Raw genomic sequence first — 57,208 nt, 5'->3', positions numbered from 1 at the left:
CATCCATTCGATTTGCTCTCTTGCTTTTTGTGCAGCATTGAAGGTTTGATCTGCCGTTAATTGATGCAGCAAACCTGGATCGACAAAGTGGACAAGCTCTATATTATATTGAGAAAACTCACGTTCTGCATATCCAATATTCGAGTGATGGGCATGAAGACAAGCCAGCCTTTTCGGCAATTCGATTCCTCCTTCATTTATGAAAAAACAGGCGGGGGAACCGCCTGTTATCATCACACTGCCACTTCAAATGCCAGCTTGTCCCCGTGTTTATAATCAACGAGTTTAAAATCATCGATCGTAAAGTCGTAAAAATCTTTAATATCCGGGTTGATCCAAAGCTTTGGAGCCGCATACTGCTCCCGTTTCATCTGAATGTTTAAATTGTCGATGTGGCGCGTGTATATATGGCAGTCGCCGATATTGAAGATATATTCGCCAAGCTCATAACCAAGAACTTGGGCAATCATGCGCTGGAGGACATTATATTGAAACACATTGAACGGGTTGCCCAATGCCATATCATTGCTTCTTGCCCTTACTTCCAGAGACAGTTTTCCTTCTTTGACATACCACTGCGTCTCATATACGCATGGCGTCAGCGCCATGTCATCCAAATCATCGGGATTCCACAGCATTGTCAAATGCCTGCGGGATGACGGGTTATGCTTTAATTGGTGGAGCAAATAATCCACCTGGTCGACTTTTTGGCCGTTGACCGTTCTGTTTTTCTTTCCTAATTGAAAGCCGTATGCTGAACCGATCGTGCCATCTTCCAGTCTCCATTGATCCCAAATATGCACGCCCATATCGTTAAGGATTTGTACATCATTGGACTTCAGCTGCCAAATCCACAACAGCTCTTTTATAGCTGTCTTCCAGGCTACTTTTTTGGTGGTCAAAATCGGCACCTCGGAATTATCAAAACGCATGTTTTGACTCATGATGCTCAATGTGTGAGCAGGTGTGCCGTCTGAATCCCATCTCGTCCGCACTTGATATTCTTCATCAGAAATCCCGGATTCAATGATTTTTTGAATGATTTCGTTGTATTGTTGATCATAGTGGCTCATGTTATCCTCTCCTATCCTCTTTCCAAATGATATGTATAAAATGAGTTTTTTTCAATAGAAACGAGAAGATATTTCTTCAAGCGGAATGATATACATCTAATGCGCTGATCAAAACATTCTTGTCGAAGCCGGTCATTTGATGGATTTTTTCCGCCCACCCTTCGATTGAATTCGGCTTTGCTTCCTGAAATAAACCGCTGCTTGTGCTCATCCGACTGTTCCAGCCGCTGAATTCCCAGTGTGCAGTTTCATCTTGATATGGGATTCTGCATTCTAACAAAGGCTCCGGTTTGAATGTATTCTGCGAATATTCCGCCGCTTCTAAAAAAAGCTTCATGTCTACAGGTTCCGGATCATAGACTTGTTTCGAGCTTTTTCCATTCGGCCTGTGATAAATGACTTTAATGCGGTATGCTGCTGATTTGATTTGAACTTGTGCGGCGGGAAAAAAACCGCTTAACTTTTCATCTGTAAAATCTTCAGACTCGAAATCTATCAAGATCGGATTCAGCCATTGGTCACCTAAATCACATAAAAAGCGCCGCCCCTTCTCATCCAATGCGATCACCGCAGCATGCGCCCTGTCTGTTTTGAGATGATGGCCGATCGGATACGCTTTTACTCCGTCATTTTTCAATTCATCAAGCAGCCAAATCGCCAGATCAAAACAATTGCCGGAAATGCCGTATTGCTGGTGGTGCTCTTTCATTAAAGATAAATCCCGCTGTTTCCGATCACCCGCCTGATGATAAAACCACGCCTTCGTCAGCGTTTCCATAGGAAATCGGTCGAACTTTCTCCATGTAGTAAGGATGTCATTTGGAGCCAACACCATTTATTCCCCCTTTCTGAATGTGTTCCTCACTATTCTTTATTTTATATCAGCTTTAAAAAACCCCTTAAAAATAAGGGGTTTTTTAAAGCTTTATTTGCCGGCGTCATCTTTAGGCAGCTGAATTAACGAATTGGAGCCCGTGGCTTTCGGCATTTTTCCGTCCCATTTTTGGATCCACTGATATTGAATCATTTCATCTGACATTGATTTTTTAATAATTTCATTGTACTCGGCGATACCTTCAGCTTCAATTTTTTTCTTTTTCGCTTCCGCTTCGGCGATCTTAAGCTCTGTCTGCGTTCTTTCGAGCTCTTGCGAAGACTTCACGCGCGCGTCAATCGCTTCTTGTGTTGCTTTATCCGGCTTTGGAACCCCAAGGGTTAAGTCATCAATCACAAACCCGAGCCTCTTCATATCATCGGCAAATGTTTTTTGCACTTCTGCGGCCGCATCGGATGACTTTTCTCCGTAGGTATCAATCACGGAGTATTTTGAAATTGACTTTCTTGCAGCATCCCATAATCTCGTTTTCAGATAGCTGTTTTCTATCGATCCAATATCGACCGCTCCGAATTTATTAAACAATTCTACGACTTTATCAGGCTGTACGACATAGTTATAGGCAATATCCATCGAAATGTTTTTTCCGTCTGAGGTTGCCACTTGAATATCCTGATTGTTTACAGTCTGCATCCGAACCGGATATTTTGTGACTTTGTCAAACAGTCCGACAAAGTGCCATCCCTGATCAAGCGTTTCTGATTTCACACCGCCATTTGGGGAATAGACGACCCCGACATAGCCGTTCGGGATTTTTTCTATGAAAAGCGAAGCCGTAAATCCCGCCACAATTAAAGCGGCGGCGACAATAATTCCGCCAAGTAATGCTTTGTTTTTGTTCTTTTTGGTTTGTTTTTCATTCATCTCGGTCATCCTCCAGCGTTTTCTTGATTTTGCTTGCTCCGCTCCCGACTTTTTTAAAAAGCGGGCTTAACATAAGCCATACTCCAAACCCGATAATAAAAAGAAGTATGATGGAGCCGATCATGACTTTCACTTTTGTTCACCCCTTTTACCTGCTGTTGATTAATTCGTATGACTTTAAAATCATTTCACTTATGTTTACGTTCATATGAACTTAAAGTTTCATTTTTTTTATAAGAGCTGTGATGATTCAGAAGGAATTTGACCGCAGCTGAGAGAAGAACATTAAAATGTTTCATCATCAACTTATATGGTTTCAGGAGGCTCTTTATTCTGGGCGGGAGTGATGCAGATGTTAAATAAGGGAATTTATATTGTCACCGGGATCATGGCCTCGGGAAAATCGACGATTGCTCAATTGCTGTCCGAACAATTTGAACAAAGTGTTCATGTCCGGGGAGATCTATTTCGAAAGATGATTGTGAAAGGAAGCATTGACATGTCACCAGATGATCCGCAAGGTGCGGCAGAACAGTTGAAGCTTCGCTACACTATCGCGGCAAAAGTCGCAGAAATGTATTACAAAGAAGGGTTCGCCGTCGTTTTACAGGACATCTATTTGGGAAAAGCGGTTCATTCCTTTCTTGAAAGCTTTGCAGCAAAGCCTCTTTACTTTATTACGCTAAACCCGAATGTCAAGGCTATTATGGAGAGAGAAAAGCTGCGAAACAAAACAGGCTATTCCAATTGGGAAATCGAACCTCTTTATAACATCCTGAAAAATGAAAATCCAAAATCAGGACTTTGGATCGATTCATCTGATTTGACCCCAGAAGAAACAGCGGCTGAAATTATAAAAAGGGCAGAGTCGGAGGCACGCCTCGCATAGGCAGAATGAGCTGTATTCCGGCGGATTTTGCCATGCTTTTTAAAGCGTGATTCAGAACATCGCAGTTCAGGAAGGACGGACACAGAGCTGACTTTCACAGAATGCGGCGTTCAGACAAGGCGGCAGAGCTGTAGCATCCGTTCCTTTCTTATTCGTGAGCACGGACCCAGCAGGCCTGACAACAAATGTGAGGGTTTAGCGACACCCTGAAGCCGCCGGCCGAGCCGGCAGCTATTTTAGCATCCTGCTATATATTCATTATTTTTTGTTTAATTTGGGAATATATTTTTGGGTTGAGCAAAAAAATGATGGATTGGAGCTGTTCCTGTTTATTAATCGAGGGGTCTGCATAATGTTGGTTGTTATAGCCGTTAAAAATCGAAATCAATGTTGTTGCCATCACTCTTGGATGAAGCTGGTTTTGAACGATCCCTTCCTCCTGAAGCTGCTCAATCAAAACGACAAAAAACTCTCTCCACCGTTCATATAACAAAGACATTTTCCTCTGAATTTCAGGGTATCTGTGGCTGTTTGCCATAAATTCCAAAAACAAAGCTGTCGAATGCTCCTTATTTGTCGTTTGAATCAAGTGTTCAATTCCTGTCAGCAGTCCCCTCAAATTCTTTTTCTGAAAACATCTCATACTGGTTTGAAACCGCTCTTCCATCTGCTCATTCATAATATGTAGAAACAGCGTCTCCTTAGATTTGAAATATAAATAAAATGTAGCTTTGGAGTATCCGGCTTCTTTCATGATCTCATCTACAGATGTTGCCGAATATCCATTTTGAGCAAACAGATGATATCCGGCATCTACGATTTTTTGAATCGTATTCTGTGTGTTCTTTTTCATTAAGCTGTCCTGTCCTCTCTTCTCTAATTGAAAATGAATCGGTATGGATTTAGAAAATCTGTAAACGCCAAGGACTATTATTTTTAAAGAAAATTGGAAAAGGCACTTAAAACCTGCACCAACAGACTGAATGGGCGCTCTTTTCAAGCATAGCAGTGAAAAGCAAACAGCGCCAAGTGACATAAGCCTGGTAACTATAATGAATTCAACAAGGCCAAACGGTATGTAAATTTCTGCTTAAAAGTACTTTCTGACGGCACGCATGTACACCCTTCCGCAAAAATCCCAACATTCATTCTAGCATTTACTGCTAAAAACTGCATATATATTGTAATTTATTTAATTGAATTTTTCAGTTTTTTATAAGATTTGATAAAATGCGCCGGATCAACATCCACTTCAAATGCAAATACCCCTTGATTTGTATGAAGGTAAAGCAAACCAGCATCCGAAATAGGCCTGTATGATACATCATTGACATGCTCCAAAGAAAAATGGCGGTTCCCTGTTAAAATTTTGTCTTCATATAAGTAAATATCATACTGTTTTTTCGTATAATGCTGCTGATTGCCATCAATGGTTCGCTCGGTTTTATAATAGCTGACAGCGGACATGATCTTGCGGTGCTCGTCCTTCATAAGATACCTCCATTCCCTTTTATATGAATTCGGCCATGAAATACTCATCAACACACGTTCCATTCACCATCATCGAATGCATAAAGAGGCGGATACCTATTCCCTGTCCTGTATACGCTTGAAGAATGCCTATTACAATATGGGCACGATGGCGTATTCTATTAGCTTGTCCTCTGATCGCCGTTATATATCCGATTCATCTCCCGTTCCGCTCACATACAAAGATCTGAGACGAGCTGGCTGACAACCTGTTCTATTTGGCGCTCTCCCGGTTCATACATCATGAACTCGGATTCTTGATCTAATCTTTGACACAGCTTGAGAACGTTTTCTCCATCTGATATTTTGATTTTCCTGATCTTCAATCAAAATCCTCCGTTCTTTCTGAAGTCAAAAAAAGAACGCGGACGGGACTGTTTATGTATTCTGAATATAACAACAAAAAAATGATGCTATTTGCCATCTTAACATATATCAGGCTGTATCATCAGATGTATGAATTGTTAGATGCCCTGTTTCCGCGCAAAAAAATAAAGCAAAACCGATGGTTTTACTTTTCCTGAAGTCTTGGTTTTGCTGGATCACACGCAGGTTTTTGCGCATTTGTCGATTCTGCGATTTTCATTAAATAATAGCATTCTTCCCTCATCATATGATCGGCCATGAGCGCTGAAAATGTCCCGAGCATCTGCTCTGTCAATTCTAATTCTTCTACTTCATTTAAAAATGTTCTGAATAATTCTATTTCAAGCTTCACATCTTTGTTCATTTTTCTGAGAGCCGGAAAGGATTCCACATTGGCTCTCAGGTAGCCGGTTAATTCCACGGATTTTATATAAAACTGCTCAAAATGTTTTACAAACCCTTGGCTCTTTTCTTTCAGCCGCTTTTCAACCGCATCAAGTTCATCGGCGATCGCTCCGGCATGTCCGGCCGCATCCATCAGCCACAGCATATGATGGTGAAGCTCATGAAAAACGGGCGGTGCTTCCCGCTTTTTCAGATATTTCATGATCAGCAGATATTCTTCAAGCTCATTTACCATATGATTGATGAAAGTTGGGGAAAGATGAATTTTAATATCTCCTGTTAAATGCCTTTTAATGATAGAAAGTTTGAATTTCCTAAACTGAAGGACATAGTCTTCTGCTTCCAGAGTCAAGGAATACAAATCAGCCGAAGTATTCACTTTTTTAAGCAATACATCAAATGTTTGCTTAAACCGTTTCGCCTGCTGAATATCTTCCTTTTCTTTTTCAGCTAAAGAATCCAAAATAAAACGGGCGTGATCCCCCATGACCTGAAGCCAAAACTTATGTTCAAAGACCGCCGTTTCCTTATATGTTTTCAATCTCGCGCCCCCTTAAAAAGCCATTCTTCAATATAGCTATTCTCCTTTGATCCGAATTATGACCTAAGGGGATGCAGGCAATTTGTCAATACAGATGTGGAGGCGGCGCTTCAGCCCCATGATTTTTAATGACCGAAGGCGGTGTATCATGTATATAAGAAGGGGCTGGTTGTAGTATCGGCTTTTTTGCGAGCGGCTGCGGCTGTTCAACATATTGAAACACACCTTCTCCATCCAGGCTCGTTCCATGTGCCCATCTGCCGGCGGCGCTCTCATTTCCTCTCGAGAAATTAAATAAGACGTGGGACACTTCTCTTTTTTCGAGACGCCTCGGGAAGGTGCTTGGAACGACGACATTTTCTTTTGCCTCCAGCTCCTTGATGGCCGCAATCCATTGATTTTGATGCATCGTATCTCTGGCAATCAGCCAGGACAGCATATCCTTGACGCCGCGGTCTGTTGTTGTTTCGTAGAGTCTAACAGCCTGGAGGCGTCCTTGTGATTCAGCGTTTAAATTTGCCCGAAAGTCGGCGAGCAAATTGCCGCTAGCAATAATATAATCAGCGGTCCAGCGGTTCCCAACACTGTCTGCCGGCATAGCTCCGAGCCCTGATACAATCGCATGCTGCGGATTCATCCCTCCAAGAATGGCACCGATAACTGGATCTTTTGCCGCTTTTTCAAGATCGCCTACAGGCGCTCCGTCCAACAAGCGCGCAATCATCGTCGCCAGCATTTCAATATGGGCCAGTTCCTCCGCCCCTGTATCCATTAGCAAATCCTTGTACTTGCCATTTCCCCGGACATTCCAGCCTTGAAAAAGATATTGCAAGGCAACTGAGATTTCTCCAAACTGCCCCCCTAGTATTTCCTGCAGCTTTTTCGCAAATAAGGCATCAGGCTTTTCGGGTTTTGCATGATACTGCAATTCTTTAATATGAAAAAACATCTGTACCGCTCCTCCTTTCCAGAGCTACCTTATGACAGAAAAGAGAAATAGGTGTTTGTCTATACTTGAATTTGAAATGAATCCAGTCCGGAAAAGAGGCAGTTAAAAAGCGGCTGCTATTTCAAAAGGACGCAGGCAATTCCCCTTTCAAGTGTTTTTCAACAGCTCGTTTATCCATTGATCCAGCTGCCGGGCTGACATTTCTCCAACATACATACGCTCGATAACACCGTCCGGATTAATAAATATAGAAGCAGGCAAATAGAAAATCTCCCATGAGCGGTAGACTTCAGCCGTTTGATCCAATGCCGCCGGAAAGGACAAACCGTGATGATCAAAAAAATGTTTGACCGCAGCCTTTGATTCCTGAACATTGACAGCAACCACTTCAAAACCGGCTTCTTTATAACGGTCATAGGCTTTTTGAATGGCAGGCATTTCCCTTTTGCAAGGTTCGCAGAAAGACCCCCAAAAGTTCACAAGAACAGCCTTTCCTTGAAGGTTTTTCAGCTCTATTTCACTACCGTTTACTGCCGGCAGCCTAAAATTTGCAGCTGGCTGGCGAAGCACTGCCCCTCCCTTCTGTTCCGCCTCTTTTGCGACATGCTGATAAAGAGCGTAACAGGCGGCAGAGCATAAAATGAGTAGAATAATGGCACTAAACAATAGCCTGTGCTGTTTTTTCATTTGTTTTCTCCCTTATGTAAGTACTTAAGAAATACACACATATACTTAGTCCACTCTGGTATTCACCCCTTCTTTTTCAGTAATGATCTCAAGGCCTGCTCCATCCAAAAGAAACCTATTCGCATTTTCACCGTATAAACATGAAAAGGAGGGATTTTGAAATGAAAGAATATCAATTTGTAAAAGTAGAATTAAGCTCGTTCAATAAAAAACCAAAAGAAGATTATCAGCAAATCATCCATGATTACGCCCAAGAAGGATGGAAATTCGTTCAAATTTTCGCACCAGGGACTTCCGGATATGGGACAGCGGCTTATTTTGAGCTGATATTTGAAAGAGATGCCTGATCATTTCTCAAAACACACTAAAAAAGAGGGGCTCTGCCCCTTTGGCGGTTTCGTTTCCTTATCGATTTTATGAAGATCTTAACATCGCTTCAAACGAAATGAATAGCCTTGAAAAAAAGGACACTAGCAGAAGTTATTTTAATCGTCCGGCACTTCATGCTCAAAGCCGTAAAAGCCTTTGATGATAACGTCACCGCAGCCGGATACCTTTGTGATGTCTAAATAATGATTTCGGTATGGTGTTCCGCTTACTTTATCTGCCGCACTTAAATTCAAATGATTTCCCGTGAACTCTTTTTCACTTAACGTTATCGCATTTCCGGATAAAGTGATCCTCTGCAGTTTGATGTTGAGTGTACAGCCTTCCGCATCAAATATCGTAAATTTGTAGTATGGCCATGTTGGATAGTACTTGCTGTTTGTACCGTCCGCCATAAAAAACCCTTTGTTATCCTCAGTCATTGTAAAGCTCACTTTTGTTTCGTCTTTTGTGATTTTTGCCAGCGTGTGCTGGGCATTCAAACTCCAGGCTGCCAAAAGGACAAACGTCAGCATCACCATCATTTTCTTCATCAAGATCCCTCCTTTTTCCACATTATAAACCCACTTCAATAAAAAGGAAATTATTATTTGTCATTCCATGTTGCGGCGATATCCGCCAGCTAACCTTACAAAAGTGTAATGTTCTTGTCATATGATTCAATTTTTTCTTTGAAGAAAGAGGCTTACAATCGTGAAAGAACAAATAAATGAGGTGAAGAATATGAAACGGCATATCGCATTGATCAGTCTTGTGATCGCATTTGCAGCAGTGTTGTCAGGATGCAATCTGAACCGGCTCGGAGCAGATCAATATTATGTTCAAATTACAGCTGATGGGAAAGAAGATGTTTCAAAAACTGATGACGGCAAAGAATATAAAATGTTCAATTATAAGTTAGCCGGTTTTGACGAGGATGGCCATGAAAAAACAATGGAATTTACTGCGGACAAAAACCTTCGAAAAGATGCATTTTTACGTGTATATTATTCAAATAAAAAAGGCGTGAAGTCTTGGGAAGAGGTAGAGAAAGACGACATTCCGAAGAATGCGAAAGACAAGTTAGGTGTAAAAAACTAGAGATGGCCTTGCCATCTCTATTCTTTCACATCCATACCCCCTTGCGATTGTTTCATTTTTAAAAACTCCTTCTGAAAAATGCACATTCTGATGGCGTTATGGTAAAAACCGTCGACGAAAAACTCATCCTGGAGCTCGCTCTCGATGAAAAAACCGGATTTTTTATAAAGGTGCATGGCCTTTTTGTTTTGTTCATCCACGATTAAATACAGTTTGTGCAAATTTAATACAGAAAACGCATAGTTCATTGCCAAATAAGTCGCGACGGATGAATAGCCATTGCCTTGATGCTCCGGATCAATAATGATTTGAAACTCCGCTCTGCGGTGAATATAATCAATTTCGACCAACTCAACCAAACCGATCATCTCTGTCTCTTTCTCCACAATAAATCGACGTTCACTTTGATCATGAATATGTTTATCAAATAAATCCTGCAATTCCACAAACGTTTCGTAAGGCTCCTCAAACCAATAAGACATGATTTTCGCATCGTTGTTGAGACGGTGGACAAATGGCAAATCTTCTCTTTCCAACGGACGTAATTTTAGCTGATTAGACATGTAAACATCCTCCAATGTAAATCAAAATATTAAGATGTAAGCCGCAGGCCGACGACCCCGACAATGATCAATAAAAGCGACAGCAGCTGCGGGAGTTGTAACCGTTCTTTAAACCAAAAAAAGCTGACGGCCGTAATGCCGATGATCCCTATCCCGGTCCAGACTGCATAAGCGACTCCGGCGGAGAGAACCTGCATTGCTTTTGAAAGGCAGTAAAATGACAAAGCAAATCCAACAACCATTACAATGATCGGCCATTTCTTTTTCGTGCCGTCTACATATTTCATCGCGATGGCGGCGATCATTTCTTCAATTCCTGAAACAACAAGCAAAAACCATGCCATCAATGTTCACCTCTTGACTGTGTATCGTGTTCTTTTGTGAAAAGCTTCATGCCAATAATTCCGGCTAACAGCAAGGTTAAAAAGAAAATTTGCCCTCCTGAAAAGGGTTCCCCCAAAACCATTCCGGTAACATAAGTGCCGACGGTTCCGATGCCGACAAATACAGTGTAAGCTGACGCCATCGGAATTTTCCGGTATGAACGAATGAGTAAAATGAAGCTGACGGCAATCAATATAAAGATGACCGTCCAGTCTAACAATGTCTCTGCGCCTTTAAGCGCCGTGGCCCAAACCACTTCCAAAAATCCTGCAATCAAAACAAAGAGCCAATTCATATGCAGCACCCTTTCAAATATGAATGAATGTCAGTCATTTTTAGAGAAATAAAAAATGAACGGCTTCTGCCCGTCATTTTTTACCTGGCGCCTAAGCTTCTTTTTAAGAATGTGAATATTTCCTTCTTGAACACTTCGATGTCTTCATCTTTTTCAGCTCCGATATAATACCGCTCAGCTGTATTTTCAACAAAATTGATGATCGTTCTGGCCGTCCATCTTACATTTATATCCCGAATAACTTCGCCGTTTTCTGCGGCTTTTTCGATGATTGTCTCAAGCCATGAATAATACGGCTGATAGATGGCTTCCCATTTTTCCAATGAATGGTCGATGGCAAGCCCTGAATAACAAAGTACGATAATGTCTTTATGAAGGTTTGTAATGTTGAATGTCTCATCAATTAAAATGTCCATGACTGTCCAGAAAGGCTCGTATCCTTCGATTTTGCTTTTGATTTGATCCAGCGTATGTGTCAGAAGGTTCTCCGCTATCGCCGGAATCAGCGCATTTTTTGATGAGAAATATAAATAGAAAGTCCCCTGGGCAGTCCCGGCTCTTTTCACGATATCCGAAATGGAGGCCTTATCCAACCCTTTTTCAGAAATGACTTCGATGGCCGCATGCAATATTTTTTCATATTTCCCTGATGTTTGTTTTGGCAAATTGAAGACCTCCTCTAAAAAATGAATGACTATCAGTCATTTTAGCGGATGAAGTGTATCATGTCAACCATATCGCTTCAATGATGATGAAATGTTTCGAGTCCGTTTAAAATTTCTTTAAAATCATACGTGTTTGCTGTCATTGAAAATCATCCTCTTTTATACTTGTAATAATATGCCCTGATATATATGGAGTTGAATGTACATGAAATCATTGGTTCCGTCTCTGCATTATTTTTCAAAAGGAAAAACTCGGGCTAGCCAATGGCAAAAAAGAATATTAGACGGGTGGTCAGATTGAATAAAACAATAGGTCTCACTGGGATTTTTGTCTGTTTTTTTGTTCAAGCAATTGCTGATAATGATTTACTGGAAAACAGCGCTTCGATTTGTATGTTTGTTTGTGCTGGCATTTGCCATCTTGATGAGCTGAGAGAGTATACGAAAAAATCTTTGGCCACTTTGGCCTTTGTCTACTCAGTCCTGGTTGCAGCTTTATTCTGCCTCATGTTGATCGCCAAGCACTATATTTTTGATATGGATGTAAATAGGGGGATCACTTTGCTGATCGGCATTTTTACGGTCGGTATCGCTATTTATGCCGGTGGGCGCGTAATGACATTTTTGATGAAGCGGTTGGAGAAAAAGCATGACAGTGAAGAGGCGTGCGGCTGATGAGCAAGAAATATCTGCCCTTTAGAAAGCTGGATTTAAAGTCAAAATTAGGCGCAATAATAGGGATCGCTATCATCCTTTTTGCCGCTTTAGCAATTTTTGCTTTACTCATTTTCTTTGGTGTAGCGGGATTTTTTAAGCTGTTTGGCGTTTCGTATGAATCGCATACATCGATATTGCTTTTCATCGTGCTTTGTTTTATCATCGGAGGGGTTTTTGAGTTCATTGGAAAAATCTTAATCGCCATGGCCGCTCTAACGGTTGAGGACAAAACCACATATCGATCTTTAAAGTTTATGATCGACTTTGCAATGAACCTGGTCACATTCCACATTGTCGATCAGTTCATGGACAGTGTTTTCATCCCTTCAAATGTCCTTTTCATTGCCGCAGCCTTAATCGCTGTCATTGAAGTGGTGTTTGATGAGAAAAAAAGCTTCAGTTAGAGGTGCAAAATATGAGCAAGTTAAAAGATGCTATAAAAACGACGGAAAAATATGCTGTCACAGCTGATATATCCATTGCCGTTCTTTTCATAACAGCAGGCGGCATATTTGACGGATTTTTTGGAGCGATGCAAGGGTTTATTATTTACATGCTTGTCTGTATGCTCATCGGTACTTTTTCAAGCTCTAACCCATTCGGTAACCACCAAAAAAAATAATCACACCCCCTCCATTTGGGTACGTTTACTTTTTTCCAAGCAACAATATGATGGAATCCCAAAATCAATAAACCGCAGCCGCAGCAATACTCCTCATGTAGAAACGCATGATTCAAACCGCATACCCTGTATATGACAGATCGTCAATCAGATAAAACAAGAACACTGCGATACCGGCTGCCGCTTTGTAAATCATCAAGTACATCAAAGTTTATCCATCCACAGATCTAGTGTAATGATTTCGTTACATTATTCACTTCATACGCCGTTCGTATTCCAGATTCAATCGCTCCTTCCATCCACGCATGAGTGAGTGAGGTATGCTCTCCGCCGAAATGTATTCTTCCCTCCGGAACAGGAATATAAGGATACAGCTCTAATTCCTGCCCTGGTTCGAAAGCTGTAAAACCCCCGGCAGAAAAAGGGTTCTGGCTCCAGCTGAAAGAAGCGCCGGACACAAATTCAGCATACACGATATTTCCGTAGATTTCTGATAAATTGCTTAACGTATATCTGAGGCGCTCTCCTTCAGACAGACTGTCCCATGTCAGCGCCTCATCCGCCCACGTATAGCTCGCTAAAACGACGGCATGTCCATTCGATCCAATGCCGCGGCTCGGGTAATACGAAAATCTAATGGGCAGATCAGTGATGGATTTGCCGCCGCGCTGTCCTGCATTTTCCCAAAATCGGCTCTTAAACTCAATAGCGATTTTTGTTGCGGCTATATAGTTGAGTTCGCGGATCGCCCTCCGTTTATAGTAAGAAAATGAATCGTACGGTTCAACTTTCACAAATCGCAAGGCTGTAAAAGGGATGGTCACGATCGCAAGGTCACCTGTCAGCCCTATATGCTCTCCTGACTGTTGATGAATGCAATGGATCGTTACACTGTTTTGATATTGAGAAATCTTCACCATTTTTAGGTGCAACAGAATGTTTTCTTTTAGTTGCGGAAGAAATGCGTGCGGCAGCCGGTCCATCCCGCCTGTTATCTCGTAGAAACGAGCCGGCGATGTAAAAAATATCGATTCTCGCAATACTTCAATAAGGGACATCCCCATATACGCTTCCATATCCAGCAGTACACCGATCATATCGATGGCGCCGCTTGAAAAATAAGAGTTTAAGAAGGAACCTAACGAATGCTTCCTGTACTGTTTTTCAACAATGCGCCAATTTCTCTCCGGATTTTGGTCGATAAAATCGAGGATGGGCTGCAAAACGGAAAACATCAGCTCTTCAGCCGTTTTTCCCTGCTCATGTGGAGCAACAGGATATCTTAAAATACCCGGATTTTCTTCAAAAACATGAAGGCGCGTTTTCACGCCATTAGCGTAAATGATGTCCATCGGCGTTCGATTGATAAATATATTTGTAGGCAGCTTAAATTTTTTTATATATTCCATAGTTAAAGTGTGGATATCTGGAATCCGCATCGGTCCGGCGTTGAAATACAACCCGTCGCTAAAGGGGGACCGCGACGTGTAAACGCGTCCCCCCACTCTGTCATTCGCTTCCAGAATCGTCACTTTGTGCCCGGCATCCTTTAATAAAGATGCTGCAACAAGCCCTGCCAACCCAGCGCCAACCACAATAATATGTTTCGGATGCTGTGATGCGGCAAGGCCGTTTCTAATGATTCCCACCATATCGTTATTCATTAATTGAGAATTCACTTTATCAGGCACCCTCTTTTTCGATTTTTTGCATTATATTCAGTGAAAAGGGCGCCTATCACGATTAAATGAATTTTTAGCAGGTTTCCAATATCTCTCTTTATTAGGGGCTTTTCACTTTGCAGATCCCGGACGCAAGGTGATGCGGCTGCTTTCTCAGAAAGGATGTTCTATACATCATTTCTATCCCCTATATTTTTTGTATGTCTATTTTCATGATATGACTCCAACTTAAACCGATCAGCGATTCACGCTCTGGACCCAAAAAACGCTCGTAAATTATAAAAAGAACAACAATAACTAGCTGTCATGGTCACAATAGAACCCTTCAATCACCTTAGATAACAAAATTATTACCTGCAGGATGAAATCCCCTTTTATTTCGATACTTTAAATTTCGGCGTCAATTTTCAAATCGCTCGGCTTAAGAACACGAGCCTTTCGATTTCTTCAAACCCGTTTTTCTTATAAAATTCTTCAGCAGGTATTCCCCTATCAGTCAGAAGTGAAATATTGGTTATATCACTTTCTTTCATCTCTTCTATCAAATAATGTAACAGTGCTTTTCCAACCCCTTTTTTCTGGCAGTCTGCCATTACGCACATTTCATGAATGAAAAATTCATCTCCTCTCCACCATACTCTGTGAATACCAAAAATAAATCCGATAATCGCTTCGCCTTCTGCTGCCAAAATCCCTTTAAATCCCGGTGTTTGATAAAAATGAAACAAATACTGTTTGGCTTTTTCTAATGTCCACTCATCGTTCCATGGCTCCTTATTGAAGACATCAATAAATGTTTCAGCGCATTTTAACAGGTCACTTTCGTCAAAAAGTTTAAATTCCATGATCAAGCCTCCACTATTTTTTTGTTTTCCTTCTGCAAAAGGCAGAATCTGTTTACAAGAGGTGTATGAAACTCAGTGCGGTTCTTTCTGTACAAGACTGGTTCTACAATATATCCCTTTCATTCGATCTGAAAGTGCTCCAAATCATTGGCCTGACCAAATGAACTATTCTCATCTTCTTTGCTGCCTTGCCAATATAAATTCAAAAAATAATTGGGCCCAATTGAAGTTTTATCTGACTTCTCAATTGAAGAACACCAAAGGCCGCTATTCCCACTACCTTCATACTTCACTTTGCTTCCTGACATCAATACGATAACAAAAATCACACTCATTAAGAGTTAAACGGCAAGGATAACAAACAGCCTCTTGAGAAATTGATTGCTTTTCATAATCCCCTTCGCTTTCATTACGAATAGTAGAACATACGGGTCAAAAAGTTACTTCATATAGACACCGTCTTTTTTATGTTCATTCCCGCTTGTCAGTAGGCTAACATCGCCCCCGCACTTAATAATACAGGAAGGCAGCAACACAAATAACTGCTGTGAGGATAAATCCTGAATATCTAAAATACAGTTCGTCTAAAATAAAACGGCGAGGATTTTCGTCTTTTATATTATAATAAGCAGAGTGATTGATCTGGAGGTGTTTAGGACATGGTTTACGGTGTTATAACCTTTATTTTTCTAGCGATTTTTCTGGCCTTCTATATAACAGATCAAAGAAGGATCATCAATGGTTTTTTATTCAACATGTTTTTTTGTTCATTCCTTGTTTTTTCCTATTATCTAGCATTCATCGCTGAAATCGGTTTTTTCAAACTGTTCGTCATTATACCGCTGCTGATCTTTTTCTTTATATTAACGTTCGGTTTATTTGCTTTATGTATCGGATTATTTCTTAATGCGAGAATTCTTATCAAAAGAGAAGGACGACGATTGTCTAATTGTTTAACTTTAATTTCCGGGATATGCCTCATATTGTTTTTCCTATTCTCAATGATTGATCCCGCTCGTTTTTTATCACCAAATTTCCAGCCAATGTTCGCAGGATCATCACTTATTGTGGTCTATTTCTTTTTTCATTTAACAAATTTCTTAACCGCTTATTTTCTCTATCAATTTAACAGACCAAAACGTAATCAGGATTTCATCATCGTTCTCGGGAGCGGATTAATTAACGATACAGTCCCCCCGCTCTTAGCAAGCAGGATTAATAAGGCTATCGATTTTTATTGGAAACAAGCAGCTATTGCTCCTCCTCCGAAAATGATTTTCTCTGGAGGACAAGGACCTGATGAAAACCTTTCTGAAGCCGAAGCCATGCAAATATATGCTTTGAAAAAAGGGGTACCCCAGAAACACACTTTGAAAGAAGACCGTTCTGTAAATACATATCAAAATATGCTTTTCTCAAAACAACTGATGGATTCAATAACAGACTGCAAATACAACAGCATCTTCACAACAAACAATTTCCATCTGTTCCGTGCCAGCCTATATGCAAAACGAGCAGGTTTAAAGAGCCAGGGGATCGGTTCTAAAACCGCTTTTTATTATTGGCCGAATGCAATGATCCGGGAATATATCGCCATTATTGTGATGAATCGCAAACGTCATAGCATTGTCGTCGGAACGATTTTAGGATTTTCTATACTTCTGACCGCATTTCAATTTTTTATCGATTAAAACTTTTAAAAATGCACCTGTGAATTTTGAATTGTATGCATGCCTTTACAGCCGCTCCCAACAAGGATGTAAAGATGTTTCAAATATCTTTTTAACGCCAAAACGATTTCAAACGGGTCAAAGGACATCTCTAACAGGAAAGGTGTCCTTTACTTAGCAGATTATTTTCAGTACATCACAATATAGCTTGAAGATTACGATCTTGCTACAGCTTCAGCGTTTTATGAGATTGCAAAAGAAAAGCGATATTTTTATCAAATGAAAACTATCTCATTTGGAAATATCTTGCGAATCTATATTAAAGGATGATGGGCATATCATCCGTACATCTCCTCCAAATCATATGATCTTGTCCCTTTCCCCAGTAATCCTTCAACAAATAATCGGGCTCTCCAAATTTCTTTTTCCATATCTTCTGTGCACTGTTATATCCGCTATCCAAACAAAACTCTTTAATTCCCCTATTCAGAAAGGTAAGAAACATTACGTTTAACAGCAACGTACCTAATCCACGTCTTTGATAATCTGGATGTACAAAAACTGTTCCTACCTCATACAAATCTTTCAATTCTCCATCAGTGCAAATCTGAATCAGCTCACTAGCTGGACCATATTCAATCGTACCGATCATCTTATGACATTTTTTATCTGAAGCGATCAAAAAATACCGGCTCTTTCCATTGCTGTCAAAGTCATCTTTCAAGTATTGTTTCTTACTTTCGATTTCATTTTCTATATCATGAAACAGATGAGCTAATCCTTCTCTGGCAAATGTATCCTTGATGACTGTACAAAAAAACTGATACAGCTCTTCATTGTCATCAATTCGCGGTCTTCTGATCTCAATGTTATACACACAAAGCACTCCTTAGCTAACCTCAGGCGGCCAGCTTTATTTTTATCTTTATTTTACATACTTTCACATGAAAAGTGAGACCTTCCTGCAAAAATTAGTTCGAATCCTGAGCTATGCACGCCGGGATCGACCTCTACTGTTATACAAGGTAATCCCTAGCTTCAGCTTGAAGATTGGGTTTGAATCCAATCTAGATGGCGGGGATTCGCGGGAGAGACAACCGCAATAAATGACAAGACCGATATACAATAGCTTGAATCTCCTTACCTATTACCGCTCGACTCAAGGCGGGATTAATTGCAGGTACTCCCCTCCATCGCAGGCTTATGGTCTTTCGGCATCCGGAAACAATCAAAAGGAAGCAACCTCAAGCCCTTTTTGCCTCTTTTTTGTCATTGTGTACGATGAAAGGTGATCATTAGTTTGAAGTTTAGAAAAGCAAGTAAAGCACTGTAGCAAGAGTTTATGGTGACGGTTGGAAGACTGCTTACCGCGGTATAGTACATGACGATTATTTGGACGGATTATCGTATGAGCGGCTGAACAAAAGCGGCTCAATTTTTTAGATGATGAGTATTGCAATCAATGATTCAGAAAAAATGGCAGACTTTACTTCAGGCAAAAGCACTATTATTAACAAAAATTTGATGGAGAATTATTCTGCTATTGGCAAGCATTTTAAAGGCAAGAAATAAATCCGGGCTTGGTTTTTATGAACGGATGGGAGGAAAGAAATATCTTCGTAGAAAAAGTAGGTTTGAAGGAATGGTGGATGGAAAGATGTCTCCGTATGATGGATGGAAGATTGAAATAAAGGTGATGAACGGGTTTACATTTGTGTTAAATGTTTTAAAATAATACCTGAAAAGGAAATTTTTCGTGCAGGAGGTTTTGAAATGCCCTTAGGACCTGCAATAGTTTCTACTTTAATTATAATCGGTATTGTATATGCGATTGTAAGAGCGTTTAAAAAACAAAAATCTAATTGATTTTGAGAAAGCGATTATTCGTGTCGTATTTTCAATCGGATATATAACTGAAGTTTTTCCACAATAGGGAAAACGATGAACTTACTTAGTTTTAAAGGCAGGGGTATTTCTTATGATTTACATAAAAGAACCATTCAGTAAATCCGAACCGAAAACATCATCATTCTCTATTACGCCTATTCGTTATGAGCGAAGGAGAATACTTTAGAGTTTAATTCCAAAGACCCTCCATGCATCTCCTTAGAAAGTATAAGTATTCAAAGCCCCTAATTATTTGTGTGTTGCTTTTTGATTTTTGCATTAGTATTTATCGTTTTTGTCCTATAAATTGAATGACATGAGACAAGCCATTATGGAAATCCCCTTCATGACGAACTACTTCGCCCATGAAAAAGTGAACAATCCGCCAATCTGAGTAAGTTTGTAAAAACTCTTCCGGAGTATATAAAAGTTCCGAATCTTGCGGCCCGCCACTTTTATAGGGAATTTGATGAGTTGAATATACCTCTGTAACAAAAAATCCACCTGGTTTTACTGCCTCTTTAATTCCCAGAAGTGTTTTTTGGCGTAATTCTTTTGGGAAATGTCCAAAAATACATACAACCTCGTCCCACTGATCTTTTTTCCATGACACTTCATTTAAATCAGTAAGTTCAGTTTTAACTACTACATCTCGGGCTTCAGCAAGCTTTTTCGTTTTTCTCAAGCCGGATTCCGCATAATCCCATGAAGTTACGTTCATTCCTTGTTCCGCCAAAAAAACTGCATTACGTCCTTCACCTTCTGCAATTGCTAAAGCGCTGCCTGATAATTGAAGTTTTTTCTGAGAATCTGATAAAAATATATTCGGTTCAGTTCCATATACATAATCCTCACCTTGAAAACGGTTATTCCAAAAATTCATGACCCTTATTCTCCTTTGATACTAAATTCTTTCACTTAAGAGCTCTTATCATCCAACATCAGCAAGTTTCCTTAATTAGAATAAAGCTGTACTCAGGTAAATATATACCCACTTCTTTTTTTCATGCATATCAAAACACACGGCAATCTAAAGGCTGCCTTTATCCTCTATAATACAGGCGCATTGTGTGAAAAACAATCAAATGATGGCGCCTGGAACTGAGTCAGCTCTTGAGCAAAGAATCAATGCCTACCTTCATCCGTTCATTCTCCACAATCAATTAGGCTATGGTGCAGAGTAGGCTTGCGATGTCGTCCATCATTTTTACGCTGAGATTTAAAGCCCAGTTTAACAGGAAAAGATGCTGAAAGATTTTTTTCGTAATAGCTTTTTAAACTTTCTTATCAAAATGTACATTTGGTTCATTCTTCGGATTTATAGAGGAAAAGGAAAAAGAGCAGTTTCCTTTGCTAGCAAATTTCTTTCATTACGATATGACTGCTGCTAGCACTGCTTTCTTGTTTTTTTATATCTGATTTCTTTGCACCTTATCTTTTTTAAACGATTGAACAAGAAAAAAGAATGATAGAAGTACATAAAGAAATGCAGCAAACATTGATCCAGTAGTTAATGGATGATGTTTTGCAGAATATATAAAGAAGTCGAGTTGAGATATTTGATCTGAACTTGTAATAAGTTCACCACCATTGAAAAATTCCGAAAATTTAGCTGTATATTTCCATTCGAAAATATCAGATACCAGTTCACTCCCTTGATACCAATTAACAAGCACCAAAAACATAAAACCAATTACAGAAATGCCTAATTGGGTGGTTAAAAGAATGCTTTTCATAGAAAACCTCCAAAAAAATCATAAGTTATTCTTAATTGGTTGACTCCGCTGAAATAAACAGACGTAAACGGAGTTAATTTGGTTTCTTTCTGTGAGCTAGCTGAAAGAGACTGTCCCATAAGTAGCTTTTTCGTCAGATTGTGGGCAAGTGAAAGCCACCCGACCTCTAAACTTACTTTTTGTAAGCATTGAAGCAGGAAGCGCCGGAACCCTCTGTTGTTTTTGATTTGTCCAAATACACTTTCCGGCTCGTACATCCGCTGGACACTCAAGAGGTACCCTTCTTCACTGGACAGCTTTTGCCTTATATTTCAGGTGCGGCAGACTAACCTGAATTTTACGGTTTCCGGCTGCTCTCGTGCACGAAGCTTTGAGCGGGCATCACCTTACAACTTTCACTCTGGTAATGCCGTTTGGTAACCTCATAACCGCTTTCGGTCTTGGTCCTACTCTTTTTGTAAAATACAAGCTTTCGGTTCCAGTTGGGACTCATACCTTTGCAGGTGGGGGAGGAGGTCCTTGCGAAGAACTCGTACCCGCTGCTTCGCCAAGTTCTGTGAGATCAGCCCGCCTTATTCCGCATTCTCTTGCCTTTCGGCTTCCTCAATCGCCTCAAACAGGGTATGTACTTTTTCTTGCAGCTTTGCTTTGTACTGGACTACAGCTTTTCCCCAAACAAACGTGTAGCGGTTCGCATTTGCTTCGATCTTGGTGCCGTCGAGGAAGTAATGCTCAAGCTGGACGTACTTCTCTTCTACCAGAAATTGCAGAACCATCGTGAAAATCGTTTCCAACACGCCTTTCATTCGCTCCGATTCGTAAGCATTTTGGGGTGGTAGCTGTTGCGGCCCCCGCCTTTGTAGGCAGCTGCAAAAATCTGGTCGTCGATCCGATTCACGGCCTCGTTCACAACACGAACAAAGTAATTTTCTGGAATATCCTCTTCCAAATCCATTGGCAGACAGAGTTGGTCCATGGTATATTGAATGTACAAAAGAAGCCCTCCTTTTAGATGGTTGCTCGACACTTCCATTTTGCTAAGGAGAGGCTTCTTTTGGAATAGTAAATGCAAATCAAACCGCAAGGCGGTAAAGGAGTATTTGAAGGTGAAGAAGAAAAAGAATATTTTTTTCAAGACGTTGGAGGAAATGGCCGACTTCACCGGGCATTTTCGCGGGCGGGTCTTACGGGAATCCGGTCGGTCCGGATTCATGCGCCGCGATGTGGCACACGCGGCGAGGTTCGGGTGTCCCGGTGAGAGGCCGGCTTACGGGCACTTGGGAACCTTTTTGCGCCTGGCATCTGGAGGGTCGTTTATGCGGAATGTTGGTGGCGATCGAGATGTGGGAGGCTTACGACAGGCGCATCCGGGGCGGGGAAGCTTGCAATCGCCTCAACGTGCGGAAACGAGCGGAGCTTTCAAGATGGATGTATTCATCATTGGGATCACGGGCAACATCGGCGGTCTGCTTGCGCAGAAGCTCGTCTCCAAGGGAGATACCGTTCACGGGCTCGTGCGCCGGGATGAACAGCGGGCAGACCTTGCAGCGCGAGGCGTCAATGCGGTAGTCGGGGATCTCGCCACCATGTCCGTGGAAGAGCTAGCGGCGGCCTTCGGCAACGTTGACGCCATCGTGTTCAGCGCAGGGTCCAACGGCGGCAAGATGGAGGTCACAAAGGCGATCGATGGCGACGGCGTCACGAAAGCGATCGAGGCGGCTCGCCGAGCAGGAATCAACCGTTTCGCGCTTGTTTCGGTACTCCCAGAGTCTTGGCGGGAGCGTTACCTCGGCGACGAGGTCGAGTATTACTTTGCTGTGAAGAAAAAAGCAGACATCGCGCTTAGTCGCAGCGATCTAGATTGGCTAATTCTTCGTCCGTCATTGCTTGTCGACGATCCCGGAACTGGCACCGTTTCACTCGGGCCAGCCGAGTTCCACGACCAGATAGCTCGCGCCGATGTCGCTGAAACTCTCGCCGAGTTGCTTCACGAACCCCGCATCGGCCAGCAGATTCTCGAACTCAATACCGGATCCACCCCGATCCGAGACGCCGTCAAAGCTAACATTCGTCGGCGTTAGACCGCTGCTACGTACGCGCATTAATAAGGAAAGAATTATTGGTCGGAACCAGCAACAAAAAATATGCTTCCGGCCAATCCCGCACCTAAAAGACCCATATGGTTAAATATCTTTCCAACCTTCAATATGATATATTTATCCTCATTCGTTTTTTAATTAGTATTGTATTTGAGTTTCAAGATTTGCTATTCTTATAAAGGCGAGTTTTGTTTCAAGTGATAAATAAGTAAGATCGTTCCCAAGTAATATTAATGACTAATAAAATAAGGTCCACATTTTTCTTCATGAGTCATAATAAATGTCCATTTTTGTTCCCAATCCATTACATAAATATCGCCATAAAACATATGTAAAGGGTCGTACGGCAAATCTTGAATCCTTAAATTTTTAGCGTTTTCCACCAAATATGCTTCATCTATATACTGATAAAAAATCGTACATTTTCTCTTTTTGTGTTGATTGAAAAGTTTTATAGCTTCTCCTTCAATAACGCAATTTACAGCATCCCAACTACATAAATGCCATAAAAAATGGTCTAAATTAATCTTCTCTTTATCTTCTTTTGATAAGTGATTTGCGAATATATTTTCCCACGATTTGCGCAAATATCCTCCCCATTTAGGGATTTCTATAACCTTCAATTCTTTTCTAAAGTTCATATCAGTCTATTCTCCTTGAACTACCCTTTTCCTTAACTAAGGCAACTTGTTCTTTCATTATAGATTAAAATGCAACGATTTCATCGTATTTTCTCCTTGAAAAGTTGAAGAGCTTACTCAAGAGGACAGCTACATGGCGACTGATAAAGATCTCGCCAGAAGCTTTAAAGGCCAGCCAACAATCAAATAGCGGCACTAAGCATACGTTAATCAAAACTGGTCAAAAGCATGTTGAGTCTGATGTTTACGATGTATACCCCTTCTAGTTTATGAAAGAACTCATGAGCTAAAGAGCTCCTTAAAGGTCAAAAACTCTAATAAAAAGATCTATATTTGGTTTTCTGTAGAAAAAAAGGAGAGCCATTGCCAATCCTTTGAACAGAATATTAGATAAAGCCGGTTTGGACAGAATGCCTGTTCATGGTTTCCGTGACACACATGCTGTTCTTTTAGAATCTCGAGCAAAGCATAAAAAAATTGATTCAAGAAATACTCGGACATAAAAATATAACCTATTCTGCTAAGGGCGCACTTCTTGAGTAAGTGCCCTTTTGAATTGAGTCATTTAGTGCAAAGAATGTCGGTGCAGGATTGTGAAAAATTGAACTTAAACGAAAGAACTGAGGTTTACTGTTGAATGATTTCAGTTAAAGTTGAATAAAAATGAGATGGAAAGCATCCAACCATTGATGTGAGGGAATTTATCGAACGGCTCAATCCGGTTGATACTACTCTATAAGAAGGAAGGAAGCGTTGATGAAAAAGCTTTGCCGAGAAGTTTGGGTAGAAGTCGATCTTGATGCCATCAAAAAAAATTTACGAGCGATCCGCCACCATATTCCAAACAAGAGTAAAATTATGGCTGTCGTAAAAGCGAACGCTTATGGTCACGGGTCTGTAGAAGTGGCGCGCCATGCACTGGAACATGGGGCGAGTGAGCTCGCTGTTGCCAGCGTGGAGGAAGGAATCGTTTTACGAAAAGCGGGGATTACAGCACCTATCCTTGTGCTTGGCTTTACACCCCTTAGATGTGTGAAAGAGTCAGCAGCTTGGAAAATAACGTTATCAGCATTTCAGGTTGATTGGATTAAAGAAGCGACCGAGATATTGGAAAAAGAAGCGGAGACTGACCGGTTGGCTATCCATATTAATGTAGATACTGGTATGGGACGGTTAGGTGTACGGACAAAAGAAAAGCTTTTAGAAATAGTAAAAGCACTAACGGCAAGCAAATTCCTTAGATGGGAAGGAATCTTTACACATTTTTCAACAGCTGATGAACCAGATACTACACTAACCAGACTGCAGCACGATAAGTTTATCAGTTTTCTTCGCTTTCTAAAAGATCAAGGCATTGAACTGCCCACCGTGCATATGAATAACACGGCTGCAGCTATCGCTTTCCCGGAATTTAGCGCTGATATGATTCGTTTAGGGATAGGTATGTATGGGTTATATCCTTCAGCATATATAAAGCAGCTAAATCTCGTTAAGCTTGCACCTGCATTAAGTTTAAAAGCGCGTATAGCTTATGTGAAAACCATGCGGACAGAACCCCGAACTATCAGTTATGGTGCAACATACATCGCGGACCCCGAGGAAGTCATTGCTACACTCCCGGTCGGCTATGCTGATGGTTATTCCCGTGAACTGTCCAATCGCGGGTTTGTTCTTCATCGCGGAAAACGGGTGCCGGTGGCGGGAAGAGTGACAATGGATATGATAATGGTTAGTTTAGGAGAGAGTGAAGGTAAACAAGGAGAAGAAGTCGTGATTTACGGCCGGCAAAAAGGAGCTGAGATTTCCGTTGATGAAGTTGCCGAAATGCTTGATACGATTAACTATGAAGTTGTATCTACAATAAGCCGCCGCGTCCCCCGTATTTTTATAAGAGACGGCGAGATTTTGAAGGTGTCCGCTCCGGTATTATACGTGTAGATTTTTATTTCTGACCTTTTCGAAAAGAATGCTAAGTGATGTGATCAATACGGAGAGAAAAATCCATTTTGATCAATCTTTTTTCAAAATGGATTTTTTCACTGAAGTATTTAGAGATCCATCATCGTTCCATCCTTTTACCGCTTATTGGTGATAATCGGAAATAATACTTTTGGATGAAACAGATGGAGTGGGCCTCGGATAAGATTCATCACTCTGACTAATCGGATATATATTTCCGGATCAGAAGCTGAAAGTTCATATACCCTTTTGCAGTACCACTGCTTGTATGGCTGAACAAAAGTTCGTTCCCCTTTAATATCGGGATGACGAAGAGCCTCGGTTGTCGCCATTTCCCAAGGAACGTCGATAATCTTAGAAATCTTCTTATGAAATCTTTCACCAAATCCCTTGTCAGTCCTCTTCGTTTGAAAAAGGCAAGATTGCAGCTCTAAAGCTTGCACCGCCGCAACCGAAATGCCCTGTCCGAAAAGAGGATCAAAACGGCAATGAGCATCACCAATGATTATGAAACCTTCCGGAACGTTTTTCGCTTGATCAAAACGGCGCCGCAATTGATAAGGAACTCGATGTATTTTAATATCGGAAAGAGGCTCTGCTCCCTCAAGAAACTGAAAAACATCAGGAACAGGAAGTTTTTTTGCGTATGAGATAAACGCCTCATTTGTTTGTGGTGCATGTGCATTAGCATAACCGCTGAACGTGACAGAAAATCGGTTTTCTTCAAGAGTTTGAATATAGGCACCGTAAGGGTTATCGGGAAAGCTCGGTGATATAAGGAGGTTTTGCCATTCGGGATATTCTTGTTTTTTAAGGGAGTAAAGACGTGTTGCATAAAACAATTGAATCTTCACTTTTTCTTCCTTCACTTTTACATCAAGTGCTTGCAGCCAATCAATACTCTTAGAGGCAGAACCGCTGGCATCCACTACAAAACTGGCATTCAGTTCCTCTGTGAGACCCGTCTTTAAGGAACGCACCCGGACTCCTCGAACGGTATGGTCATGCTTGTTTACTAACAGCTGTTCCGTTTTTGTTTCATATCGAGTCGTAATATGAGGAACTTCCTCAACCCGTCTTTGCAAATGCCATTCAAGCATAGGCCGGCTTTGCTGTACCATGGTAAACTCTCCAGAAAACCGTTTTTTCCAATAACCAAAATGGTGCCACTTCAGATCTTTTGTAAAATTAGTGACGATACTGCCATCTTCTATTAATTGAGACACGATCTCCGGAAACAACATCTCAATCGCTTCTTCTCCTCTTTTCAATAAAACGTGAGGGTGGTCACTCTGAGGAACTCTTTTTCTAGGAACTTTTTCTTTATATTCTTGATCCGCTTCTACGATGATGATTTGCTGAAAAAAATGAGACAGCGCTTTAGCAGCTAATTTACCGGCGATCCCACCACCAATGACTACAGCTTTTTCCCGCATATGACTTCCTCCATTTTTATTTTGTATAGGCATGATTGAAGCATTTACTGTGTTGCCCTTTTTAAGGGACGCTCTTATTTTTTGAACTGATCTAAAAATGAAACTCATCTGTCCTAAAAGAGCTATTTACAGCAAAACAATTCTCTAAAAGACTTCCTCGATCACGTCCTTCGTTCACTCTTTGTAAATAACCTTCAAGATCAACATGCCTCTCCAACCGAATTACAGAACTACACTTCCCCCCATTTTTCAGTAGGGAGTTCTTTTACTTTTTATTTCGTTTAACAATACGATGAATCACTAGAGCACCAACAAATATCGCATATAAAACAGTCAATATTACATTACTTAAACCGTATACAGAATTAAGAATCAACACTGCAATTATATAAAATATCAAAAATATGTAAAACAAAACCTCGTTATTTCCCCTTTCTCACTAACTTTTATGTAACGACAAAAAGAACTGATGTTTGTTATTTTATCATGGTTTAAAAAGAAATTGAGGGATTCAGTACCCATTTCCCTCTCCCACTTTTAAATTTTCCATGTTTTCACGATTATAGGTCGGATGAAACCATTGTTCAACAAAAAAATTCGAAAGAAAACGCTGAGGTGATCAAGTTTTGTGGGCGGTTAAGCTTACTAGTGGGTGTGCTGGATATTCCTTTTTCTCCATTTTTGTGAGTAGTAAGAAAAGCAAGGGATCAGTAGCTCTCTTCAGCCCGATGAGTCTAAAATAAATTCTTCTGCTTCTTGAGTATATGCTTCATTTGCGTGGCTGCAGCAGATTAAAACAGTATTAGACTTACCGCCGTTGTTTTAGTCTCACTTAGACCAACTAATTATTTTTAATACTTACAAACGTGTAATGTAAATGTAAGGTGAATCAATAGTTCAAATGATCAATTCTAAGTATTATTTATTCGAGGTGATAATTGATGAAATGGTTTTTGGGAATTTTAATTATAGGATTGATTATTTTGGGTGGCGGCTACTTTTTATACGCCGGATATTATTCAACGGAAGACTATTATGTCAAAATAACAAAAGACCCCAAAGTAGTTACAGAAAAAGCAAGTGATGGATACACGGATATTAATTATAACTATGATGTGACAGGTTATGATCAAAAAGGGAAACCCAGAAAGCTAAAACTCTCTTCTCAAGACAAAATGCAGAACGGTCAATATTATATTATTCATTGGGAAAATAGAAGGGAGATCATATCAAGCAAAGAAAAAGTAAACAAGCAGCAAATAGATAAGGATATTCTAGAGAAATTAAACAAAATAAATTAATCGTTTCTCCCCTAAAACGCGAAAATTTTAGGGGCTTCTTTGGTGAAAATAAGATGCCATCGGCATCTGTTGATTTAACAGTGAACGGATTTTTGCGGGTGATTAATGTCTCATTCATTATCATTGGGGTTAACTTTATTTTTTCTCTTATTAGAATGTGTTTTCCCAAAAAAATCTAATCGTAGCCAGAATATAAATTCTTAGAGGATCTCCCCCTTGCCATTCATGACTATTGCATTCAACTGTCCACCAAAAACTGCTCCGCCATCAATATCAATATAGGTTCCACACTTACTGATCCAAATATCATTTCTCCTATCTTCATGAAGAAGTTGTGTAATGGTATGGCCAAAAACAATTGTTTTACCTGTGTTGTTTTTATGATTCCACGAACCCCTATGCCAGAGAAAATCATTCCTAGATGACCTCTTCCAATCATCCAATAGTGAATTTATCCCCATATGAACAAATAAAACATCACCAAATTCATCATCCACGAAGCCGGTTGGCACCGTTGTTAAAATACCAATCTCCTGTTTCATAGTCTTTCGCTTCTAAGAATACAAAAGCATGTCTTCATGGTTGCCTTTTAGGACACAAACCTGGTCTTGATATTTCTTCTTAAACTGCATTATCTTTTGAACCACCTTTAATGAATTCTCACCGCGATCAATCATATCCCCAAGTATAGCAAGGTTCATCGTTTCCGAATTCCAATGCTTCATTAACTCCTCAAACTTTTCATATTCACCATGTATGTCGCTGAGTACAAATGTTTTATTAATAACCTTCTCCTTTTGTTGTGAAGTAATGTGCCGCGGCGTCAGTAAATGTTGGAAATCCCCCTCTCGATTGAAAAAGTTTACATTTCTCCGTATCTCGGAGTTCATCTTTATGCAATTTTGCTGCACATCTGCAGTCTTATATTCCGAATAGAATTCACATTGTTCACAGGAACAGTCTCCTGCTCTGGAAGCCTTTCAGGGTTTTATAGCGATGCTGAAATCTGAAGGAATCACCATGCTTAATCTTGAAACTAAAATATGAAAAAGACTCTCTTATATCTAGCTTATATTAGCTAGGTGTAATAATCTTCTTTCATGTTCTGGCAAGCTGCTGTAAGTAACGCTTGCTCTTGAACATTTCGTTTTTTACGAAAGCAACAATAACGCAGCCCACGCAAGTTCTTTTGAATCTTGCGAAGCTCCGGTACATCAATGGAATATTATAACAGTTTAAGAACCCCAGAATATCTTGTATATCTGGGGCTGCTTTTTCTCTATTCTTTAAAAGGAGCATTCATAACCCAATCTACAAAACCCATACGAAGCATAGAAGAACTCAAATTATTTGGTTGTTGCTGAGCATTTTTAAGATTAGAATCATATTTAATGAGTTCAATCATAGATTTTTTGAAACCTAATCGAGGATAGGTTTCAATTATGAAATTAAAGGTTTCCTCCGAAATATCTTCTATACGCAACCCAATTACATCCATTCCTGCTCCGAAATGAACTAAAGCAATTTCTGGTTGTTTTTCTTCAGCAATTTCTGATGTATGCAGAATAATCGCTTCGCGTACCACATCAATTTTGTCTTGTGAAAAACTGTGAGAGCGAAGGAACTTCTCGGCATGGTCAGCACCTTCATATTCAAATGAATGTTTACAGCAAACTTGCTCTGTAAGACCAATATCATGTAAGACAGAAGCGAGATAGAATAACTCCTGATCATATTTGAATCCATATTTTTTTCCCAACGCATCACCAAAAGCATATGTTCGTAAACAATGATTATAAAGAAATTCCGGAGAAATCTCGTAAACTAATTGAGTTGCTTCTTTTGCTACCTTACTATCAGGAATAATAATGTTATACATATTTTTTCTCCTTGTTTAATTAATTTTCTTCAGATTGATTTCATAACAGGGTTTAATGACATAATAAAGATGTTACATGCTAATCAAATAGAATTTTCACAACACCTCCTTATTAGTGTCTTTTTTTCTTAAAAAAGACCATTCGGTCTCTTTTAAGGTAACTCATTATATGTTAGTGTACTACTAAAACATGTTACAATTTTTCAACAACAATAATGGAGGATATTATGCGAAAAGGTGAGCAAACTCGGAAACACATTGTCCTAAAATCTGCAGAATTGTTTAATCAAAAGGGGTATGCCGGCTGTTCAATGAATGACATTATGGCGGCCACAGGTCTACAAAAGGGTGGAATTTACCGCAATTTTAAAAGTAAAGATGAGATTGCTTTAGAGGCATTTGATTACGCCATTGATTCTGTATCTAAACACTTTTCTGAAGCGATCCTTCATGCTAATACAGCATTAGAAAAAATTAGTTCTTTGTTTGATGTATATGAAGATGTGGTCAATAATCCACCAGTAAAAGGGGGATGTCCATTACTAAATACTGCTGTAGACAGTGATGATACGAATCCACGTTTAAGGAAAAAAGCGCTTATAGTTTTCCATACATTTCTGAACATGATTGAAGAAATTATAGAAGAAGGTATTCAAAACAGAGAGTTAAATCCTGACATTGATACAAAGGTAGCGGCTTCCTTTATTGTTGCAACTTTTGAGGGGAGTATTATGATTAGTAAACTAGAAAGAGATAATAAGTACGTATCTTACAGTAAGCATCAGGTACTACGTTATTTACTTATTTTATAAATTCACAGAGGGTTTTGATGTTTGTTTTAATTTGAATAAAATTAAGTATGGGTGATTTGTTAAATGATCAAACACCCATTTTATGCTCTTTCCCCTTTCACTACCCCAAGTGAGGATGAAAGTTACTTCCTTCCAAAATAAAATGATGAAACCCTGATGAATTATCCAGCCATTTAAGCAAGCTCTTTATCCCGTCCCCGCTCTTCTTCACACTTATTTTTTAATTATCTTTTCAGCTCCCATTCTCCCACCACGTTTCTCCTTTTAATATATATTAATAACAGCACAACATTTATCAACATTCAATTGTTTCTTTTAATTCGTTTTATTAAAATTCGTATTTTATTCCCAATACACTGCTTCTTTACATATTAAATACCCCACAGACCTTTCGCAAATTGGCTCTCTGTTTTAAAAGTAAAAGAACCCCTAGAAGTAAAACTAGAGATTCTTTAAAAATTAATATTTTCTTAGTGGGATCTGACCAATGAAATGTTGCACTGAAATCTTATAATGGAGTTCGATGTCCCGTTTTAATTTTTCCTTCAAGATCCCCATTTGTACAATGATGTAATGAAGGTCAAATACATTATATAATTGTTGAGTTTCCCAAATGGTCGTTAGTCGAGCCTTATTATCAAATGGTATCAATGAAATAATGGGCTCCTCCTCATACTCCATGGTGTAATATCTATACTCTGTAACTTTGTTTTTTTTCTTAATTTTTTTATTCCACTCATTCAAAGAAACATAAAATTCTAATAGGGCGAGATTTTCTTTGAAATATGTGTTCCCATTTATTTCGATTTCAAATTCTCCTTCAACTTTCAGCGCTTTTTCTCATTTTCTTTGGGATATCTGATTCATCGGAAGTAAACTGATAATGAAATTCTACTTTATTGGATACGCCGTCCATATCTTACCGTCCCATCCTATTACTATTTTTATTTCACCTTTTGTTCCGATTTTTTTCTAAGATTGGCCGTGGTTACAAACGATAATTTTTTGTTATTATTTATACTAAAAGAAATATTTTTTGATTGTAAAGCTTCTTTCATCCACTTTTCACCTTACTTTTATGCATACTCCATCATATGCCAATTGTGGAAAAACCTTTTATTGTACTATGCCATGCCTTTACCTCAATGGAATAACACCAAGAAATCGAGCTCACGAGGTAAGCCCTAGCTCAGCTGCTGTTTCAATAGAACAGGAAAAGGTGCTGAATGGAAGTAGAAGAACACAAAGGAAAAATTAATTGGCCCGGGAGCGTCTTCCCCTCTCAATCTCGGAACAGCCGCTTAAAAAAATGAAATTGATGCGTGAAGAAAAAATGGAAAAGTGTCATGAAGACATGAAAAAATTCTGTCTCAAAAGAAACCGATTGAGACAGAATTTAAGAATTACGATTTAATTACTTATATACGTAACAAGTTCCATCGAGAACTGTTACACATGTATATGTTCTGTGATAAGATTTACCTTCACTGTCTCTAAAGAAAACAGTTACAGTATTGTCGCCATTCCATTGGAATTGATATGCATCTTGATATTTGTCTCGAATCGGAGTTAAATCCGGTGCCGCACTTGCCGGTGATCCAGATACTAACAAAGCCCCAGCAACTGCAACCGCTCCCATCACTTTTTTGAATTTGCTTTTAAACATAAACACATCCCCTTTTCATTTTGTTTTCCTGCTTGTCCATTTAATAGACACCTTGATCTTAACACATCAAGAATGAAAAAATTGTCAATTCATGCAGAAATGAAAAATAATTCAAAAATAATACATATATTTACATTTGTTTAATAATGAGTGTTCTCTTTTTTTGATCAGCTTCTCTTCCTTAACCGAAGCGCAAAAAAACCCACTTTTCAGTGAGGTTTACTATCTATAGTGCATCTAAGAATGTTAAAAGTTGTGGATCATTAATTTCAACAACCATGAATTGAAAATAATCTATCTTTTTTGTGTCAGGGAAAAGGAAACTGGTTATATCAAATTTCGAGGCATGTTTCCCTAACAATCCAGCTATATACGCAGAGCAATATCCACATTTTCAAAATCAATATCAAAGGCTGCAAATTCTTGATACTCTTGATTCAAGTCATAATTTTTTTGTATCCTTTAGGTTTGATGGTTTGACACAGAATGAAGGAATTTCCTGAATTTTTCGGGATCAAAGTTCATCAATGCTTAACCTCCAATTTGGCCGTTCTGCTCAATCCGGCTGTACTCAACCTTATTTTTTGTTGTTTTTTCAGATGATGCAGTGGCGGCCCCCACTGCTGTAAACCCCCATCTATCTAACATATAAAGCCCTTAAAAAATGCAATAGCTTGACACACATAAAAAATCTTGCATATGGATTGAGGTTATTTGCTTTTTCTACGCTGCTATTTATACCTCAGCAGTGATATCATCATTATCCAAGTGCTGAGCTTGAATGAATTTATCTAGCTATAATCAACAGTTTACTTTTGGTCAATTGAGTCTTCGTTGCTGGCTGTGTTTCTGGTCAAGAAAAAATGTAATGTGTTATATCCTAATGATGAAAAAAGACCAACCATAAACTCAAGGAGAGTTTCATGGACTGGTCTATTCTGATTATTCTTAAATGCTCTAATAAAGTTTAGCTGAGCTTTATATTTTAACATTCGGTCTCAATTTTAAATTGCTACTCTGTCAGCAACATAATGTGCTGTATTTATTGATTGGACATAGGAAGACCCCACCACACCAACTGCACCTAATAACAGAATAGAACAAATCAATAACTTAGCTTTCATGCACTATCCCACTCCTTTGTATTTGTCTTCTCGCCTCAACTACCCTGCGATAAAACTCAAGTGAATCGTGTAGCATATCTTTCCCCTGTAGAAATTCAGCCACGATGACTCCATATTCTTCTATGTCGGCAAACATCCCTTTTTTATTGAAGAACTCAAAGGATTCTCGAACCGCATCAAGGTCAAATGATAAGTACATTCCGTAAATCATCTTCAGCTTTGCAAGGAATTCTTGATCCCCAAACTTTTGAGCCCACTCCTTACCTTTGAAGTACTGATCTTCTGCTTCAATCCACTTCTCTTGCTTAGCTTTAACATGTGAAATGTTAAACAGGGCTTTTGGTAAAAAGCTGTGCTTTTCATTTTTATAAAGTTCTGCAGCCTTTTGAAAATGATTTTCTGCTTTGTAAAGTTCTTCAAGTTGATTATAACATATTCCAATATTTAAATGTGAAGAACCGATTAAATAATCTACTTTCAGCTCCTCTGCATCTGTCAGAGCTTTATTAGTATGATTCAGGGCTTTCTCAGGATTCATTTTATCTAGCCAGTTACCAGTCATCAAAAATTGACATTGTACTCTACGCTGGCCATATGTAGGCTGTTTCAAATAAAGTTTATATGCATGATTAGCGTAATACATTGAAAAATATGTTTGTTTCATATAGTAATAAATTTCTGACAATTTAAAATAAAATTCAGCCTTCTCAACTTCATCGCTTTCGAATGAATTCAACTGATTTTCAGCATTCTGATAGTAACCCAAAGCATGAAGCAGTTCTTTTTGTCTGAAATGGTACATTCCTGTGAAGAAATAATAATAATATTCGAGCATTCCATTTAAGTTTTTTCCACCCTTAGTTTTTTCCCTTAACTCTTCATAATGAACCTCTATATCTCTTGCTGCATCTGGACAAAGGTAGTCAAGCATCAATTTATGACGGAATTCTAACAATGAAAAATAGATAAGAACATCCTGATTTTCTTCCATTATAGCTATCTCTTGTTTGACCTCAGATTTCATTTTTTCGGCTTCATCAACCCAATTATTTTTAAGGGCAACATACCAATAATTCATTTTCGTTGCGACTAGATCATAAGGTATTACACTTTTATCGACCAAAATAAAAACCCCTTTCTTCTTTATTTTTTCTAATAATTTTAATATACTCTTGAAAATCGCACTATATTTTTTAAATATTCAGTATTTAAAATGTTGATTTTCATTTTCTTACATTTTAAAACTCTCCTCTTTACCTCTTAGCAAGTCTGAGCGTTTGGTTTTGCTCAGTTTCGAAAAGGTTAAAATAGCAATACCAGCAAGAATTTCAATCAGTCCGCCAAAAGCGATGACTTTTCCCGCACCAAAAGCAGCAGCCGCATATCCGCTGACTAAAGCTCCTAATGGAACCATCACATGGGAAATCATTCTAATAACAGCAAATACTTGGGGCTGATCTTCATCTGCAACTGAGGTTTGAATAATGGTATGTTCAGGTACATTTATAGCACTGATTGTTGAACCCAAAACAAATGCTGCGAGAAGAAGTAATAGCAATAGTGAATTCATACCTGTAATGAAAAATGCAGTTCCTTCTACAATTCCGGCGGTGACAAACAATAGCCCATATCGGTTCACCCTTACTTTCGTTAAGATAACCCCCATTAAAAAGGCTCCTGATGCTGTTGCAACTCTTATAAAAGAATGAATGACTGATCCGCCGCCTAAATCTTCTGAAAGATAGATCGCCGAAAGCGCCTCCCAAGGAGCAGATCCTAGATTCAAAAAAATACAGTATACAGCTAATGGAAGCAAAATATGATGATTTCGAACAAGTATGAAGCCTCTTTTTAGCTTTTTCAAATATGTACCTTTTGGTTTCGATTCCTGAGAACTGTCATCTTTTAAGCTGTATTTAATAAAGAGAACTAAACAGGCTGAAACGATGTAAAATGGAAATGTGATAAGCATTGTATAAGCCGCTCCAATTACGGCAATTAATATGCCGCAAATCATTAGTGAGGTCAATTTTACAATTTGGGCTGAAGATTCTATGGTGGCGTTTGCTTTTTGAATAAGATCCCTCTTAATGATTTGCGGAATCAAGGAGACAGACGCAGGATCATAAGAAGCCCCCGTTGCCGAATGTAGCAGCATTAATGAAATGATAAACCATAATGGAGAAAATCCGTTAAAATAAAAAATTGGAATGATCAACATTAGTGAAGCTCTTGTCAGGTCTGCGGAGAACATCCAGAACTTCAAAGTTTTTGTCTTCATTAAAGGCGAGATCAACGGTGCTATCAAAGCTTGTGGAAGAAGGGTGACAGCTATTAACATACCTGTTCCGACAGCCCCTTTTCCTTCTAAAATGAGAAACCACAAAATAGAAGTAAAAGCAAAGCTGTCTGCGGTTATTTTCACCATCTTAGAGCCAAAAAGAAAGGTGAAGTTTCTTTGCCACACAGTGGTATCACTATTCATTTCCCCAAAAATCCCCCTCACAAAAATCCCTCATTTTTACAATCTCTATTTCATCAGCATATCCTATTTTTGGTTTCTGGGTCAATGTTGAAAAGGAATAGTTAAAGAAATATTAAGGTAAGCAAGGGATCAACTCTTACTCATAATTCTTCCAGCTTTCTTTTCATATGAAGTTTTAAAGCAAAATCAGCTTTCCAAAACCTCGCCCCCCTTCTTAGTTCTTATGTAATAAGGATACTCTACAAACATGTCATCACATACGACAACTTCTTGAATTTTTGTGTTTTCCTGTTTCAAATAGTCTTTGAGTTGTTTTCTTATTGAAAAAAGCTTCTTTAAATTAGACTCATAATACTCAACAAGCTCTGTGCTTTTATCTGATTCAATTTTCTTCATCCTTGTCTCTCTTCATTCGTGGATAGCTTTTGTCAGTTCGTCTGAGTTTCATCTTCCCATCACCTTTAAATCGAATGTATGTTCCCACTTATTATATATCAACAAAACATTTTCCAAATAAAAAAGCCCTTATTCAGAAGGACTTTCATTTATAGCATTTGTTTTAATTTTTCTGAGAACATAACGACTACGGTATATTTTTTCAACTTCAGGATGAAATTTCATCAATCCCTGCATAAAAGTTGTCATGTTGATTATTGGTATCCCTGTTTCTTTTTCAATTTCTTTTTAAAGCTCATAGCCTCTTATTTCACCTTTATGTCTCTGTAAAATCTTTAATGCAACTTCACGATGCTTATAAGCTTTTGAGCCAAGTTTTAGCTTTCTTATTGGTCGAGGGGGAGAATCATATGATGAAGCTAAAGCTTCTTTCGACTTCTTACTTTCAAAAGTCTTTGCAGTGTCACTGACCAGCTCAATTAATGATTTTTTATTCGTAATTGACGAATCATTTTGATTGTCTAGTTCACGCAATTTTGCGTAAATCTCATTACGCTCGTTTCGAAGTTCACGCATGACATTAATCTCAGCATCTTTGAGCTGCTCAAGTCTTAATCGAAGTGCCTCTCTTTCATTGAACACGCTCCCCATCTCCTAAAACCATTATTTACTTATAGTTTATAGGACTTTTTAATCTTTAACAATTGATTTGATTACTTTTCCAAAAAGCAAAACCCCATCCTAAAAGGATGAGGTTGTTATAATTATTCTTTAGTCCCCTCAAGCTCTTCACTCAAGAAAATTGCTACAAGTTCGACTATCCCATCTTGGTTATCCCAAAGTATAACTGGACAAAGGTACAATTATTTAGTAAGACTTCACTATTATCTATTTTCACCCTTAATCATTTAATAAGTCTTCATCAAGTTATCCCATTATTTTTATCCTTTTTTGGTGTCTCTTTAACAAACAGACTTTGAATAAAATCATTAAAAGAACCGGCAATTAAGAAAAGGTCTTGTTGTCTGTCTCTAAGTTCATGATCCCCAAAATATATTTTCCCTTTTTTCTCCCCTTTCACTGCTATACAAATTTGATCGCCTCCTTCAGCATCAGCAATAGGAAGAACCCATTCAGGCATCTGATCAAAATAAATATCTCTAACGTTCCTAATATCGTATCTGTTTTTCTCTAGCCCGTAAAAAAAACCTAAAGGTAAGTGGCCTTCATCAGTAAGTGGAGTGTCTTCTAATACCGGAAAGACTAGATCATCTTCCATGATCATGCACTCTCCATATTTTAAGAGGAATTCTTTATAATCACCTGATAAATCAATACTTAAGGACTTTTCAATTTCCTCTACTTCATTTTCATCATGTACTTTTTGAACATATGACTTAATTTTAAATTGACTCATTTTTTGCTCAATACTTTTTATTTTAATGACCTCCTCTTAGATCGGATGCAGAACCGATGTGTGGGATATTACCATGAAGATCGGTTGGTACAAGTTGAATTGTAACATCATCTAAATGATGAGGTGTCAATCCTTTCTCCTTTAACCAATCTTTTGCTTCTGTCTTAGTACGGAATCCTTTAACCTCCATAATCTTTTCGTATACCTTTTGAAGCCTTTTGATGATCATAACCACTTTGATAAATCCATGTAACTACAGGACATTCTCCACTATCCATTTTTTGTGTATCTAGACAATAGGCGAATGCATCCACATCAACGATAACGACAATATGATCTGGTAAATCATAGAGTTCCCTATAGTCTTTTGTAAACTCTACGACTTTAGGAGATACAAGTCCATGACCTAATATTTCGATGCCAAAAGAACCACCTGAACCATAGTTTCTTAAAAACCACTTATAACTCTCAGGAATAGAAACTTGAAGGTTCTGTTCTATTTTTGAAATTTTCTCTTCGTCAATTCCATCTGTGAAATCTTTTTCTCCGGCATTTTCTTTTATGAATTTTTCCACTTTTGAATAATTCATTTTACATATGTCTACTCCCAGTTGTCTATTGCTTCTTGGAAGCTATCTTGTAAATATTCATCAAAACTTGAATATCTTTTAATTTCATTTTTGCTTATGTCGTCCCACCTTATGACACTATGATCTGCTTCTGTATTTAGGCAGTAGACAAATTCATCTACATTTTCAATAACTAAGTATTTCTCAGGTAAACCAAATTTTCTAAATCTTTCTGTAGCATCAACCACTGAAGCATATTCATTTCCTTCCACACCTAAAACTTCAACCCCACATATACCTCCAGAAACATAAGATTTAATAAAAATAAATTCTTTATATTCTTGTGGAAATTTGCATCCTAATTTGTTTTCAGCCTTTGTGATATCTTCATCGGCTACTGCTCCGACAAAATCGCCTTTTTCTATATAATCATTTATCATCTTTGAGATTTGCTCATTCATAACTACCATCACCTCAATAATCTTGTCGGCCTTTGTGAATCTCCTTTATAAACGGGCTTTATTTGAACCTCAACGTTTCTTCCCTTGTCGAGTTCCTGTGCCCACTTCTTTCTTTATGGTTATTGTGAAAAACTGAGAGGTAAAGCCGACTAAAGCTTAAATATGCTTTTGTTACATATATTTAGCTGAACCTAAAAATTCAAACTCGGTATCATTAATGGATATCATCTTTTTGGTACCTTCATAGCTGAAATTATATAAGAGAACAACTGCGTTGTAATTTTTAGTCAAAACGTCTCCTCCGTACATTGATATGAATTCTGGGATAATCACATCATCGTAGGAGAAACCTTCTAATAGTCGACTTAATGAGTTACTAGGCTCTTCATAAAAATCTGCTTCACGAACAGCATCGTCGTATCTTTCATATCAAAGCTACGAGCAAATATTGAAGGAATGAAATCACCATCTTCAGTATAAGAAGTTTTAAGAATCTTATCTAATTCATCTGGGGAATTGATATTACCTACCCAAAGTGATACAAATTCTTCTTTTTGCATAAAACAAACTACCTCCCATGTTGGTTTTAATCCATCAAGTAATGCATCAGAGCCACCCTCAAAACGATAATCAGCCCAGTTTTGCAATCGCCTTTTAAACATGTTGTAGTCTTTAGATGTATCAATTATTTGTAAGAGCTCGTTATGTGCTTTTGTTGATCCTTTTCCACCATGTTTTCCAGTTGGATTTACAAATTTTGTTTCACTAATCAAGGTTCGCATTTCTTTGATTTGTTCTGCTGTCACGCCCCCAGTATTTAAAAGTATCCGTACGAGAAACTAAGTGCCACTCTTGCAATCCTCCAGGGGGACGTAACCTGTCTTTTATTGATTCTCTTAATTTTGGGTTTGCCCACATTTTATCCCCCTTTTTGTCGGATTTTTCTCGGATTCAAACAAAAAACCTTGAAAGGCGATGCCGATCAAGGTAACTCTAAAAAGAAAGAAATTTAATCCACTATTTTTAAAAAGGTTTGTTCCACGGAAACCATAAAAAGATAATAGCTATCAAAAGTTTATTCTCTGCTTTTTTCGTTAGGCTAAGTCAATATAATATTTGTCGTCATCCATAATTTTAATTAGAAATTCTTCCAATGAATCTGCTATCTTTATATCATCATAATAAATTGGATTATTTTGCTCTTCGCTCAATTCAATTAATAATAGCGCACTTTCATTCGCCTCAAAAAATATTAATTTATCTTCTTCAAGATCCTCGTATACTTCGATGTCAGGATAAAATTCAAAATCATTAGTTTTCAATCTTGCGTCTCGTATTGAAGATGGCCCCATGATCCGATTGATATTATATTCTGATCTTTTTAGAAAACCATACCCAACTTCCAATAGAAACTTCCGTAATTCAAAAGGCAACTTTAATCCCAATGTTTCTTCTAGATCTTGAATTTCATCCTCACTTACCGGATAAAATTGATTTTCTTGAAAATCTTTAATAAAATCGTATTTCATTTTATTTACCCCCTTTAAATAATTTATTCGCAGGTGATCCTGTACCATGGATACCAGATTGATGTTCATTTGGAAATTTAGCAGGATGTATATTCCACCACTCATGTTCTCCACGAAAGCTGTTTTCAATTATATGGTGTGCATCATACTTATCACCTTTTCTTCTAACTGGCTCTCCTGTCTTCTCCGAAATTACGTCTTTTGAGTACGTCGGCCATTTCTGACCGGTTTTTCTCTCCCACTCCTCAATCAATTTATCTTTAACTTTGTTGAATGTTCGTCGATGTTTTCTGGTTTCAGAAGGAGTTAATTTTTGGTACCTCTTATTTCTCAATGCCTCCTTCAACTTTTCGATTTGATTTTTAGGTAACTCTCTCCCTGTACGTCCTTCTATATCTCTAATATATTTTTTTATTAAGTCAGAATCAAATATAGCACCTTTCTCATCCCCGAAAACTTTCTCAATACGCTGAATAAGCGTCTTTTTAAAATTTTCACCATCAATAGCATGATAAGGAACTTTTCCCCCACCAGCCAACTGAACTTGTGGCTCAAAAGGGTTATGTATTTGAATTCCTTTTATTTTTGAAGCGACCCTTTGCATCGATTTCTTGAAAGATGCAACGCTTTTTTCCACAGCTTCTTTCGATGCTTTAACTGTTTTGCCCGCTACTTTTTTAGAAGCTTTATTCGCTTTGGCTGTTGCCTGTCCGACTTTCCCAGCTTTTGATACTTTGCTTACTTTATCTGCACCTTTTGTGCCTACTATCGATGTGCCGACCATCCCGATAGCATATGTAAACCATCTGCTTCTGCTGTAGGAATCGCCATTAACCACATCTCGCTCATAAGACTCTTCGATCCCTTTTTTCATCACATTGAATGTGTCTACAGGATGCATAATGGTATGACCAATGCCCTCAAGTGTTTCTATAGGGTGGGTTACTGTGTCCCAAATGCCTGTAGCAGTATCGACTGCAACGTCTTTCAGCCCCACGCCTATTCCTTTTACAATATCCTCTTGCTGCTTGAACTGCTCGAGCTGCAGTACATATTGTTTCTGATCTGGACTTAAATTGTCATATCCTATTTCTTTTGCAATTTCAAGATATTCATCAGGATCAGACACCTTTGCGAGCTTTTCTTTCAACTCTTTAATCCTATGCTGTTCAGCTTCTTCTTTTTTTATTGTAAGATATTCTTGCGTCTTCTTATGTATTTTATCTCTTTGCTTGAACACTTTAGTATCATAATATGCTTTTGCATTGAAATGAACCGGTGTAGCGTTCTTCCCTTTTCCTGTTGCATCTATCAGCGCCCTGCTTCTTGCTTCGATGTAGTCCTGGTTCTCTTCGGATTTCTCGTATTCTTTTTTTAATTTAAAATCCATTTCATTCACTTTGTCAACCGTGTTTTCCCGCTTTACTTTTGAATCGCTGATATGCTGTTTGAAGTCGGCAGTTGAAAAAACTTCTAATGCAACGATATCTTTAATGTCCTCTAAGATCGTTTTCAGTGCTTGCTTTTGTTCGGCCACCACTGCATTAGACTTTTTATAAGCAATCTCTAATTCGTTTTCCAAAAAAGAAATATCGACGAATGTGCTGCCTGATAGATCGGCTTCTTCTAACGCTGCTGCAATGCTAGCTAAGAACGCAATCTGCATATCAATCATATCAAGCCACTCATCAACATTCCTGGCATGTTCTTTATAAAAGTTCTTGATGTTGTCAGCGCCTTCTCCCTGAAAATCATTCCCCAAGTCTGCCATCCCTTGAAAAGCTTTTTTCAGATTAACAAACTGTTCTCTCGTTTTCTTATATTCATCTGATCGAGCTTCCATTGATGATATTAGTGTTTTTGCTTCATATATCTTCATGGATACAACCCTTTCCAAAGTCTTAACTCTGTAAATGAGTTTAGCACTGTACGGAAATGATTTGGTGAATAAATCCTAATCACCCATGAAAATGAATCAATAATCATAGGTCAATCAACCTAAATCTCAATAGAAAAGCAAAAGACAGTCAAATACTGACTGTCTTCATCATCCTATCTATAGTCATTCTCTGCTGTCCGATAGCTCCAAAGTGATACTGGAAAATAATTCGACCCGTCAAACTACTACATATACTATTAAATCAGGTGATATTTAGGAGGTATTTCACGACGATTCGGAATGACATTGTCTGAAATTCAATCATTGAATAGCGATTTCTGATTAATGAATATTCATTATATCAATGAGCTTTATGATTTCTTTATCATTGCCGGGGTCAACGTGAACTAGCTCTGTTTTTTTAATAATGCCTTCTGTGTATTCATGCATGAAGTTTTTGTCTACATCAGGAGAACTGTCCCAACGTAAAGGAACATTGTATACATTAATCGTGCCATCCCCATTACTACTATAAGTTACTGATCCATCTACTAATCGAGAACCTGCTAACTGGATAACATCTTCTGGATAGCTAGCACTTGTGTCATCATTAGGATTGATTGGTTCGCCAGCCGAAATCTGTCGAACATTCAATTCATCTATCTCTTGATTTGGTCCAAGTTGCAACCAAACTCTAGCGTATTCGATTTCCTTTTCCTCAGAAGAATATCCAGACAATGTATCATCTTCTTCGCTTTCAGATGGATGATTTGACTCCTCGTTTTTTGTTTCTTCTGATCCCGTTGTGGACACCGATTCATCTTTCTTCTCGTCTGTTCGGTTGCTTTCTTGTGTCTCGTTCGTTACTTTTTGAGATTCTGAAGCGGAGTCATTCTCTGCAGGGGCTGTTTTTGATTCTTCGCTCGTACCGACTGTACACCCTGCGAGCAATAGAACGAAAAATAGCAGAGCAACATTACAATAAAAAACCTTTGCTAGTTTCTTCATTCAATCATTCCTTTCATTCTACCACAACATATCATACTGGTATTTCATGTCAAGCAGCAAAAACCGTAAAAAGAGTGTATCCTTGAGCCCGACATAAGCCTTAATTTCAGCTTCTAGAGTTTTTCCTTATTACTCTCCTCTTTTATACTAGTCAATGCTGTGGAGTTAAAAAACACGATATTAACATGGATTAAGTATCCGAGTATATATTCTTCGTGACTTTGCATTTCAGAGCTTTGGCTAAGGCTACCGGGAAGTTATCTACAAAGGTAAACGTGGTTACATCTCAGGTCAGTTTGGCTTAAGAGTCTAAGCTGACCTTTAAATATCCTTTACATCAGTTTTTGTAAGATAAATTTTCACATGGTTCCAATGAACTTCTATTCCTGCATCTAGTTTTTTCTATCATCTGGGTTTGTGAGAAAAAGAATAGAACTCATCAACCAAAGTAACGCAGTGGGTATAAACTTCTTATTTTACCTTTTTAATTTTTCTTGGATAAAAGAAAGCGTGTCTAATGCTAGCTTTTTGCGACAAAGAACAATCCCCGCATGGCCGCAATTGTAGAGATATCTTTTTGGTTTCCCCCACCTTTCCCACAAACAATCAGCATCTTCTATGTGAATATATTGATCATGTTTAGCAGAAATGAGCAGAATGTTATCTTTGTTCACTTTCGGCATGGCTTGGCTAGGATCTGTGATTTTCCAATATCTTATTAAATCTTCATAAGTCACACCATGTTGTTCTAGTTCTTCCCTTATGAATTTACCCGGAATTGTGTTCCATATCGAATAAGAAAGGCGATTGGCATAAAATATTGATACCACTACATCAATTTGAGATTCAAGGGTAGCCATTAGATTAGTAATCCACCCGCCTAAACTTACACCCACTAAGATAACAGGGCCTGTTTTATTTGCTTTTATCCAGTGAATGAATGCTCGTAAATCTACAATAGCTTGTCTCGTCGATTCAACTGTACGATCAATATTCGCACTTATCATCAATTCTCCACTATAAAGTGAATGTTCCGGCTCTCTTTCAAAATGATAGGGAAGAGAATAGTAGTACATGTTCCATCCTAAATCATTCATTATGCGGTGATGAAATATATTTTTTATTCGATCGTATGAATCCATGCGCCAGCCGTGTACAAAGATAACATTGGGTTTATCTATATCATTTTTGTTTAAAAAAACCTCCCCTTTTAAAGTATCATTGACGAGATCCCCGGATGGAATTAAGGATTCATAGCTGAATGTTCCAACCATATTATTTTTTCTTGATTTATTCAGAATAATTGAGACATCCGCTACATTTGATTTATAGAATTCATCTCTAGCAATTGTACCCAATGAAAAAGTAGAAAAATGTTGACCCTTACTTTTCTTTCTATGTAAATCATATAAAGCCAAACGATCTATGATTTTTGAAAAAAACACCTTATGCCCTCCTGGATTACAATAAGTTGTGGTGTGAAATCAGTCTATTTCACATAATAAACCTCTTATGTTCATTTAAAGTTTTAGAATCATAGACCTTCATTCATCAAACCTTCATCATCAGTTGTTATTTTATCACTTCACGAAAATGGATTGGTGGATAAATCCGTTCATCCTTGAAAACGAATCAATAATCACAGGTCAACCAACCTAAAAAGACAGTCAAGTACTGACTGTCTTCATCATCTTATCTATAGTCATTCTCTGCTGTCCGATAGCTCCATTCCCAAAATGCTTCGCCTTGACACATAATATAACGATCTAAAAATATCTCGAAATTCAGGTTCAGCGGTTTATAGTCTAGTCCATCTTCAAATAAAAAGAGGTAATTAGGATCTCCTTTATTAAGCTTATCCCTGTCAATCATTAAATGGCATTCTTCTAACAGATAACCTATCGGGATACCGTTTACGTTTTCAAACAATTCCTCATATCCTAATTCTTCTTCAATCTCCTCAATACTGAAAAGTTGCAATCCCCCGCCTATATTTTCTCCATCAGAAACAATGTCAAAAATTCGAGCACCATTATGTTGCATCAAAAATTTTTTGTAATCCACAGGGAAAGATATGCAGTGTTTGGATTCAAAATTTGAATTTCATCCTCCGATGCTCCGTAATCAGGAAAGATAACTTGAGATTCGGTGATATCTCCTCCTGAACCAAACAATTTAATTGTTCCATTGTGATCTAAAAGACTCTTCAAGCCATTTACAGTTTTGTCTACAAAAGTAGTCAAAGGCATCACCTCACATATTGGTTAATAGCCGCTTCGCTAAGGTGTGACAACCTTACGATATTCTAAATAAGGGGGTTCATTATGAAGAAACTAAGATTCTATCTCTTGGGAAGGACTTGATTTTTTTCAATGAAAGGGCTTATGAGTTTGGAGCTTTAAGCGGACTATTAATGTTGACCGTCAAAGAATTTCCTATACTGTAACAATAATTGTTTTAGTCGTTGTTGTTTTCACACTTGATGAATAGTGGAAAAAGTTATGCCTGCTGGTCTGTATCTCGTCATTAAAAATTAAACAATCAAATAAAACAGGTCAGAGGCCTGCTTTATTTAGCTCTTTTTGTGAAAACGAACGTGTAAACTCCCTTTGCTTCTCCGTTTTTCAATTTTATAGGATTTCTGCAGTAAGCTGATTTGCTAAATAAATATCCGTCCCAGTTAGAGTATCTTTTAAGTTTTCCAGAGGACTTTCTTTTACTAGGTTTAAATGCAATATAACCAGCTTCACCTTTTTGTAGGTTGTATGTATACCTACTTGAATCAGAGGCACTGCTTACCCACGTATAAGAGACCCCGGCTTTAATTGCATTTTTTTCAGCTTGGGTGTCTACGCTAAAGGAAGCTGATACTGTTGATGACACAATTTTGGAAATACTGCACCCTCCTTTTGTATTACAGTTAATTGTTGAAGTAACTTGAATGGGATTACCTGTATATGTAGTAACTTTAGATTCTGAATATTTCCAATATTCTCGATAGTCTTGTGTAGTAAAATCATCAGAGGATGCTGCCAAAGAATTAAGAGTTGTTGCTAGATCTGGATATCCTGGTTCTTCTATTTTCACTTCAGTAAAGCCTTTATATTCTTCTTCTGAAAGAGGAACAAGGCCATGTTCAGTGTTTTTGTAGGAAGTGATTTCAGAATCAAATTCCTTATCATAAAAACGCTCTGGTTCCTTAACCTCTTCTGCAAAAGCTGGAATAGAGAAAGCTAGTCCCAATACAAATGTGCTAGAAGCTATCAGACCTTTCACAAAAAAATTCATTCAAAAGTATCCTCTTTTTCCTTTTAAATCCATATTATCAGCGAAAAGGAGGGGTGTCTATCTTTTTTCCTCGACAAGAAAACCGAATTTTCGACTATTCCGACATTATATAATAATACATGCCCGTTTTTTCATCGATGTTCGGCGTGACTTTATGCCCTATATCAGTTTTTAATTTAAAATTCGATTTATCAGCAACCCCTATGTATAACTTGTAGCTTTCACCCTTAGGAGTTTTGAATTCTGTAGAGGCGTTTAAATTGCCAATGTTGGGATTATCCGATTTCAAAATCACATAATTTAAGTCTCGATACCATTGATATTTGTTATTTTTATGATTGATGTAAGCGATACAAATCCCCTTTCCGTCCGATTCAGAGAAACGAAAAACAATTACTTTTTTACCATTCAAATTAATTTTGTCTAAAATATCATTTTTAGTTATGTTTTCATACTTAATACCGTCCTCAATTGCCTCCTGTTCACTATTAAACCATTTGTCTTCCTTATTGTTTTCTTTAGCCATCGAACATCCCGTGAGCAGGAGAAGTGAAAAAAATAAGACCTTTAATTGCTTCATACGGCACCTCCATTATCCTTTGGTTTATAACCATTATATTATTCGCTAAACATTTTTAAGCTCCTTTTTTCGATCAGAATCTTTTTAGGAGACCAGTGTGGTTAATAAAAACACCCTTATTGGGCGATGGTCATACCTAAACCCACACTGACAGCGGGCTTATCATATTTCCTGCCTGTTATTTCTTTATATTCAACCGCAGTGTTCCAATTCATTTTTAATTTCTGTGTAATAATTCTGAAATCTCTCCAAGATGGAGTTTTTTTAATAGACCGATAGAACTCGACTCTGTACCCGAAAATAAATCGAATCAATCAAGAAAGACATCTTCACCGACATCCGTTTATTGAACTTCGAATGATTTTTTGTCGGTGATTATTGTTTTGTCTTAAAATATTAAAAATACCCACAAAAAACAAAACCCCCTGACGCCACTGGTGCCAAAGGGTTGAGAGCTTAAAACTGAGACATATACTGGTCGCGCGCTCCCATGGGTTGACTTGTATACGGAACAAATTTCGAATTGAAATAGACTATGTACAGCACTGAAAAACCTTATAAACAAATGCTTTTTCCGTGCTTTGTTATTTTAAAGCTGAAATAAATTCTATATATTTCTCAATATTTTCCGGTCAAATTTTGGCCATAAAATTGATTTCAGTGTGCAAGCCGTTGCTTTTTTGAATGGGCAAGAAACCGGAGAGGATCATTCAAATTGTTGGGCATTTCCAATACATAAACCAGCGGCGCAAGCTTTTCCATGTCGTGGATTCAAAAGGAGACGCGAACCTTATTAAATTTGAAGATGTTACAGACGTTGAATTTATATAAAATAACCGTTCTTCTAAGAAGGGACGGGATTGTCAAATAAAGTTTGATAGTCCAAAATTAGAGATAGGATTATGACGCCAGACCCAGCACGCCTGTGTTGATAGAGAGAAGAATGCTAATCCTAGGTGTGCACTAGTGATTCTTTTGGAAGGAAACTATCGTCTTTTTGATAGCGGATAAAAACTTGGTCAATCCTTCTAAGTAACGTAAAATGTTATTCATGATTGAAATTGCTTGTCGATAAAATTCCTCTGCTAATACTCTCTGACTATGGTTAGGGGTTACAGAGCGAGTGAAATCAGGTTCTTAACGATTTTATCAAGTATCAAACAAAATAATTCAGAGAGGACAGCACTAACATGGAAAACGTATCAAATGTAGATAAATTGGAATCAATAAAATCCTTCCAATCGACAATCAGTAAATCCGAAAATGCCTTGGCTCAGATGACTCAGAAAGGCGCAAATACTACCTTATTAAAGAAACGACTCAACGCTCTTTACATCGGCTTAGCCATGCTAAAAAACGTTTGGAATCAAAGATCCCATCATTACACCCAGGAAGATTTAGCAGAAGCTCGCAATGTTCTTACTGGTTTAATCCCATCAATTGAGAACACTTATGCTAAGTTAAAAGCAGGTAGTCCTCAAAGAACGCTTTTAGAAAGAAGAATTAAAGCATTGGAACTAGCTGTTCAAGCGATTGACGATTTTTCCAATGAATAACTTATCTAACTAAATAGAGTATTTCAGAAACTCTCCATCTTTTTGGGAGATACCTTCTTATTTCCGGAAGATGATTAAGGCAAATAGAGACTGTATTTCTGAATGCGTTTGGTGAGTTTTTCGTTGACCATCAGCTGATTTAGAACCAACGGCCAGTCACGGATATGTCCACCATTCTACTTGTCTTGAAGCTCACAAACACGTAAATACAGGAGTTTAAGGAGTGCGTTTTCATTAGGGAATGCACCCTTTTTCGTTACCTTACGGAAACTTGATTGACGCTTTCAACCGCATTTGTCGTGTACATCATTTTACGGATGGCACTGCCGTAGTCATAGACAGGTTATTTCTTAGGCAGTTCTGGCATGAATCCGTATTGTACAGGGCTCATGCCTTTTAATTTTGCCTTAATCCGTTTGTGATTGAAGTAAAAATCAATTACTCTGCGAGTTCTTTTTTCTCAGGATGTTCAAAGCACGTTCTCTTAGTTCTCATGTTTCCTGAAGAAAATGGCTCGTGCCAGAGCATTCATCGCTTTTTCTTTGTTTAAACCACTTTGAATACGGCGGCGCGCATCGATTCGCTTGAGATGTAGTCTAGGATAAAGATCGACTTTTCTATTCATCCCATCTCTCTAAGTGCCATGGCAAGGCTTGCTCTGCCGAGTATAGAAGCCAAGCTTACCCTCTCGAATAGAATGTGCCATACGTGGGGTGTAGCTGATACGAACGCCTTTTGGTTCTATTATTTAACCTGGATTTAGTTTAAATGTGACATTATCATAAACTAGAGAACGTTAGCGGAACATTCCTTTTATATCAATGTTGATAGCCTTAACGTACAATTTTTCCGTTTTTGCTGCCTGTACCCCTTCTATAATTGTTAAACTTTCTTCAAAATATCGCAACTTTCACTTTAAATATCACATCTTTTTTACAAACATCGCGACTTTATTTCAAATTTACAAATACATAGTATAATATTTACTGTACCAAATAAATACCAATTACATATAGAAAGAAGATGTTCATATGAGTAAAGTATCTGAAAAAATTGCCTTTGTTACTGGCGGTGGACAAGGAATTGGTAAAGCAATCTGTAGCCGCTTAGCAGAAGATGGATTCGCTGTTGCAGTTGCTGATTATAATGAAGAAACTGCAAAAAAAGTTGCTGAGGAAATTAACCAATCTAATGGTAAAGCAATTGCGGTTAAAGTCAATGTTGCTGATCGTGATGATGTTTTTAAAGCTGTCGATGAAACAGTAAAAAGTCTTGGCGGACTTGATGTGGTTATAAATAATGCAGGTCTTGGGCCAACCACGCCTATTGAAAGTATTACTTATGAAGATTATCGAAAAGTTTATGATGTTAACGTCGGCGGTACTTATTGGGGAATACAAGCAGCCGTAAAAGCCTTCAAAGAACTTGGTCACGGTGGAAAAATAATTAATGCTTCTTCTCAAGCCGGTCAAGTCGGCAATCCAGGCTTAGCCGTTTACGGTGGAACAAAGTTCGCTGTTCGTGGTATTACCCAAACTGCAGCAAAAGATCTAGCTGAATTAGGTATTACTGTAAACGCCTTTTGTCCGGGTATCGTAAAAACTCCTATGATGATGGACATTGCACAGCAAACCGCTGATGAAGCAGGCAAGCCATTTGAATGGGGAATGGAGCAATTCGCTAAAAATATTGCATTAAAACGCTTATCCGAGCCAGAAGATGTAGCAGCATGCGTTTCCTACCTTGCGGGACCAGATTCAGATTATATGACTGGTCAAGCTCTTATCATCGATGGTGGAATGGTATTTAATTAAGTTTAAAATAAGCTGCTGAAAAAAGATTGATCAAAAGTTTTCAAAAACCCTTCTATAACAAGATTTCTTTCTAATCGTCCTTCTAGATTTATAAATCATAAAGTTTAAAGAATGAAATCTATACGTAAAGAGGTTGCAAATTCTTCTTTTGAGACAACCTCTTTCTTTTTTGTACAATTCTCTCTATGGCACACGATATTTTATACTCTAACGTGGTGAAAATCGGCTATTTTTTATATCCAGACTCCTTATCGTTGTAAATCCGCGTTTTACTGGTGATACCCCTAGATGGTGTCTAACAATTGGGGTGCAGTTCAATTTTAGGGGGTTTTTGTTTTATAAGTCTCAAAAAATCCTCAACTTATAAGGTTATTGGGTTAATTAATTTGCCTTCAATAAGGCAATTCCCAGTGACATATAGCAATGAACTAATGACAAAAGCATTTATGGATTATTAAAATGTGCTTCAAGGATAAACCATATAGAATCTTGACACAATTTATGTTTAAAGTCTTCTTATAAATGTATCTAGTGGTGTAATCAGCTATTGGCCATAGGTTTCCTCACAAAGCTCTCTCAAAATAAAGAATTTCAATCGGTCCTTCCCTTTCTTCTGCTTTACAAAAACATAAAAAGTGGCAGTTTGAAAATAAACAAATGCTACAGGACGATTATAAACATGATTTGCATTTAGTCTTTTGTCGAGTTGACGGAGATATCTTGCCGAAGGTTACCTCTTCAATGCTTTTAATCGCATTTTAAAACGGGCAGATATCGAGAGCGCATTGCGTCATACACACGCTGTTTTGCTCTTGGAGTCAGGCGCAGACATGAAATATATCCAGAAGCGCTTAGGTCATAAAAGTATGATGGTAACAGCTGATGTTTATTCCCATATCAGTAAGAAGCTCGATCAAAATAGAATTAAAGATTACGAGGATTATGTCTTAGTGATTATGGAGTTAGATTAATAACTTCAAATTTTTTTTGACCATATTTTGGTCAAAGACCAAAAAAGTGCTCTCTCCTTCTTTTTGACCAAAATTTAAAAACCCCCTGACACCACTGGTGCCAAGGGATCGATAGATTAATACTGAGACATATACTGCTCGCGCTCCCAAGGATGGACTTGTGTGCGGAACATATCCCATTCGATTTCTTTTGCTTCGATGAAGTGTTCGAAGAGGTGGCCGCCGAGGGCTTTGACCATGACTTCGTTTGATTCGAATTCTTCCAATGCGTCTGCAAGAGTTGCCGGAAGATCGACGATTCCGTTTTCGAGGCGCTCTTCTTTGCTCATGACATAGATGTTGCGGTCGATTGGAGCCGGTGCTTCCAATTTGTTTTTGATGCCGTCAAGGCCAGCTGCAAGCAGTACGCTTAGTGCAAGGTACGGGTTTGCAGAAGGGTCAACGCTTCTTACTTCTACGCGTGTGCTGATGCCGCGGGAAGCAGGGATGCGGATTAACGGGCTTCTGTTTTGCGCGCTCCATGCAACATAGCAAGGTGCTTCATAGCCTGGGACAAGACGTTTGTAAGAGTTTACCGTCGGGTTCGTCACGGCTGTAAAGCTTGTTGCGTGTTTCACGATGCCTGCGATAAAATGCTTCGCTGTTTCACTCAGCTGAAGATCAGCGTCTTTGTCAAAGAAGGCGTTGACGCCGTTTTTAAAGAGTGATAGATTGCAGTGCATACCTGAGCCGTTGACGCCGAACAACGGTTTTGGCATGAATGTCGCGTGCAGACCGTGTTTGCGCGCGATTGTTTTGACAACGAGCTTAAATGTCTGGATGTCATCGCAAGCGCGAATGGCGCCGGCATATTTAAAGTCGATTTCGTGCTGGCCAGGAGCTACTTCATGATGAGACGCTTCAATTTCAAATCCCATTTCTTCCAGTTCAAGAACGATGTCGCGGCGGCAGTTTTCGCCAAGGTCTGTCGGAGCTAGATCGAAGTATCCGCCTTTGTCGTTCAGTTCAAGCGTCGGCTCGCCTTTTTCATCAAGCTTGAACAGGAAGAATTCAGGTTCAGGTCCAAGATTGAAATCGGAGAAACCCATGTCTTCCATTTCTTTTAAGATGCGTTTCAAGTTATTGCGCGGATCACCTTCAAACGGCGTGCCGTCCGGATTATAGATGTCACAGATGAAACGGGCTACTTTACCTTTTTCGGCTGTCCATGGGAAAATGACAAATGTATCTAAGTCAGGGTATAAGTACATATCTGATTCTTCAATGCGAACGAAGCCTTCGATTGAAGAGCCGTCAAACATGACTTTATTATCAAGTGCTTTTTCCAACTGGCTTACAGGAATTTCAACGTTTTTAATCGTTCCAAGAATGTCTGTAAACTGAAGGCGAATATATTTTACATTCTCCTCGTTTACTAATTTAAAAATGTCGTCTCTTGTATACTTTGCCATTCGTAAAACTCCTCCTCTAAAAGGTAAATGTATATAGCAATACAGTTGCTAACAAATTAATGAAAAAACCTGGACATGTCTCCCTGGCGGAATGTTGTCCCTCTTTGGAAACGGCCTGCTTGAATAAGCTCGTTTTTCAACAGTTTTCTCAGTTCTTCATCTGACAAGTTGTGTTTCTCCGCCTTTTTCGGCTTGTCTTGTTTCTCATCTTTTTGTTCGTGTTCGGATTTGGCGAAAATTTGTTTGATTCCCGCCATGTTTACGCCTTGTTCGATTAAATCTTTAATCTCAAGCAGCTTATCTACATCATGGAATGAAAATAAACGTCTGTTCCCTTCGCTTCTTGCAGGAAATACCAGTCCATTTTCCTCATAATACCGGATTTGCCTTGCTGATAACTCGGTCAGCTGCATGACGATTCCTATTGGGAATAAGGGCATTGAGCGGCGAATGTTATCACTCATCTCAATTTCCTCCTTTTCTTATATAAATTTATTATATGTGATGTTATAAAATGTGTCAACATGATGTTAGGATTCTTTACATCAAATTTATTCGTTTGTTTTTTATATTAATTGCTGCTTCATCAGCGCATCTGCTGCACTGCATATCGCATTTTTGACATGGGCATAGGTCAGTCCGCCTTGGACATAGGCCACATAGGGCGGCCTTATAGGGCCATCAGCGGATAATTCAATGCTCGCGCCCTGCACAAATGTACCGGCAGCCATAATGACATCGTCTTCATAGCCCGGCATATAGCTTGGGTAAGGCGTAACATGGGCATTCACCGGTGAAGCGTACTGAATCGCTTGGCAAAAGGCGATCATCTGCTCTGAGCTGGTAAATTCGACAGACTGAATCAAATCGGTTCGTTTGCTGTCCCATGAAGGGTTTGAGCGAAATCCCAGCTTTTCAAGAAATCGAGCGGTAAACACAGCTCCTTTTAACGCTTGGGAGACGACATGCGGCGCCAGAAAAAAGCCTTGATACATCTCTTGCAGCGAGTAGAGCGACGCCCCGGCTTCCCTGCCGATTCCCGGAGATGTCATTCGATAGGAGCAGGCTTTTACCCATTCTTCCTTTCCCACAATATAGCCGCCCGTTTTTGCCAGTCCGCCGCCGGGGTTTTTAATGAGCGACCCCGCCATCAGGTCGGCGCCGACATGGCAAGGCTCGCGCTCTTCTACAAATTCTCCGTAGCAGTTGTCTACGAAAACAATGATGTTTTCATTGATGTCCTTGACAAATCGAATCATTTTCTCAATATCATCTATTGTAAAAGAAGGACGGTTGGCATACCCTTTCGAGCGCTGGATCCCGACCACCTTTGTCCGCGGCGTGATGGAAGCCGCAACCCGGTCATAGTCAACTGTTCCTTCTTCAGTCAGCTCGACATCGCTGTACCCGATATTGAAATCCTTCAAAGAGCCGGCGTTTTCTTCCCCTCTGACACCGACGATTTCTTCGAGTGTATCGTACGGCTTTCCCGTGATATAGAGAAGTTCGTCGCCTGGACGGAGAACACCGAATAAAGCGATTGAAATCGCATGTGTACCTGAGATGATCTGCGGTCTGACAAGCCCGGCTTCCCCTCCGAAGACATCGGCATAAATCGCCTCGAGCGTATCCCGGCCGATATCATCGTAGCCATAGCCTGTCGAAGGTGTAAAATGAGTGTCTGATACTTTATGCTTTCTGTAGCTTTCAAGCACCCTCCATTCATTTCGTTCACTGATTTCATCGATGTTTCGATGGATGTCCGCGATTTCATTTTCTGACTCCAATGCTGCTTTCTTTAATAAATCTCCATGTTTTAATGTCTCAAACATTTTCTGCAAGTGTCCTTTCTTACATAAACTTCTTCAGTTCGCCCAATATGTTCTGTTCAGGCAGAATGTATCCTTCCACTTCATATACTTCACGGTCTTCGTGAAAAGCGGTGCTGTTCGCCATCGTTTCAGACTTGATTCTGGATAAAAGTCTGCCCTCTGAAGCTGGAATCATCACGTTATACGGGACGAGCAGCTCTTTTTTAATATATTCTTCAACGGCCTGCTTAAACAAAGGCAGGTCTCCGTCTATTTTGGCGCTCGTCATCATATGGCCCCTTCCCGATGAAGGGATGAAGTCGGGCCTTTTTTGGTCTCTCTTATTGTAAACCGTTAAAACCGGAATATCATCGGCTTCCAGCTCTCCGAGAAGGCGCTTGACCGTCGCTTCGTGTCCTTCATAGTCTTCATGCGAAGAGTCGATCATATGAAGGATCAGATCGGCTTCTTTCACTTCTTCCAAAGTCGATCTAAAAGCGGCAATCAACGTTGTCGGCAGATCCTGAATGAATCCGACCGTATCTGATAACAACACACTGTAGCCGCTCGGCAGCGTCATTTTGCGGGTCATCGGGTCAAGTGTGGCAAACAGCAGGTTTTCTTCAAAACTGTCTGCATCTGTCAGTCGATTGAACCATGTGGATTTTCCGGCATTTGTATAGCCGACAAGGGCGATTTGCAGAACACCGTTTTTCTTCCTTCTTTCTCTGTATCTGCTTCTATGGCGGATAACGGTCGAAAGCTGCACATTGATTTCATGAATCCGGTTTCTAATGTGGCGCCGGTCGGTTTCAAGCTTTGTCTCTCCGGGGCCTCTCGTTCCGATTCCGCCTCCTTGTCTTGACAAGTTGATCCCCTGTCCGCTTAACCGAGGGAGCGCATATTGCAGCTGGGCGAGCTCAATTTGCAGCTTTCCTTCCCTTGTCCTCGCCCGTTTGGCAAAAATGTCGAGGATCAGCTGCGTTCTGTCTATGATTTTGACGCCAAGATATGTGACAAGCGCTTTAAGCTGGCTCGGCGACAATTCGTCATTGAAAATCAATACATCAGGCGACAGTTCTTCACAGAGCACTGCCAGTTCATCCACTTTCCCTTTTCCGATATATGTAGCAGCATCCGCGCGATTCCGCTTCTGTGTCACTGTGGAAACAACCGTTCCCTCAGCCGTTTTCGTTAAAGCGGCGAGCTCTTCCATCGAGTATGAAAAACGCTCATCAGAAACATGCGGCAGCTGGCATCCGACTAGTATAGCTTTTTCTTTTATGACTTCCTGTTCATTCAAATGATCATGTTCCTTTCTAAACAAAGTCAACAAGCAGTACTATCATAACAAACGAAGGGATAGGTTGCCAGAAATCAATGAAAATAAAAAAGACGCGCCATCATACGTGCGGCGCGTCTTCTTTTATGTCAAGATCCTGGCTTTTAATGGTCATCAAATCATTCTTCAAATAGCAGTCTCCCATCAACAGCCTCATGGCCTGAGTCCGTATTGATTTTTCGATCAAGTTGCGGACGAAGCGGCCGTTGCTGAATTTTGCCGGGCTAACCGTGCTTTTGACCGCCATCAGATGGTCTTTCAGCTTCCATTCCGCCTCAGGGCTGAATTGATATTCTCTCTCAGCCATCATTCGTTTGGCAATATCCATCAGCTGGCTGACGGAATAATCAGGGAAATCAATGCTGATCGGAAATCTGGATTGGAGACCCGGATTTAATGAAAGAAAATGATCCATTTCCCGTGAATAGCCTGCAAGGATGAGGATAAATTCATTCCGCTTATCTTCCATATGTTTGACTAGTGTGTCAATTGCTTCTTTCCCGAAATCTTTCTCTCCCCCTCTTGCAAGGGAGTACGCCTCATCAATGAACAGAATGCCGCCCATCGCTTTTTTGATTAAGTCCCTCGTTTTCTGAGCCGTGTGTCCGATATATTCACCGACAAGATCGGCCCGCTCCGCTTCGATCAAATGGCCTTTTGAAAGAACATTCATTTCGTAGAAAAGCCTGCCGATCAGCCTTGCGACGGTCGTTTTTCCGGTTCCGGGATTTCCTTTAAACATCATGTGAAGCGCTTGTTTTCCGGCTTTAAGACCTTGCTCTTCCCGCTTTTTATTGACGAAAATCCAAGCATATATTTCTTTTATATTGCGCTTCATCTCCTCCATGCCGACAAGCGTGTTCATTTCCCTTTCAATTTCTTTCAGGATGCTGTGTTTGGCTTCATTTTTCTGCAGTGCCGCTTGATATTCAGCTTCCGCCTCAGAATTGGCCAGAACATGCTTCTGGCCGTTCAATATGATATTGATTTGTCCGTTGTTCT

60 protein-coding genes and 12 pseudogenes (2 of these 72 running past the window's edge) are annotated in these 57,208 nt (G+C 39.1%); 15 read left to right on the top strand and 57 right to left on the bottom strand.

Going from position 1 to position 57,208, the window contains the following annotated elements; genetic code table 11:
* From BTA30_RS07885 to BTA30_RS23335, 5 genes are all read right to left on the bottom strand, one after another.
* A protein-coding gene (locus BTA30_RS07885; protein WP_076760935.1) for a hypothetical protein crosses the window boundary here: on the bottom strand, nt 1-186 show its 5' portion. Its footprint begins 507 nt before the window's first position; only the first 186 of its 693 coding nucleotides appear in the window; the start codon lies at nt 184-186; the stop codon falls past the left edge of the window.
* Between the two features lie 47 nt (nt 187-233).
* Nucleotides 234-1,073 (bottom strand): thymidylate synthase, encoded by an 840-nt coding sequence (locus BTA30_RS07880; protein ID WP_076760692.1) that lies wholly within the window; start codon nt 1,071-1,073, stop codon nt 234-236.
* 76 nt (nt 1,074-1,149) lie between these two features.
* The gene (locus BTA30_RS07875; RefSeq protein WP_076760691.1) at nt 1,150-1,908 is read right to left on the bottom strand and encodes a hypothetical protein; all 759 of its coding nucleotides are present in this window, start codon (nt 1,906-1,908) and stop codon (nt 1,150-1,152) included.
* A gap of 90 nt (nt 1,909-1,998) precedes the next feature.
* Nucleotides 1,999-2,832, bottom strand: a complete 834-nt coding sequence (locus BTA30_RS07870) for a prohibitin family protein (protein ID WP_076760690.1) — start codon at nt 2,830-2,832, stop codon at nt 1,999-2,001.
* A complete protein-coding gene (locus BTA30_RS23335) occupies nt 2,825-2,965 on the bottom strand; it encodes a DUF8570 family protein (protein ID WP_164470222.1) in 141 nt (46 codons plus the stop codon). The genes BTA30_RS07870 and BTA30_RS23335 overlap by 8 nt, the downstream gene beginning before the upstream one ends.
* 219 nt (nt 2,966-3,184) lie before the next feature.
* Between BTA30_RS23335 and BTA30_RS07865 the strand changes: the two genes are divergently transcribed.
* On the top strand, nt 3,185-3,721 hold the full coding sequence (locus BTA30_RS07865) for an AAA family ATPase (protein WP_083696924.1): 537 nt from the start codon (nt 3,185-3,187) through the stop codon (nt 3,719-3,721).
* Nucleotides 3,722-3,968: 247 nt separating this feature from the next.
* Here the strand turns inward: BTA30_RS07865 and BTA30_RS07860 are convergent, their stop codons facing one another.
* From BTA30_RS07860 to resA, 6 genes are all read right to left on the bottom strand, one after another.
* Nucleotides 3,969-4,574 carry a TetR/AcrR family transcriptional regulator gene (locus BTA30_RS07860; protein ID WP_076760688.1) on the bottom strand — a complete coding sequence of 202 codons (606 nt, stop codon included), beginning with the start codon at nt 4,572-4,574 and terminating at the stop codon, nt 3,969-3,971.
* A gap of 335 nt (nt 4,575-4,909) precedes the next feature.
* On the bottom strand, nt 4,910-5,212 hold the full coding sequence (locus BTA30_RS07855) for a hypothetical protein (RefSeq protein ID WP_076760687.1): 303 nt from the start codon (nt 5,210-5,212) through the stop codon (nt 4,910-4,912).
* A gap of 212 nt (nt 5,213-5,424) precedes the next feature.
* Nucleotides 5,425-5,577, bottom strand: coding sequence for a hypothetical protein (locus BTA30_RS23765; RefSeq protein ID WP_239693644.1), 153 nt, complete (start codon nt 5,575-5,577; stop codon nt 5,425-5,427).
* Between the two features lie 185 nt (nt 5,578-5,762).
* Entirely contained in the window at nt 5,763-6,563 is an 801-nt protein-coding gene (locus BTA30_RS07845) for a DUF2935 domain-containing protein (protein WP_076760686.1), read from the bottom strand.
* Between the two features lie 85 nt (nt 6,564-6,648).
* Nucleotides 6,649-7,512: a manganese catalase gene (locus BTA30_RS07840; RefSeq protein WP_076760685.1), complete on the bottom strand. Its 864-nt coding sequence runs from the start codon at nt 7,510-7,512 to the stop codon at nt 6,649-6,651.
* 147 nt (nt 7,513-7,659) lie between these two features.
* On the bottom strand, nt 7,660-8,199 hold the full coding sequence (gene resA, locus BTA30_RS07835) for a thiol-disulfide oxidoreductase ResA (protein WP_076760684.1): 540 nt from the start codon (nt 8,197-8,199) through the stop codon (nt 7,660-7,662).
* A gap of 161 nt (nt 8,200-8,360) precedes the next feature.
* Between resA and BTA30_RS07830 the strand changes: the two genes are divergently transcribed.
* Nucleotides 8,361-8,546, top strand: coding sequence for a DUF4177 domain-containing protein (locus BTA30_RS07830; protein WP_076760683.1), 186 nt, complete (start codon nt 8,361-8,363; stop codon nt 8,544-8,546).
* Between the two features lie 138 nt (nt 8,547-8,684).
* Here BTA30_RS07830 and BTA30_RS07825 read toward each other — a convergent pair whose 3' ends face one another.
* Nucleotides 8,685-9,101, bottom strand: coding sequence for a hypothetical protein (locus BTA30_RS07825; protein ID WP_411813152.1), 417 nt, complete (start codon nt 9,099-9,101; stop codon nt 8,685-8,687).
* A 208-nt stretch (nt 9,102-9,309) separates the two neighbouring features.
* Between BTA30_RS07825 and BTA30_RS07820 the strand changes: the two genes are divergently transcribed.
* On the top strand, nt 9,310-9,666 hold the full coding sequence (locus BTA30_RS07820; protein ID WP_076760934.1) for a YxeA family protein: 357 nt from the start codon (nt 9,310-9,312) through the stop codon (nt 9,664-9,666).
* Nucleotides 9,667-9,683: 17 nt separating this feature from the next.
* Here BTA30_RS07820 and speG read toward each other — a convergent pair whose 3' ends face one another.
* The 4 genes from speG to BTA30_RS07800 all read right to left on the bottom strand — a co-directional run bounded on the left by speG (nt 9,684) and on the right by BTA30_RS07800 (nt 11,573).
* Nucleotides 9,684-10,229, bottom strand: coding sequence for a spermidine N1-acetyltransferase (speG, locus tag BTA30_RS07815; RefSeq protein WP_076760681.1), 546 nt, complete (start codon nt 10,227-10,229; stop codon nt 9,684-9,686).
* A 29-nt stretch (nt 10,230-10,258) separates the two neighbouring features.
* Nucleotides 10,259-10,573, bottom strand: a complete 315-nt coding sequence (locus tag BTA30_RS07810) for a DMT family transporter (protein ID WP_076760680.1) — start codon at nt 10,571-10,573, stop codon at nt 10,259-10,261.
* The gene (locus BTA30_RS07805; RefSeq protein WP_076760679.1) at nt 10,573-10,908 is read right to left on the bottom strand and encodes a DMT family transporter; all 336 of its coding nucleotides are present in this window, start codon (nt 10,906-10,908) and stop codon (nt 10,573-10,575) included. Before BTA30_RS07805 ends, BTA30_RS07810 begins: the two co-directional genes overlap by 1 nt.
* An 80-nt stretch (nt 10,909-10,988) precedes the next feature.
* Nucleotides 10,989-11,573: a TetR/AcrR family transcriptional regulator gene (locus tag BTA30_RS07800; RefSeq protein ID WP_076760678.1), complete on the bottom strand. Its 585-nt coding sequence runs from the start codon at nt 11,571-11,573 to the stop codon at nt 10,989-10,991.
* 297 nt (nt 11,574-11,870) lie between these two features.
* Between BTA30_RS07800 and BTA30_RS07795 the strand changes: the two genes are divergently transcribed.
* The 3 genes from BTA30_RS07795 to BTA30_RS07785 are packed head-to-tail and all read left to right on the top strand — an operon-like array spanning nt 11,871 to nt 12,912.
* Nucleotides 11,871-12,248, top strand: a complete 378-nt coding sequence (locus tag BTA30_RS07795; RefSeq protein WP_076760677.1) for a YoqO family protein — start codon at nt 11,871-11,873, stop codon at nt 12,246-12,248.
* The gene (locus BTA30_RS07790) at nt 12,248-12,694 is read left to right on the top strand and encodes a YrvL family regulatory protein (protein ID WP_076760676.1); all 447 of its coding nucleotides are present in this window, start codon (nt 12,248-12,250) and stop codon (nt 12,692-12,694) included. The genes BTA30_RS07795 and BTA30_RS07790 overlap by 1 nt, the downstream gene beginning before the upstream one ends.
* Nucleotides 12,695-12,705: 11 nt before the next feature.
* Nucleotides 12,706-12,912 carry a hypothetical protein gene (locus tag BTA30_RS07785; RefSeq protein WP_076760675.1) on the top strand — a complete coding sequence of 69 codons (207 nt, stop codon included), beginning with the start codon at nt 12,706-12,708 and terminating at the stop codon, nt 12,910-12,912.
* A 227-nt stretch (nt 12,913-13,139) separates the two neighbouring features.
* On the opposite strand, the gene BTA30_RS07780 is transcribed toward BTA30_RS07785, so the two are convergent.
* The 3 genes and pseudogenes from BTA30_RS07780 to BTA30_RS23760 form a co-directional block, all read right to left on the bottom strand.
* Nucleotides 13,140-14,576, bottom strand: coding sequence for a flavin monoamine oxidase family protein (locus tag BTA30_RS07780; protein WP_076760674.1), 1,437 nt, complete (start codon nt 14,574-14,576; stop codon nt 13,140-13,142).
* A 425-nt stretch (nt 14,577-15,001) separates the two neighbouring features.
* Complete coding sequence (locus BTA30_RS07775; RefSeq protein ID WP_076760673.1) at nt 15,002-15,439, bottom strand: GNAT family N-acetyltransferase; 438 nt, start codon at nt 15,437-15,439, stop codon at nt 15,002-15,004.
* A gap of 170 nt (nt 15,440-15,609) precedes the next feature.
* Nucleotides 15,610-15,753, bottom strand: a pseudogene (locus BTA30_RS23760) (DUF4944 domain-containing protein); the annotation flags it as partial.
* Nucleotides 15,754-16,098: 345 nt separating this feature from the next.
* Here BTA30_RS23760 and BTA30_RS07765 point away from each other — a divergent pair.
* A complete protein-coding gene (locus BTA30_RS07765) occupies nt 16,099-17,130 on the top strand; it encodes a YdcF family protein (protein ID WP_076760671.1) in 1,032 nt (343 codons plus the stop codon).
* A 298-nt stretch (nt 17,131-17,428) separates the two neighbouring features.
* Here the strand turns inward: BTA30_RS07765 and BTA30_RS07760 are convergent, their stop codons facing one another.
* Complete coding sequence (locus tag BTA30_RS07760; RefSeq protein ID WP_076760670.1) at nt 17,429-17,986, bottom strand: GNAT family N-acetyltransferase; 558 nt, start codon at nt 17,984-17,986, stop codon at nt 17,429-17,431.
* 666 nt (nt 17,987-18,652) lie between these two features.
* On the opposite strand from BTA30_RS07760, the gene BTA30_RS23755 reads away from it, so the two are divergent.
* Entirely contained in the window at nt 18,653-18,844 is a 192-nt protein-coding gene (locus tag BTA30_RS23755) for a hypothetical protein (protein WP_076760669.1), read from the top strand.
* A gap of 438 nt (nt 18,845-19,282) precedes the next feature.
* Here the strand turns inward: BTA30_RS23755 and BTA30_RS07750 are convergent, their stop codons facing one another.
* The 3 genes and pseudogenes from BTA30_RS07750 to BTA30_RS24410 all read right to left on the bottom strand — a co-directional run.
* The gene (locus BTA30_RS07750) at nt 19,283-19,879 is read right to left on the bottom strand and encodes a class I SAM-dependent methyltransferase (protein WP_076760668.1); all 597 of its coding nucleotides are present in this window, start codon (nt 19,877-19,879) and stop codon (nt 19,283-19,285) included.
* 526 nt (nt 19,880-20,405) lie between these two features.
* On the bottom strand, nt 20,406-20,732 hold the full coding sequence (locus tag BTA30_RS07745) for a DUF4306 domain-containing protein (RefSeq protein WP_076760667.1): 327 nt from the start codon (nt 20,730-20,732) through the stop codon (nt 20,406-20,408).
* A 125-nt stretch (nt 20,733-20,857) separates the two neighbouring features.
* Nucleotides 20,858-21,726: pseudogene (locus BTA30_RS24410) on the bottom strand (transposase); the annotation flags it as partial.
* A 112-nt stretch (nt 21,727-21,838) separates the two neighbouring features.
* Here BTA30_RS24410 and BTA30_RS07720 point away from each other — a divergent pair.
* Nucleotides 21,839-22,813: an NAD(P)H-binding protein gene (locus BTA30_RS07720; RefSeq protein ID WP_204511324.1), complete on the top strand. Its 975-nt coding sequence runs from the start codon at nt 21,839-21,841 to the stop codon at nt 22,811-22,813.
* A gap of 248 nt (nt 22,814-23,061) precedes the next feature.
* Here the strand turns inward: BTA30_RS07720 and BTA30_RS07715 are convergent, their stop codons facing one another.
* Complete coding sequence (locus tag BTA30_RS07715) at nt 23,062-23,472, bottom strand: DUF4275 family protein (RefSeq protein ID WP_076760662.1); 411 nt, start codon at nt 23,470-23,472, stop codon at nt 23,062-23,064.
* A gap of 756 nt (nt 23,473-24,228) precedes the next feature.
* On the opposite strand from BTA30_RS07715, the gene alr reads away from it, so the two are divergent.
* On the top strand, nt 24,229-25,410 hold the full coding sequence (gene alr, locus BTA30_RS07710; RefSeq protein ID WP_076760661.1) for an alanine racemase: 1,182 nt from the start codon (nt 24,229-24,231) through the stop codon (nt 25,408-25,410).
* Between the two features lie 137 nt (nt 25,411-25,547).
* Here alr and BTA30_RS07705 read toward each other — a convergent pair whose 3' ends face one another.
* Nucleotides 25,548-26,867: an FAD-dependent oxidoreductase gene (locus BTA30_RS07705; protein WP_076760660.1), complete on the bottom strand. Its 1,320-nt coding sequence runs from the start codon at nt 26,865-26,867 to the stop codon at nt 25,548-25,550.
* Nucleotides 26,868-27,808: 941 nt separating this feature from the next.
* On the opposite strand from BTA30_RS07705, the gene BTA30_RS07700 reads away from it, so the two are divergent.
* Nucleotides 27,809-28,168, top strand: coding sequence for a YxeA family protein (locus tag BTA30_RS07700; protein ID WP_076760659.1), 360 nt, complete (start codon nt 27,809-27,811; stop codon nt 28,166-28,168).
* Between the two features lie 200 nt (nt 28,169-28,368).
* Here the strand turns inward: BTA30_RS07700 and BTA30_RS23735 are convergent, their stop codons facing one another.
* The 3 genes from BTA30_RS23735 to BTA30_RS07690 all read right to left on the bottom strand — a co-directional run bounded on the left by BTA30_RS23735 (nt 28,369) and on the right by BTA30_RS07690 (nt 30,047).
* A complete protein-coding gene (locus tag BTA30_RS23735) occupies nt 28,369-28,710 on the bottom strand; it encodes a hypothetical protein (protein WP_239693643.1) in 342 nt (113 codons plus the stop codon).
* A 12-nt stretch (nt 28,711-28,722) separates the two neighbouring features.
* Entirely contained in the window at nt 28,723-29,058 is a 336-nt protein-coding gene (locus BTA30_RS24100; RefSeq protein ID WP_275667201.1) for a metallophosphoesterase, read from the bottom strand.
* A 389-nt stretch (nt 29,059-29,447) separates the two neighbouring features.
* Complete coding sequence (locus tag BTA30_RS07690) at nt 29,448-30,047, bottom strand: HD domain-containing protein (protein WP_076760658.1); 600 nt, start codon at nt 30,045-30,047, stop codon at nt 29,448-29,450.
* Between the two features lie 227 nt (nt 30,048-30,274).
* Between BTA30_RS07690 and BTA30_RS07685 the strand changes: the two genes are divergently transcribed.
* Nucleotides 30,275-30,859 (top strand): TetR/AcrR family transcriptional regulator, encoded by a 585-nt coding sequence (locus tag BTA30_RS07685; protein WP_076760657.1) that lies wholly within the window; start codon nt 30,275-30,277, stop codon nt 30,857-30,859.
* A 459-nt stretch (nt 30,860-31,318) separates the two neighbouring features.
* Here BTA30_RS07685 and BTA30_RS24570 read toward each other — a convergent pair whose 3' ends face one another.
* The 21 genes and pseudogenes from BTA30_RS24570 to BTA30_RS07590 all read right to left on the bottom strand — a co-directional run bounded on the left by BTA30_RS24570 (nt 31,319) and on the right by BTA30_RS07590 (nt 47,261).
* A complete protein-coding gene (locus tag BTA30_RS24570) occupies nt 31,319-31,660 on the bottom strand; it encodes a DUF7878 domain-containing protein (protein ID WP_459213281.1) in 342 nt (113 codons plus the stop codon).
* A gap of 90 nt (nt 31,661-31,750) precedes the next feature.
* A pseudogene (locus tag BTA30_RS23725) lies at nt 31,751-31,923 on the bottom strand (SAR2788 family putative toxin); the annotation flags it as partial.
* A 350-nt stretch (nt 31,924-32,273) separates the two neighbouring features.
* Entirely contained in the window at nt 32,274-32,525 is a 252-nt protein-coding gene (locus tag BTA30_RS07675; protein WP_076760656.1) for a hypothetical protein, read from the bottom strand.
* Between the two features lie 1,113 nt (nt 32,526-33,638).
* A complete protein-coding gene (locus BTA30_RS07665; protein ID WP_158027614.1) occupies nt 33,639-34,772 on the bottom strand; it encodes a response regulator aspartate phosphatase in 1,134 nt (377 codons plus the stop codon).
* A gap of 108 nt (nt 34,773-34,880) precedes the next feature.
* Complete coding sequence (locus BTA30_RS07660) at nt 34,881-36,134, bottom strand: MFS transporter (protein WP_076760655.1); 1,254 nt, start codon at nt 36,132-36,134, stop codon at nt 34,881-34,883.
* Nucleotides 36,135-36,320: 186 nt separating this feature from the next.
* Nucleotides 36,321-36,530: a hypothetical protein gene (locus BTA30_RS07655; protein ID WP_239693641.1), complete on the bottom strand. Its 210-nt coding sequence runs from the start codon at nt 36,528-36,530 to the stop codon at nt 36,321-36,323.
* 129 nt (nt 36,531-36,659) lie between these two features.
* A pseudogene (locus BTA30_RS07650) lies at nt 36,660-37,172 on the bottom strand (Rok-like winged helix domain-containing protein).
* Between the two features lie 280 nt (nt 37,173-37,452).
* Nucleotides 37,453-37,947 (bottom strand): SMI1/KNR4 family protein, encoded by a 495-nt coding sequence (locus tag BTA30_RS07645; protein WP_076760654.1) that lies wholly within the window; start codon nt 37,945-37,947, stop codon nt 37,453-37,455.
* A 22-nt stretch (nt 37,948-37,969) separates the two neighbouring features.
* A complete protein-coding gene (locus tag BTA30_RS22500) occupies nt 37,970-38,137 on the bottom strand; it encodes an HNH endonuclease (RefSeq protein WP_239693640.1) in 168 nt (55 codons plus the stop codon).
* Nucleotides 38,127-38,537: an SMI1/KNR4 family protein gene (locus BTA30_RS07635; RefSeq protein ID WP_076760653.1), complete on the bottom strand. Its 411-nt coding sequence runs from the start codon at nt 38,535-38,537 to the stop codon at nt 38,127-38,129. The genes BTA30_RS22500 and BTA30_RS07635 overlap by 11 nt, the downstream gene beginning before the upstream one ends.
* 11 nt (nt 38,538-38,548) lie before the next feature.
* Entirely contained in the window at nt 38,549-38,977 is a 429-nt protein-coding gene (locus tag BTA30_RS07630; protein WP_076760652.1) for an SMI1/KNR4 family protein, read from the bottom strand.
* Between the two features lie 8 nt (nt 38,978-38,985).
* Nucleotides 38,986-39,075: pseudogene (locus BTA30_RS24405) on the bottom strand (hypothetical protein); the annotation flags it as partial.
* 73 nt (nt 39,076-39,148) lie between these two features.
* A pseudogene (locus tag BTA30_RS24400) lies at nt 39,149-39,537 on the bottom strand (immunity 22 family protein).
* 534 nt (nt 39,538-40,071) lie between these two features.
* The gene (locus BTA30_RS07620; RefSeq protein ID WP_076760651.1) at nt 40,072-40,506 is read right to left on the bottom strand and encodes an SMI1/KNR4 family protein; all 435 of its coding nucleotides are present in this window, start codon (nt 40,504-40,506) and stop codon (nt 40,072-40,074) included.
* A 1-nt stretch (nt 40,507) separates the two neighbouring features.
* Nucleotides 40,508-40,933: pseudogene (locus BTA30_RS24395) on the bottom strand (T7SS effector LXG polymorphic toxin); the annotation flags it as partial.
* A gap of 861 nt (nt 40,934-41,794) precedes the next feature.
* Nucleotides 41,795-42,385 (bottom strand): annotated as a pseudogene (locus tag BTA30_RS24390) (T7SS effector LXG polymorphic toxin); the annotation flags it as partial.
* Between the two features lie 342 nt (nt 42,386-42,727).
* Nucleotides 42,728-43,393 carry a YdeJ family lipoprotein gene (locus BTA30_RS07610; protein ID WP_076760649.1) on the bottom strand — a complete coding sequence of 222 codons (666 nt, stop codon included), beginning with the start codon at nt 43,391-43,393 and terminating at the stop codon, nt 42,728-42,730.
* 476 nt (nt 43,394-43,869) lie between these two features.
* Nucleotides 43,870-44,838, bottom strand: coding sequence for an alpha/beta hydrolase family protein (locus BTA30_RS07605; RefSeq protein ID WP_076760648.1), 969 nt, complete (start codon nt 44,836-44,838; stop codon nt 43,870-43,872).
* Nucleotides 44,839-45,085: 247 nt separating this feature from the next.
* A pseudogene (locus BTA30_RS07600) lies at nt 45,086-45,636 on the bottom strand (SMI1/KNR4 family protein).
* Between the two features lie 325 nt (nt 45,637-45,961).
* Nucleotides 45,962-46,681, bottom strand: a complete 720-nt coding sequence (locus tag BTA30_RS07595; RefSeq protein ID WP_076760647.1) for a DUF6060 domain-containing protein — start codon at nt 46,679-46,681, stop codon at nt 45,962-45,964.
* Nucleotides 46,682-46,775: 94 nt separating this feature from the next.
* Nucleotides 46,776-47,261 carry a hypothetical protein gene (locus BTA30_RS07590; RefSeq protein WP_076760646.1) on the bottom strand — a complete coding sequence of 162 codons (486 nt, stop codon included), beginning with the start codon at nt 47,259-47,261 and terminating at the stop codon, nt 46,776-46,778.
* A 1,190-nt stretch (nt 47,262-48,451) separates the two neighbouring features.
* Here BTA30_RS07590 and BTA30_RS07580 point away from each other — a divergent pair.
* The gene (locus tag BTA30_RS07580) at nt 48,452-48,817 is read left to right on the top strand and encodes a hypothetical protein (protein WP_076760644.1); all 366 of its coding nucleotides are present in this window, start codon (nt 48,452-48,454) and stop codon (nt 48,815-48,817) included.
* 74 nt (nt 48,818-48,891) lie between these two features.
* Here the strand turns inward: BTA30_RS07580 and BTA30_RS23550 are convergent.
* The 3 genes and pseudogenes from BTA30_RS23550 to BTA30_RS23700 all read right to left on the bottom strand — a co-directional run.
* A pseudogene (locus BTA30_RS23550) lies at nt 48,892-49,154 on the bottom strand (transposase); the annotation flags it as partial.
* 6 nt (nt 49,155-49,160) lie between these two features.
* Nucleotides 49,161-49,256: an IS3 family transposase gene (locus tag BTA30_RS24310; protein WP_125921367.1), complete on the bottom strand. Its 96-nt coding sequence runs from the start codon at nt 49,254-49,256 to the stop codon at nt 49,161-49,163.
* Nucleotides 49,255-49,526: pseudogene (locus BTA30_RS23700) on the bottom strand (Tn3 family transposase); the annotation flags it as partial. The pseudogene BTA30_RS23700 and the gene BTA30_RS24310, both read right to left, overlap by 2 nt.
* A gap of 322 nt (nt 49,527-49,848) precedes the next feature.
* Between BTA30_RS23700 and BTA30_RS07570 the strand changes: the two are divergent.
* Both BTA30_RS07570 and BTA30_RS24565 read left to right on the top strand, forming a co-directional pair.
* Nucleotides 49,849-50,631, top strand: coding sequence for a (S)-acetoin forming diacetyl reductase (locus BTA30_RS07570; protein WP_076760643.1), 783 nt, complete (start codon nt 49,849-49,851; stop codon nt 50,629-50,631).
* A 585-nt stretch (nt 50,632-51,216) separates the two neighbouring features.
* Nucleotides 51,217-51,602: pseudogene (locus BTA30_RS24565) on the top strand (tyrosine-type recombinase/integrase); the annotation flags it as partial.
* A 116-nt stretch (nt 51,603-51,718) separates the two neighbouring features.
* Here BTA30_RS24565 and glnA read toward each other — a convergent pair.
* The 5 genes from glnA to spoVK form a co-directional block, all read right to left on the bottom strand.
* Complete coding sequence (gene glnA / locus BTA30_RS07560) at nt 51,719-53,053, bottom strand: type I glutamate--ammonia ligase (protein WP_076760642.1); 1,335 nt, start codon at nt 53,051-53,053, stop codon at nt 51,719-51,721.
* Nucleotides 53,054-53,109: 56 nt separating this feature from the next.
* Nucleotides 53,110-53,517, bottom strand: coding sequence for a MerR family transcriptional regulator (locus tag BTA30_RS07555; RefSeq protein ID WP_076760641.1), 408 nt, complete (start codon nt 53,515-53,517; stop codon nt 53,110-53,112).
* A 102-nt stretch (nt 53,518-53,619) separates the two neighbouring features.
* Nucleotides 53,620-54,885: a methionine gamma-lyase family protein gene (locus BTA30_RS07550; protein WP_076760640.1), complete on the bottom strand. Its 1,266-nt coding sequence runs from the start codon at nt 54,883-54,885 to the stop codon at nt 53,620-53,622.
* Between the two features lie 19 nt (nt 54,886-54,904).
* Nucleotides 54,905-56,167 carry a GTPase HflX gene (hflX, locus tag BTA30_RS07545; protein WP_076760639.1) on the bottom strand — a complete coding sequence of 421 codons (1,263 nt, stop codon included), beginning with the start codon at nt 56,165-56,167 and terminating at the stop codon, nt 54,905-54,907.
* A gap of 100 nt (nt 56,168-56,267) precedes the next feature.
* Nucleotides 56,268-57,208: the 3' portion of a stage V sporulation protein K gene (gene spoVK / locus BTA30_RS07540; protein WP_076760638.1), read on the bottom strand. 25 nt of this gene lie beyond the right edge of the window; the window shows 941 of its 966 coding nt (coding positions 26-966); its start codon lies off the right edge, out of view — the gene reads right to left on this strand; it ends in the stop codon at nt 56,268-56,270.

Origin of the sequence: Bacillus swezeyi, from assembly GCF_001969815.1 — a bacterium.
GTDB classification, from domain to species: domain Bacteria; phylum Bacillota; class Bacilli; order Bacillales; family Bacillaceae; genus Bacillus; species Bacillus swezeyi.
Note: the sequence above shows the minus strand (reverse complement) of the source record. Positions and strands in the feature narration are given on the sequence as shown.

Coding starts and splice junctions, on each gene's coding strand:
- glnA (WP_076760642.1), bottom strand. CDS start 53,053: ATGGCAAAGTATACAAGAGACGACATTTTTAAATTAGTAAACGAGGAG.
- BTA30_RS07630 (WP_076760652.1), bottom strand. CDS start 38,977: ATGAATGAGCAAATCTCAAAGATGATAAATGATTATATAGAAAAAGGC.
- BTA30_RS07830 (WP_076760683.1), top strand. CDS start 8,361: ATGAAAGAATATCAATTTGTAAAAGTAGAATTAAGCTCGTTCAATAAA.
- BTA30_RS07705 (WP_076760660.1), bottom strand. CDS start 26,867: ATGCGGGAAAAAGCTGTAGTCATTGGTGGTGGGATCGCCGGTAAATTA.
- BTA30_RS07820 (WP_076760934.1), top strand. CDS start 9,310: ATGAAACGGCATATCGCATTGATCAGTCTTGTGATCGCATTTGCAGCA.
- BTA30_RS07785 (WP_076760675.1), top strand. CDS start 12,706: ATGAGCAAGTTAAAAGATGCTATAAAAACGACGGAAAAATATGCTGTC.
- BTA30_RS07860 (WP_076760688.1), bottom strand. CDS start 4,574: ATGAAAAAGAACACACAGAATACGATTCAAAAAATCGTAGATGCCGGA.
- BTA30_RS07580 (WP_076760644.1), top strand. CDS start 48,452: ATGGAAAACGTATCAAATGTAGATAAATTGGAATCAATAAAATCCTTC.
- BTA30_RS07865 (WP_083696924.1), top strand. CDS start 3,185: ATGTTAAATAAGGGAATTTATATTGTCACCGGGATCATGGCCTCGGGA.
- speG (WP_076760681.1), bottom strand. CDS start 10,229: ATGTCTAATCAGCTAAAATTACGTCCGTTGGAAAGAGAAGATTTGCCA.
- BTA30_RS07690 (WP_076760658.1), bottom strand. CDS start 30,047: ATGTATAACATTATTATTCCTGATAGTAAGGTAGCAAAAGAAGCAACT.
- alr (WP_076760661.1), top strand. CDS start 24,229: ATGAAAAAGCTTTGCCGAGAAGTTTGGGTAGAAGTCGATCTTGATGCC.
- BTA30_RS07840 (WP_076760685.1), bottom strand. CDS start 7,512: ATGTTTTTTCATATTAAAGAATTGCAGTATCATGCAAAACCCGAAAAG.
- resA (WP_076760684.1), bottom strand. CDS start 8,199: ATGAAAAAACAGCACAGGCTATTGTTTAGTGCCATTATTCTACTCATT.
- BTA30_RS22500 (WP_239693640.1), bottom strand. CDS start 38,137: ATGGAGGTTAAAGGATTCCGTACTAAGACAGAAGCAAAAGATTGGTTA.
- BTA30_RS07620 (WP_076760651.1), bottom strand. CDS start 40,506: ATGAAATACGATTTTATTAAAGATTTTCAAGAAAATCAATTTTATCCG.
- BTA30_RS07660 (WP_076760655.1), bottom strand. CDS start 36,134: ATGAATAGTGATACCACTGTGTGGCAAAGAAACTTCACCTTTCTTTTT.
- BTA30_RS07655 (WP_239693641.1), bottom strand. CDS start 36,530: ATGAAGAAAATTGAATCAGATAAAAGCACAGAGCTTGTTGAGTATTAT.
- BTA30_RS07700 (WP_076760659.1), top strand. CDS start 27,809: ATGAAATGGTTTTTGGGAATTTTAATTATAGGATTGATTATTTTGGGT.
- BTA30_RS07745 (WP_076760667.1), bottom strand. CDS start 20,732: ATGAAAAGCATTCTTTTAACCACCCAATTAGGCATTTCTGTAATTGGT.
- BTA30_RS07810 (WP_076760680.1), bottom strand. CDS start 10,573: ATGGCATGGTTTTTGCTTGTTGTTTCAGGAATTGAAGAAATGATCGCC.
- BTA30_RS07765 (WP_076760671.1), top strand. CDS start 16,099: ATGGTTTACGGTGTTATAACCTTTATTTTTCTAGCGATTTTTCTGGCC.
- BTA30_RS07715 (WP_076760662.1), bottom strand. CDS start 23,472: ATGAACTTTAGAAAAGAATTGAAGGTTATAGAAATCCCTAAATGGGGA.
- BTA30_RS07750 (WP_076760668.1), bottom strand. CDS start 19,879: ATGAATTTTTGGAATAACCGTTTTCAAGGTGAGGATTATGTATATGGA.
- BTA30_RS07855 (WP_076760687.1), bottom strand. CDS start 5,212: ATGAAGGACGAGCACCGCAAGATCATGTCCGCTGTCAGCTATTATAAA.
- BTA30_RS07570 (WP_076760643.1), top strand. CDS start 49,849: ATGAGTAAAGTATCTGAAAAAATTGCCTTTGTTACTGGCGGTGGACAA.
- BTA30_RS07555 (WP_076760641.1), bottom strand. CDS start 53,517: ATGAGTGATAACATTCGCCGCTCAATGCCCTTATTCCCAATAGGAATC.
- BTA30_RS07875 (WP_076760691.1), bottom strand. CDS start 1,908: ATGGTGTTGGCTCCAAATGACATCCTTACTACATGGAGAAAGTTCGAC.
- BTA30_RS07685 (WP_076760657.1), top strand. CDS start 30,275: ATGCGAAAAGGTGAGCAAACTCGGAAACACATTGTCCTAAAATCTGCA.
- BTA30_RS07635 (WP_076760653.1), bottom strand. CDS start 38,537: ATGAATTATTCAAAAGTGGAAAAATTCATAAAAGAAAATGCCGGAGAA.
- BTA30_RS07870 (WP_076760690.1), bottom strand. CDS start 2,832: ATGAATGAAAAACAAACCAAAAAGAACAAAAACAAAGCATTACTTGGC.
- BTA30_RS07790 (WP_076760676.1), top strand. CDS start 12,248: ATGAGCAAGAAATATCTGCCCTTTAGAAAGCTGGATTTAAAGTCAAAA.
- BTA30_RS07825 (WP_411813152.1), bottom strand. CDS start 9,101: ATGCTGACGTTTGTCCTTTTGGCAGCCTGGAGTTTGAATGCCCAGCAC.
- BTA30_RS07550 (WP_076760640.1), bottom strand. CDS start 54,885: ATGTTTGAGACATTAAAACATGGAGATTTATTAAAGAAAGCAGCATTG.
- BTA30_RS24100 (WP_275667201.1), bottom strand. CDS start 29,058: ATGAACTCCGAGATACGGAGAAATGTAAACTTTTTCAATCGAGAGGGG.
- BTA30_RS07675 (WP_076760656.1), bottom strand. CDS start 32,525: ATGTTTAAAAGCAAATTCAAAAAAGTGATGGGAGCGGTTGCAGTTGCT.
- BTA30_RS07880 (WP_076760692.1), bottom strand. CDS start 1,073: ATGAGCCACTATGATCAACAATACAACGAAATCATTCAAAAAATCATT.
- BTA30_RS23735 (WP_239693643.1), bottom strand. CDS start 28,710: ATGAAACAGGAGATTGGTATTTTAACAACGGTGCCAACCGGCTTCGTG.
- BTA30_RS07645 (WP_076760654.1), bottom strand. CDS start 37,947: ATGAGTCAATTTAAAATTAAGTCATATGTTCAAAAAGTACATGATGAA.
- BTA30_RS07590 (WP_076760646.1), bottom strand. CDS start 47,261: ATGAAGCAATTAAAGGTCTTATTTTTTTCACTTCTCCTGCTCACGGGA.
- BTA30_RS07805 (WP_076760679.1), bottom strand. CDS start 10,908: ATGAATTGGCTCTTTGTTTTGATTGCAGGATTTTTGGAAGTGGTTTGG.
- BTA30_RS07610 (WP_076760649.1), bottom strand. CDS start 43,393: ATGAAGAAACTAGCAAAGGTTTTTTATTGTAATGTTGCTCTGCTATTT.
- BTA30_RS07595 (WP_076760647.1), bottom strand. CDS start 46,681: ATGAATTTTTTTGTGAAAGGTCTGATAGCTTCTAGCACATTTGTATTG.
- BTA30_RS07780 (WP_076760674.1), bottom strand. CDS start 14,576: ATGAATAACGATATGGTGGGAATCATTAGAAACGGCCTTGCCGCATCA.
- BTA30_RS07775 (WP_076760673.1), bottom strand. CDS start 15,439: ATGGAATTTAAACTTTTTGACGAAAGTGACCTGTTAAAATGCGCTGAA.